This is a genomic window from Bifidobacterium platyrrhinorum, from assembly GCF_010667645.1.
Classification (GTDB): domain Bacteria; phylum Actinomycetota; class Actinomycetes; order Actinomycetales; family Bifidobacteriaceae; genus Bifidobacterium; species Bifidobacterium platyrrhinorum.
Window position 1 is genome coordinate 57,672 of the sequence record NZ_WHZV01000003.1, and the last position, 49,462, is coordinate 107,133.

The 49,462-nt window shown below is 67.6% G+C and carries 46 protein-coding genes and 2 tRNA genes (1 of these 48 running past the window's edge); 40 read left to right on the plus strand and 8 right to left on the minus strand.

What is annotated here, in order from left to right; translation table 11 throughout:
* Positions 1–513: the 3' end of a hypothetical protein gene (locus tag GFD21_RS04695; protein ID WP_163196787.1), read on the plus strand. 729 nt of this gene lie to the left of the window's left edge; 513 of the gene's 1,242 nt are visible here — the last part of the coding sequence; its start codon lies off the left edge, out of view; the stop codon is at positions 511–513.
* A complete protein-coding gene (locus tag GFD21_RS04700; protein ID WP_163196788.1) occupies positions 510–2,180 on the plus strand; it encodes a hypothetical protein in 1,671 nt (556 codons plus the stop codon). The genes GFD21_RS04695 and GFD21_RS04700 overlap by 4 nt, the downstream gene beginning before the upstream one ends.
* Before the next feature lie 10 nt (positions 2,181–2,190).
* On the opposite strand, the gene GFD21_RS04705 is transcribed toward GFD21_RS04700, so the two are convergent.
* From GFD21_RS04705 to GFD21_RS04720, 4 genes are all read right to left on the minus strand, one after another.
* On the minus strand, positions 2,191–2,964 hold the full coding sequence (locus GFD21_RS04705; RefSeq protein ID WP_163196789.1) for a hypothetical protein: 774 nt from the start codon (positions 2,962–2,964) through the stop codon (positions 2,191–2,193).
* A gap of 21 nt (positions 2,965–2,985) precedes the next feature.
* Positions 2,986–3,453 carry a hypothetical protein gene (locus tag GFD21_RS04710; protein WP_163196790.1) on the minus strand — a complete coding sequence of 156 codons (468 nt, stop codon included), beginning with the start codon at positions 3,451–3,453 and terminating at the stop codon, positions 2,986–2,988.
* Positions 3,454–3,553: 100 nt separating this feature from the next.
* On the minus strand, positions 3,554–4,288 hold the full coding sequence (locus GFD21_RS04715) for a hypothetical protein (RefSeq protein ID WP_163196791.1): 735 nt from the start codon (positions 4,286–4,288) through the stop codon (positions 3,554–3,556).
* Positions 4,281–6,710 (minus strand): hypothetical protein, encoded by a 2,430-nt coding sequence (locus tag GFD21_RS04720; protein ID WP_163196792.1) that lies wholly within the window; start codon positions 6,708–6,710, stop codon positions 4,281–4,283. The genes GFD21_RS04715 and GFD21_RS04720 overlap by 8 nt, the downstream gene beginning before the upstream one ends.
* A gap of 100 nt (positions 6,711–6,810) precedes the next feature.
* Here GFD21_RS04720 and GFD21_RS04725 point away from each other — a divergent pair, with 100 nt between their 5' ends.
* The 6 genes from GFD21_RS04725 (at position 6,811) to GFD21_RS04750 (ending at position 13,701) form a co-directional block, all read left to right on the plus strand.
* Positions 6,811–7,878 (plus strand): caspase family protein, encoded by a 1,068-nt coding sequence (locus tag GFD21_RS04725; RefSeq protein WP_163196793.1) that lies wholly within the window; start codon positions 6,811–6,813, stop codon positions 7,876–7,878.
* A gap of 99 nt (positions 7,879–7,977) precedes the next feature.
* Positions 7,978–9,159, plus strand: a complete 1,182-nt coding sequence (locus tag GFD21_RS04730; RefSeq protein ID WP_163196794.1) for a YbjN domain-containing protein — start codon at positions 7,978–7,980, stop codon at positions 9,157–9,159.
* A gap of 163 nt (positions 9,160–9,322) precedes the next feature.
* Complete coding sequence (locus GFD21_RS04735; RefSeq protein ID WP_163196795.1) at positions 9,323–9,796, plus strand: hypothetical protein; 474 nt, start codon at positions 9,323–9,325, stop codon at positions 9,794–9,796.
* A 221-nt stretch (positions 9,797–10,017) separates the two neighbouring features.
* Positions 10,018–10,962 (plus strand): hypothetical protein, encoded by a 945-nt coding sequence (locus GFD21_RS04740; RefSeq protein WP_163196796.1) that lies wholly within the window; start codon positions 10,018–10,020, stop codon positions 10,960–10,962.
* A gap of 173 nt (positions 10,963–11,135) precedes the next feature.
* Positions 11,136–12,365 (plus strand): OmpA family protein, encoded by a 1,230-nt coding sequence (locus tag GFD21_RS04745; RefSeq protein ID WP_163196797.1) that lies wholly within the window; start codon positions 11,136–11,138, stop codon positions 12,363–12,365.
* A 55-nt stretch (positions 12,366–12,420) separates the two neighbouring features.
* Positions 12,421–13,701 carry a hypothetical protein gene (locus GFD21_RS04750; RefSeq protein ID WP_163196798.1) on the plus strand — a complete coding sequence of 427 codons (1,281 nt, stop codon included), beginning with the start codon at positions 12,421–12,423 and terminating at the stop codon, positions 13,699–13,701.
* 12 nt (positions 13,702–13,713) lie between these two features.
* On the opposite strand, the gene GFD21_RS04755 is transcribed toward GFD21_RS04750, so the two are convergent.
* Positions 13,714–14,181 (minus strand): MerR family transcriptional regulator, encoded by a 468-nt coding sequence (locus GFD21_RS04755; RefSeq protein ID WP_163196799.1) that lies wholly within the window; start codon positions 14,179–14,181, stop codon positions 13,714–13,716.
* A gap of 177 nt (positions 14,182–14,358) precedes the next feature.
* On the opposite strand from GFD21_RS04755, the gene GFD21_RS04760 reads away from it, so the two are divergent.
* Entirely contained in the window at positions 14,359–15,369 is a 1,011-nt protein-coding gene (locus tag GFD21_RS04760; protein WP_163196800.1) for an aldo/keto reductase, read from the plus strand.
* 104 nt (positions 15,370–15,473) lie between these two features.
* On the opposite strand, the gene GFD21_RS04765 is transcribed toward GFD21_RS04760, so the two are convergent.
* Positions 15,474–15,782, minus strand: a complete 309-nt coding sequence (locus GFD21_RS04765; protein ID WP_163196801.1) for a DUF3039 domain-containing protein — start codon at positions 15,780–15,782, stop codon at positions 15,474–15,476.
* Between the two features lie 126 nt (positions 15,783–15,908).
* Between GFD21_RS04765 and coaD the strand changes: the two genes are divergently transcribed.
* From coaD to ilvN, 7 genes are all read left to right on the plus strand, one after another.
* Positions 15,909–16,433, plus strand: coding sequence for a pantetheine-phosphate adenylyltransferase (coaD, locus tag GFD21_RS04770; RefSeq protein WP_163196802.1), 525 nt, complete (start codon positions 15,909–15,911; stop codon positions 16,431–16,433).
* The gene (locus GFD21_RS04775) at positions 16,430–17,359 is read left to right on the plus strand and encodes an ATP synthase subunit B family protein (RefSeq protein ID WP_225431666.1); all 930 of its coding nucleotides are present in this window, start codon (positions 16,430–16,432) and stop codon (positions 17,357–17,359) included. Before coaD ends, GFD21_RS04775 begins: the two co-directional genes overlap by 4 nt.
* An 88-nt stretch (positions 17,360–17,447) precedes the next feature.
* Positions 17,448–18,050 carry a YceD family protein gene (locus GFD21_RS04780; RefSeq protein ID WP_163196803.1) on the plus strand — a complete coding sequence of 201 codons (603 nt, stop codon included), beginning with the start codon at positions 17,448–17,450 and terminating at the stop codon, positions 18,048–18,050.
* A 117-nt stretch (positions 18,051–18,167) separates the two neighbouring features.
* On the plus strand, positions 18,168–18,362 hold the full coding sequence (rpmF, locus tag GFD21_RS04785; RefSeq protein WP_101621787.1) for a 50S ribosomal protein L32: 195 nt from the start codon (positions 18,168–18,170) through the stop codon (positions 18,360–18,362).
* A gap of 89 nt (positions 18,363–18,451) precedes the next feature.
* Positions 18,452–19,225 (plus strand): ribonuclease III, encoded by a 774-nt coding sequence (gene rnc, locus GFD21_RS04790; protein ID WP_225431668.1) that lies wholly within the window; start codon positions 18,452–18,454, stop codon positions 19,223–19,225.
* Between the two features lie 213 nt (positions 19,226–19,438).
* Positions 19,439–21,385 (plus strand): acetolactate synthase large subunit, encoded by a 1,947-nt coding sequence (locus GFD21_RS04795; RefSeq protein WP_163196804.1) that lies wholly within the window; start codon positions 19,439–19,441, stop codon positions 21,383–21,385.
* Between the two features lies 1 nt (position 21,386).
* On the plus strand, positions 21,387–21,944 hold the full coding sequence (gene ilvN, locus GFD21_RS04800) for an acetolactate synthase small subunit (protein ID WP_163196805.1): 558 nt from the start codon (positions 21,387–21,389) through the stop codon (positions 21,942–21,944).
* A gap of 82 nt (positions 21,945–22,026) precedes the next feature.
* On the opposite strand, the gene GFD21_RS04805 is transcribed toward ilvN, so the two are convergent.
* Positions 22,027–23,346 (minus strand): nicotinate phosphoribosyltransferase, encoded by a 1,320-nt coding sequence (locus tag GFD21_RS04805; protein ID WP_163196806.1) that lies wholly within the window; start codon positions 23,344–23,346, stop codon positions 22,027–22,029.
* A 223-nt stretch (positions 23,347–23,569) separates the two neighbouring features.
* On the opposite strand from GFD21_RS04805, the gene GFD21_RS04810 reads away from it, so the two are divergent.
* The 24 genes from GFD21_RS04810 to GFD21_RS04925 all read left to right on the plus strand — a co-directional run bounded on the left by GFD21_RS04810 (position 23,570) and on the right by GFD21_RS04925 (position 48,280).
* Positions 23,570–24,199 carry a Pr6Pr family membrane protein gene (locus GFD21_RS04810; protein WP_163196807.1) on the plus strand — a complete coding sequence of 210 codons (630 nt, stop codon included), beginning with the start codon at positions 23,570–23,572 and terminating at the stop codon, positions 24,197–24,199.
* A 30-nt stretch (positions 24,200–24,229) separates the two neighbouring features.
* Complete coding sequence (gene rph / locus GFD21_RS04815; RefSeq protein ID WP_163196808.1) at positions 24,230–24,994, plus strand: ribonuclease PH; 765 nt, start codon at positions 24,230–24,232, stop codon at positions 24,992–24,994.
* 43 nt (positions 24,995–25,037) lie between these two features.
* Positions 25,038–25,760 (plus strand): non-canonical purine NTP pyrophosphatase, encoded by a 723-nt coding sequence (locus GFD21_RS04820; protein ID WP_163196809.1) that lies wholly within the window; start codon positions 25,038–25,040, stop codon positions 25,758–25,760.
* 96 nt (positions 25,761–25,856) lie between these two features.
* Positions 25,857–25,929 (plus strand) — tRNA-Thr (locus GFD21_RS04825).
* A 147-nt stretch (positions 25,930–26,076) separates the two neighbouring features.
* Positions 26,077–26,157: transfer RNA gene (locus GFD21_RS04830), tRNA-Leu, on the plus strand.
* Positions 26,158–26,221: 64 nt separating this feature from the next.
* Positions 26,222–27,223 carry an AEC family transporter gene (locus tag GFD21_RS04835; protein ID WP_163196810.1) on the plus strand — a complete coding sequence of 334 codons (1,002 nt, stop codon included), beginning with the start codon at positions 26,222–26,224 and terminating at the stop codon, positions 27,221–27,223.
* A 165-nt stretch (positions 27,224–27,388) separates the two neighbouring features.
* Positions 27,389–29,089 (plus strand): glucose-6-phosphate isomerase, encoded by a 1,701-nt coding sequence (gene pgi, locus GFD21_RS04840; RefSeq protein ID WP_163196811.1) that lies wholly within the window; start codon positions 27,389–27,391, stop codon positions 29,087–29,089.
* 216 nt (positions 29,090–29,305) lie between these two features.
* A complete protein-coding gene (locus tag GFD21_RS04845) occupies positions 29,306–30,133 on the plus strand; it encodes a hypothetical protein (protein ID WP_163196812.1) in 828 nt (275 codons plus the stop codon).
* Positions 30,134–30,202: 69 nt separating this feature from the next.
* The gene (locus GFD21_RS04850) at positions 30,203–31,132 is read left to right on the plus strand and encodes a DUF362 domain-containing protein (RefSeq protein ID WP_225431669.1); all 930 of its coding nucleotides are present in this window, start codon (positions 30,203–30,205) and stop codon (positions 31,130–31,132) included.
* A 21-nt stretch (positions 31,133–31,153) separates the two neighbouring features.
* Positions 31,154–31,741 carry an ECF transporter S component gene (locus GFD21_RS04855; protein ID WP_163196813.1) on the plus strand — a complete coding sequence of 196 codons (588 nt, stop codon included), beginning with the start codon at positions 31,154–31,156 and terminating at the stop codon, positions 31,739–31,741.
* Positions 31,734–32,192: a DUF1893 domain-containing protein gene (locus GFD21_RS04860; protein ID WP_163196814.1), complete on the plus strand. Its 459-nt coding sequence runs from the start codon at positions 31,734–31,736 to the stop codon at positions 32,190–32,192. The genes GFD21_RS04855 and GFD21_RS04860 overlap by 8 nt, the downstream gene beginning before the upstream one ends.
* A gap of 134 nt (positions 32,193–32,326) precedes the next feature.
* On the plus strand, positions 32,327–33,355 hold the full coding sequence (locus GFD21_RS04865) for a LacI family DNA-binding transcriptional regulator (RefSeq protein WP_163196815.1): 1,029 nt from the start codon (positions 32,327–32,329) through the stop codon (positions 33,353–33,355).
* A 416-nt stretch (positions 33,356–33,771) separates the two neighbouring features.
* On the plus strand, positions 33,772–34,650 hold the full coding sequence (locus GFD21_RS04870; protein ID WP_225431671.1) for a carbohydrate ABC transporter permease: 879 nt from the start codon (positions 33,772–33,774) through the stop codon (positions 34,648–34,650).
* Positions 34,651–34,669: 19 nt separating this feature from the next.
* Positions 34,670–35,470 carry a carbohydrate ABC transporter permease gene (locus GFD21_RS04875; RefSeq protein ID WP_163196817.1) on the plus strand — a complete coding sequence of 267 codons (801 nt, stop codon included), beginning with the start codon at positions 34,670–34,672 and terminating at the stop codon, positions 35,468–35,470.
* A 10-nt stretch (positions 35,471–35,480) separates the two neighbouring features.
* Positions 35,481–37,538, plus strand: coding sequence for a glycoside hydrolase family 43 protein (locus tag GFD21_RS04880; RefSeq protein ID WP_163196818.1), 2,058 nt, complete (start codon positions 35,481–35,483; stop codon positions 37,536–37,538).
* A 64-nt stretch (positions 37,539–37,602) separates the two neighbouring features.
* The gene (locus GFD21_RS04885; RefSeq protein ID WP_163196819.1) at positions 37,603–38,931 is read left to right on the plus strand and encodes an ABC transporter substrate-binding protein; all 1,329 of its coding nucleotides are present in this window, start codon (positions 37,603–37,605) and stop codon (positions 38,929–38,931) included.
* 342 nt (positions 38,932–39,273) lie between these two features.
* On the plus strand, positions 39,274–39,639 hold the full coding sequence (rplS, locus tag GFD21_RS04890; RefSeq protein WP_163196820.1) for a 50S ribosomal protein L19: 366 nt from the start codon (positions 39,274–39,276) through the stop codon (positions 39,637–39,639).
* A 175-nt stretch (positions 39,640–39,814) separates the two neighbouring features.
* The gene (lepB, locus tag GFD21_RS04895; RefSeq protein ID WP_163196821.1) at positions 39,815–40,588 is read left to right on the plus strand and encodes a signal peptidase I; all 774 of its coding nucleotides are present in this window, start codon (positions 39,815–39,817) and stop codon (positions 40,586–40,588) included.
* Positions 40,585–41,265 carry a ribonuclease HII gene (locus GFD21_RS04900; protein WP_163196822.1) on the plus strand — a complete coding sequence of 227 codons (681 nt, stop codon included), beginning with the start codon at positions 40,585–40,587 and terminating at the stop codon, positions 41,263–41,265. Before lepB ends, GFD21_RS04900 begins: the two co-directional genes overlap by 4 nt.
* 132 nt (positions 41,266–41,397) lie before the next feature.
* Complete coding sequence (locus GFD21_RS04905) at positions 41,398–42,513, plus strand: LacI family DNA-binding transcriptional regulator (RefSeq protein ID WP_163196823.1); 1,116 nt, start codon at positions 41,398–41,400, stop codon at positions 42,511–42,513.
* A gap of 244 nt (positions 42,514–42,757) precedes the next feature.
* Positions 42,758–44,401, plus strand: coding sequence for a xylulokinase (locus tag GFD21_RS04910; RefSeq protein WP_163196824.1), 1,644 nt, complete (start codon positions 42,758–42,760; stop codon positions 44,399–44,401).
* Between the two features lie 60 nt (positions 44,402–44,461).
* On the plus strand, positions 44,462–45,154 hold the full coding sequence (locus GFD21_RS04915) for an L-ribulose-5-phosphate 4-epimerase (protein ID WP_163196825.1): 693 nt from the start codon (positions 44,462–44,464) through the stop codon (positions 45,152–45,154).
* Between the two features lie 44 nt (positions 45,155–45,198).
* Positions 45,199–46,716, plus strand: coding sequence for an L-arabinose isomerase (araA, locus tag GFD21_RS04920; protein WP_163196826.1), 1,518 nt, complete (start codon positions 45,199–45,201; stop codon positions 46,714–46,716).
* Between the two features lie 607 nt (positions 46,717–47,323).
* Entirely contained in the window at positions 47,324–48,280 is a 957-nt protein-coding gene (locus GFD21_RS04925; RefSeq protein WP_225431673.1) for a type IV toxin-antitoxin system AbiEi family antitoxin domain-containing protein, read from the plus strand.
* A gap of 79 nt (positions 48,281–48,359) precedes the next feature.
* On the opposite strand, the gene GFD21_RS04930 is transcribed toward GFD21_RS04925, so the two are convergent.
* On the minus strand, positions 48,360–49,010 hold the full coding sequence (locus GFD21_RS04930; protein ID WP_163196827.1) for a hypothetical protein: 651 nt from the start codon (positions 49,008–49,010) through the stop codon (positions 48,360–48,362).
* Positions 49,011–49,462: the final 452 nt, after the last annotated feature.

Here is a 49,462-nt window from a genome sequence, read left to right on the forward strand (position 1 = left end):
CTCAGCGGGCATGGCGTATACGGCTACCGGCTGGTGACCTCCACGACCGATCCGCTGCAGCGGATCGCCGTATACGGGCAGTTCGTCGACGGGAGCCTGCGGCCGGTGGCGTTCCTGCTGGTATGCGCCGGAGGCCCGCTGGCCATGACGGCGCTCGCGGTGGGCGGTCGGCTCGGACGGCGGTGGCGCCGCCTCGCCCGCCTGTGCGCCGTGGTGACGGCGGGATGCGCCGTGGCCGCCGTATGCCAGGGGCTGTATGCCGCGCTGTTCGCGATACGGGTGCAGTATCCGTACCTTGAGGTGACGGACATCCACTCCCTGAACGGGAACTCGAACACCGCCATGTGGACGGACGCCATGGACGCCGCCTACGGCACGGCCGCGGCATGGTACCGTACCGTCCGCATGTCGTTCACGGGCGTCATGCTGGCCGCGTGGGCGGCGCTGCTGGCGTGCGCGCTGGCCGCGGCGGTGGCGCACCGGCGCGTATGGCTGTCGCGGGAGGTGTCATGAAACAGGGTGTGCGGGTCATCACGGTGGCGATCGTCGGGCCTTCGGACACGGAGGACGCGAAACGCCTCATCGAACGGGCGGTGAGCATGTGGACGCGCGTGAACCGGCGCCTCGACATCCGTTTCGAGACGCAACGCTGGCCTCGCGACACGACCCCCGTGCTGCGCGACGGCAGCGACGGTCAGGAGGTCACGAACGAGCAAATCATCGACAATGCCGACATCGTGATCGCGGTGTTCGCCTCCCGCCTGGGCACGCCCACGCCGCGCAACGGGTTCAGCGGCACGGCCGAGGAGATCGACTACGCGTTCCGCAGGTTGGACAAGGCATGCCACGTGTACTTCCGCGATGGCGGGCCCGATGCGGACGCGGACGACGGGGAATACCGCCGGCTGAAGGCGTATCAGGCGCAGCTGCAACGCAACACGGGACTGACCGGCGTATGGCCGGACAACACGGTCGAGGGCTGGTTCGTCGCCGTCTCCGACGTCATCGACCGGTATCTCGTGGCGCATGGACTGGTCGCGGCCGGCGGTCGCGCGGCACGGCCCGGCACGGGCCTGTTCGGCGGGCGCGGCGCGGACGGCATGCGCCGCCGCCGGACACGCGCCCTCGGCGGGCGGCGCCTGATCATGATCTGCGCCGCGCTGCTCGCGGTGGTGGTCGTGGCGACGACGACGATGTACCTGCGATTCGTCAAGCCGGCGGCCGACCAGATCGTGCGAACCCGTGACGTGCTGGCGAACAGCACGCCGTACGACGCCACCGCCAATCAGGGCGACGAGACGAAGTACCTCCGCACGCTCTCGTGCGATTCGAGCGCCAGCTATTACGGTGTCTACCGTGATCTCGTCACGACGACGCGAGACCGGTACCGGACCAAGGCCGCGGACGGGTCGATCTACGACGGGCTGACGCAGGACGACTCCGGCCGGGAGTACGTGCGCATCCTCCTCGCGACGCTCGACGAGGCCGTGGACGGGATCGACCGTTGCCCGGCCACCACATCCGAAGACGAGCTGAACGACTACTACAGGGTCAGGCTCGACGCGGTGCGCGACCTGGTGGACCGGTTCGAAGCCCATGAGGACCTCGGCGTCACCATCGCCGCCAAGGAAGGAAAGACCTCGTACTCACTGATCGAGGAACCCCGGCTGCCGGGGGCGGCGCAGGTGACGAGGCTGGAGAAGGCGGTCCGCGGCGTGGACACGGGCGCCGACGCGGACGGCGCCTACGGGGCGGCCGGCGAGGCGCTGGTCAAGGCCGCCGGGCTTACCGTCAGCAACGACACGGACCGGCTCGCCGCCCATTGCTCCGGAACGTACGCGAACCCCAGCGCCTTCTGCCCGATGGACGCCACGGTGATCACCATCGACGCCCATTCATACCGCTCCGCCCTCAAGGAGGCGTCCTACACGGACCGGATCAAATACGACATCGCGAAGTACTTCGTCTACGCGCGGTGCGGCGCGGAGAACCCGCCGATGGGCGTCGCCGGGGAGGGTATCGCGGCGAGCTACGCCGTGAGGTATCTCGACGCGAACAGGCGATCCCTCGCCTCCTCCATGCAGCACGTGTCGTATGCGGAACGGTACACGATGACCGCCGCCACGGACGACGCGGCGAAACTCGTGCATGGCGGCACGTGCAAGGTGGAGGCGGATTGAGGAGGAGCCGTCACCCGAGGCCCCACCCCAGCCACTGCGCCAACGGGGACGGTTCCTCCGGCCTGTGGTCGAGACGGGAATCGACGTACAGCAGCAGGTAGGTGAACGCCGTCATCACGATCAGGACGGGCAATGTTCCGGCGACGGTGCCCGCAGTGCCCGCATACAGCGGCAGCATCCATCCGAAGCCGCGGGAGAGCGCGAGGACGACGGCGCCGCACGCGCACAGGTGCGCGGGCCAGGACAGGTCCCGCGCGGCCAACGCGCATGAGACGCGGCACGGCACCTGCACGGCGAAGTACAGGCCGATCAGCGCCAGGCAGATCCGGGCCGTGACGGCGGCCGGCGGCGCGAACGACGCGTCGGCCACCACGGCCAGGGTCCCCACCGTCACCGACGTCATCATGACGGCCGCCATGGTCGCCAGGCACGTCACGATGCGCGCGAACAGACGCCGCGCCGGGCCGTGCGGGCACGATCCGCGCGTGAACCCGCGGCGCATGCCGGTGCATTCGGCGACGATGAGGGCGACCGCCGGCAGCTCCCAATCGGAATCGGCGAACGAGTCGGAAAGGTCGTAGCACAGCATGCGCATCATCGTGCCGACGTCTGCGCCGGGCAGGTCCGCGAAGATGCGGATGTCGTCAAGCAGCAGCGTCAGGTTCACCATCATCGCGACGACGAGGAACGCCGACCGCAGCGCCGTGCGGCACAATAGCGCCGGCGTGGGCGCGGGCGGCGGCGCGAGAGGCGATGCGGCGGGCGTCATGGCGTCGGTGGTCATGATGGGTCCTTTCCGTTCAGGTCAGCGGTCGTCGCGGCTGAACAGCAGCACGCTCACGCGGACATGGTCGATGTCGTCGCGGGTGGCCATGGACCAGATGATCGTCATGGTGTTGTCGGACGGCAGTTCGGGGCCCATCGGCAGCATGCCGACCTGCCTGAAGCCCATGGAGCTGGGCATGAGGACATGGAACGACGCCTGGAACGCGGTGGGCGGCAGTTCGCCGGCCACCGCATCCGCCAGCGCGCGCTCGCCCAGAGTGTCGATGGCCGGCTGGTCGTCGGCCGCCGCCGTGGCCGTGCCGCACCAGATGCGGTCGCTGTCGCGCGCGACTTTCAGCAGGGACTCGGCCTCGCCGAAGATGTTTCGCTCCGGGGGCTGGCAGTCGGCGAGCATGTCGGCGAAGGCCCCGACCGCCTGCGCGGTCCTACGGGCGGTGTCGTCGGTGTGATCGATGTGGTCGATGTGATCGATGTGACGGTCGGACATGGGAACCTCCTATGGATGATGCGGGGACCTTGGCGTCCCCGTACCGTCCATAGACGCATTCCGTCGGCGGCCCGCCGGATTTCCTTCCGGGCGTGTCGCGTCACGCGGGCGTGATGCTGACGCGTTCCGGCAACGCCCCGCCGGGGGAGGCGACCATGCCGAAACGCGCCGGGCGCATGGCGACGCCCGTGGTGACGGGATCCAGCGTGGTGGACGTGCCGTCCGGCCAGTGCAGCGTCACCCGGTAGGTGCGTGGTTGCGTCTGTGATTCCAGCAGCACGACGACCATGCCGGGCTTCGTGTCATGGCGGCGCGCGAGCACCGTCAGCCGGTCGGCGTGGAACCGGACCTCCCACGCCTCCGGCGGCTCGGCATCCCCGTCGGGCGAGGCGTCCCCGCGCGTGCCGACGGTGGCGAGCATCGTCTCGTCGAACCGGCAGGCCTCCAACTCCAGGCTGAACAGATCCATGTCCCAGTCGACGTCCGTCCAGCCGCGGCCGGCGGCGTGCGCGATGTCCAGATTGGGGTGCGGACCGCCGTCGAGCTCCTCCCGGCGGATGGAACGCCGGAAGCCTTCGGGCAGCGCCTCCAATCCGGTCTCGTCCGCGGCGCCGATGGCGTCCTGGTACTCCTCCCAGATGCCGTTCACCCGGCTGATCAGTTCGGGATCCGCCAATACCGCGTGGGCCAGCTCCTCGCCGAACCCTCCGGTCGCGCCCTGGGCGATGGTCCACGCCGAGATCTCGGGGCCCACACGGTCGTGCCACACCTCCCGTGCGGCCAGACGCGCGGCCGGGCCGTGCAGCAGGTCGTCGAACGTCCGATCGTCACTCATGGCCGTCGCCTTTCTCGTGTGTCCGGCTGTGGCCGCGCCCATGCCCGTCGGGCTTCAGGGCGATGCCGCAGGGGGATTCGATGCAGACCGGGGGCAGGGGCGCCTTCTGGAGGAGGGCGACGAGATGCTCCGCGGCGTGCAGCACGTCCGCATCGGTGATCGTTCCGGAATCCGGATGCGGCGTGCCGGTCCTGTCGACGTGCATCCGGTCCCGTGCGCACCTGCGGGCGTCGAGGATTCCCTCGTGCGCGCGGTCGAGGCCGTCGTTGTTCCGCCGCCGCCCGATATCGGCCTTCGCCTTGGCCAGCGTCTTGTGCAGGGAGTCGATCTTCTCCCGGTTCTCCCGCGCTCCCTCCGGTGCGGAGGCTCCCGCGGCGAGACATCCCCAGCGCGCCGTGTCGACACGGCAGATCGGGGCGTCGGTGCGCAAATCGGTGTCGAGGACGCCTGCGACGGCGATGGAATCGCGCGTCAGCTTCATGGCGTCGCCGGCGGACCGGTCCCTGTCGAAGGCGGCGTCCAATAGGAGGACGGCCTTTTCGACGTCGTCCCTGTCGGCGAGCTCGTGCCTGCCCAGGGCGCCGATCATGTACATGAGACGCTTGAGCATGTCCTTGCCTTGGGTGCGGTCCCGGTCGGTGACGTCTCGGGACCCGTCGCCCGGTTCCGCGGAATCCGTGGAATCCGTGGAATCCGTGGAATCCTCCCGTGTGGACGCCTTGCCTTGGGTGCGGTCCCGGTCGGTGACGTCTCGGGACCCGTCGCCCGGTTCCGTGGAATCCGTGGAATCCGTGGAATCCGTGGAATCCTCCCGTGTGGACGCCTTGCCTTGGGTGCGGTCTCGGTCGGTGACGTCTCGGGACCCGTCGCCCGGTTCCGTGGAATCCGTGGAATCCTCCCGTGTGGACGCCTCGATCTCACGCAGTGCCCGGCACCATCCCTCCCTGACCCTGAACGGCGCACAGTGCCCGTGGTCCTCGGCGGCCTCCCGGTCCAGCCAGCCGAAGAACGCCTTGAGCGTGTCCTTCTGGGATTCACGGCGCCGCCGTTTACGCCCGTCGTGCTCCGCGTCAAGCGCCGTCTGACGGTTGAGGCTCGTGGCCTCCCCGTTGTTTTCCCGCTCGCTTTCGATGGAGACGAGCCCCGGATCGCCCGACTGCGATCCGAGATACTTCAGACAGGCTTTCTTCAGTACGTGGCGGTCCTTCGTCATGTATCGCAGCACTTCCTCGACATTGGCCGTGGCCTGGTCGAAGCCGTTGCTCTGGGAGCGGCGGTTGGCCAGCGCCACGATGGCGTCCAATGCGGCGTCGTAGGCGATGGAACACGCCGCGTTCCCGGCATCGGAAGCCCCGTCCTTCGCATACCGGAGGTACATGTCCAACGTGGTGCGTCGTGCGATGAGCCACGCCTCGGCGGGGGTGGAGGGAATTGCGGAGGGCTCGGATCGTTCCCGTTGCACGGGACGGATGCAGCAGTGGTCCAGCAGCGCCTTGTAGTAGGCGCAGGCCAGTATCCAGATACGCACCGCGGGCACGGCGCGCGGGGTGCGCGCGACCGCGAAGTCGGGCCGGTTCCCGCCGTATGGCCGCGGAAGGAACGATTGGTCGAAGTTCCTGGAGATGAACTCGAGCCATTGGGTCCGCGCCAGGTCGACACGCCGTGCGAATTCCCCGCTCCCGCCGAAACCGGCGAGCGGGTTCCCCCGTATGCCCGCATAACTGGGACCGGCCGCCGCCTTCGCGGTCTCCTCATGGGAGAAGGCGGCGACGATGCCCTCGGACTGTCTCCTGAACCCGTCGTCGTCGACGGCACGCTCGGCCACCTCCCGTGCGATGCCCTCGTACCATTGCCGCGCGATGCCGCAGGCATCGTCGACGGGATCGCCGTACGGGAACCGTGGGTTGCGGTCGTTGCCGAACCGGTCCCGTCCGGGGGCGTCCCCGAACCGTCGCCGGAAATCCCTGCACCATTGCACCGCCCACGAACCGGCCTGCACGGCCAGCCGGCGTTTCGCCCGGCCCATGATCGTGGCATCGGTGCCGTACGAGTCCGGATCCTTGTCCTTGTCGGTGCGCAGATATGTTTCGATGGAGAAGCCCGGGTCCTTGTCCTTGTCGGTGCGCAGATATTTTTCGATGGAGAAGCCCGGGTCCTTGACCGGACGCGGCTGCCTCTCCTGATCCAACAGCATGCAGGCGTACTTGAAGATGGTCTCATGCCTGCTCTGGATGTTGGCCAGTTCGTTGAACACGTCCGCGATATGCTGTTTCGCCCCTTCGGGCAGATCCGCGTATTCGGGAAGACGCCGGTAGTAGATCGGCTTCGCAGGCACGGCGGTCCGTCCGTCGACATTGCGCGCGGGCCGTTCCGCGCCCGATGCGCCGACCGCGATGCCCTCGAACGTGGAAGCGGACGTCATGGCATGCTCCCCTCTCCTATGCGGATGGAACCCTTATCCTCAGAATATACCGGCTATATACTGGGCTTGGATGCGGGCACGTTACGGAGGGGGAGAGGCGATGACGAAACAGGGACAGGCGTTGTACGTGGGCATCCAGCGCTACGAGCACCACGAGGACCTGCGCTGCTGCCGCGCGGACGCCGAAGCCATGGCCGGAGCCCTGCGCTTCGACTGCGAAGGGCACCCGAACTGGGAGACCACGGTGCTCGTCGACGGCGCCGGCGACGTCGTGGACGGGAAGTCGTTCAGGGACGAGGTCGGACGCATGCTCCGTACGGCCGACCACGACAACGTGCTGCTGTACTATTCCGGCCACGCGTTCCGGCTCGACGACGGCGACCTGCTGCTCGCCTCGTACGAGGACGACCCCTCCGCCGCGGACGAGGAACGCGCCGGCCTGCGGTTCTCCGAACTGGTACGGGACGTGCGCGATCATGAGGGCATGTTCCGCTCCGTGGTGGTCATTCTGGACTGCTGCAACGCCGGAGCGCTCGCCGGCGTCGACCTGCCGCGCGACATGGCGGTGCTGGCGGCGGCCCGCGACGGCGAGGCGGCCCGTGAAAGCGGGGCGCACGGCCGGTTCACCGATGCCATGCTCATGTGTCTCGACGGTGCCAGCGCCGACGTGTACGGCAACGTGTCGGTGGTGTCGCTGTTCTCGAACGTGAGCGCCGCCCTGGCCGCGGACGGCCGCGGCGCGCAACGGCCCATGCTCAAGGCGTTCCTGGACCGCGACATCGTGCTCAAACGGACCAGGACCGGCATCACCGAGGAGATGATGACGCGGCTGGTCGAGGCGAAGGACCCGCGCGGGAACGGGACACGCCCCGTGTTCGCCAGTGCCGCATCCGTGTTCAAACCGTACGCGCAGATGGAGGCACCCCTGCCCGCGGACGGCGGCAGGCCCAGCCGCAGCCCCGACGACCGTCCGGAGGATTTCACGCCCCATCAGAAGCTGATGGACGAGATGAAGACGTGGCGCAACGCGTACCTCATCGACATCGTGAACGAGAAGGGGGAGCCCACCGATCTGTTCTGGGCGGTCGTCGACGGCGGCAGCATCCGGCTGACGCCGCGTGGCGCCTACTACTTCGACCTCATGAAACGACAGTCGGGTATGCGCTGACGCGTTTGTTCGGTTCTTCCTCCGGATCCGCGACGGGATGCGCCTATGGAAGGCAACGGGCGGTCACGGGAACCGCCCCCGTCACGGAAGGAAACAGCCATGGAATACGAGCTCACGCCGCTCGCGAAGCAGGTGCGGCGCTACCTGGACGCCGAGGACTACCACTACATCATGGACGGGCCCGGGCACTTCCTGTTCACGATGACCATCGCGAGCAGACTGAACCAGATCATGATGCGCATCTTCGCCGACCACGACACCCTCACGATCATCGGGGAGCCGTTGACCGAACCGCGGCAGGATGATAAGGAGCTCATCGGGAGGATGGCGCTGAAGCTCCACCATTTCAACTTCGGCATGCGCGCGGGGTCGTTCGACATCGACCCCGACGACGGGCAGACGCTCTACCGCGTCGGCGCGCCGTACAAGGGCGGCGACGTCCCCTCGTTCGAAACGCTGCGGTTCATGCTGGGGCTCGTGTATGGCGCGTGGACCTTCCACGGGGACGAATACCTGCGCATGCTGGTCTCCGACGGCGGCTCCGACGCCGACGCCGATGACGCCGATGACGAGGACGACGTCATCTTCGACGACGACGATTTCGAACTCGACGACGAACGGTTCAGGCGCCTCCTCATCGGCCTGTTCGGCGACGATGACGGCGACGTCGACGATGATGACGTCGACGATGATGACGGCACCGCCGGTCGCGCCGGAGATCACGCCGACGGCACCGCCGGCGGCGCCGATCCCGATGGCGACACCCGCACGGCGGCGGACCGCTCCGACCCGCTCGACCGCTACGAGCGCATGCGCGCGACGATGAGCGACGACGAACGCGACCTGCTGCGTTCCGCGGACGAACTCTACCGGTGCGGCCGCGAGGCGATGGAACGGGACGACCCCCGCCATGCGCTGGCCTGCTATCGCGGCGCCCTGAGCGCCTTCCACGATCTGGACGGCAGGATCCCCGAATACCACATCGCCGATGTGCGGTTCTCCATCGCCGAAGCCCAGCTGCGTCTCAAGGACGACGCCGCCGCGAAACGCGAGTTCATCGGGTTCCTGGGGGAGCGCAGGGCGATCCGGGCCAAGTACCATCCGGACCGACCCTTCGCCGACTACAAGGTCGTCGCGGCGCACGAGGAACTCTCCCGCATCTACCGGGCCGAAGGCGACGAGGAGCAGGCGAACCGCGAGACCGTGGCCCGCGACCGCGCCCGCGTTAACCTCGACGTCGAAACGCCCGAAGTGGCCAGGGTGAACGGCTACTGCTACTGACCGCCCGCCCGCGCGCCGACGAATCGCCGGAGCCGTCGCGCGGGCGGCCGTGTTCCCGGTTCGGCGCCCGAAACGCCGGGACGATACGATGGTGACGATTGGCACGATGAAGGGCCGCGGCGTCCATGAGGCGGGCCGGGAAAGGCCCGGGAATCGAGGAGACATGAGGATCGGAACGACCGGGCATCAGCGCATCCCCGACGAGGCGAAAGCGTATGTGGAGCGAGGGCTCGACGAGCTGCTGCGCCGCTATGACGGCGAGGACGTCGTCGGCCTGAGCTCGATGGCGTGGGGCGCGGACCAGCTGTTCGCGGACGCGATGCTGCGCGCCGGGCATCAGGTCGTGGCGGTCATCCCCTGCCGCGGGTACAAGGCCACGTTCGACGAGGCGGGCCTCGCCGAATACGACAGGCTGATGACGCAGGTGCGCACCGCCGTGACCCTCGACTTCCCCGGGCCGGGCGAGGACGCGTTCCTCGCCGCCGGCAAGCGCGTCGTCGACGAATCCGACCTGCTGGTCGCCTTCTGGGACGGGCTGCCCGCCGCCGGCAAGGGCGGCACCGGCGACGTCGTGGCCTACGCGAAGGCGAGGCGCAAGCCCGTCGTCGTGATCTGGCCCGAAGGGGTGCGCCACTAGGGGCCGGAAAACGCCAAGCCGGGGGAATCGTACGCATCGGCGTATGCCGGGATACGTTTCCTCCGGTCCAGGACCGTCAAGCCGGGGGAATCGTACGCGGAGGACCGTATCCGCGTACGATTCCCCCGGCTCTTCCGTTGGCGCCCGCGCGGGATGGGGCTATCGGAGATGACGGACCCACAAAGGGCCGTCATCGAAGAACGTCTGAAAGGGGCGGCACCATGGGAAGGACACGGCAGCTACGGTTCGCAAGACTCACCGAACGTGATGCGTTCATGCCGGAGGCGATCATCGCCGTGCAACGGCCGATCGTGATCAGGGCCGGAGGCAGACCGAGGCAATCGCACGACTGGCTGGCCGCGCTCTTCGACCGCAGGACGATGATCGCACGCTATCGCAAGGACCATCGCCTGCCGGACGAAGGCTACCTGCACGTGCTCATCGAGGGATGCCTGGAGGTGGTGGGCATCGAACGACAGGAAGCCCTGTCGTTGCAGGAACCGCTGCGCTGCCGTGCGCTGGAACTCGCCGAGGAGTGCCGCACCCTGCAGGAGAAGCTGCCGAAGCTGCTGCGGACCTACGACAGGGCCGCCGGGGACGCCGGGCGGACGGCCGGCGCCGAACGGCCGTCGACGGCGGCCGAATGCTACGAATCGCCGGAGGCGATCGCGCGCCGGCGCGGCCGCGAACGCGCGAAAACCCTGCGCGACAGCAGGACCGCGCTGGACGCCGCAAGACGGCGCCTCGCCGAGATCAGAAGCGAACACGCCGTGCTCGAGGACACGTTCTGGTTCCACGAGGGCGCGTTCGTCACCCGTGCCGCGGTGTTGCACGCGCAGTACCGCATCCGCATGGAGGATTTCGCGCGCCGCACCCTGCATTCGTGTCTGCACGAAGGCGAGACCCCCGTCCTTCCCGACATCCCCCGTGGATTCGAGGATCCGGCCCCGTTCCCCCGGTTGCCGGATGTGGCGCCGGGGGAGCTCCCGGCAGCCGTACCGGGGGAATCCATGCCGGAGGAAAGGATCGCGCCGGAGACGGCCACGCCGGGGAACGGGCCCACGCCGGGGAACGGGCCCACGCCGGAGGATGCGGCCGATCGGGCCGGTTCCCGACGCGAGGAGGCCATGCGGCGCGGCGGGGTGACCGCCATCGCGGGCCTGTGACCCGTGACGTCCCGGAGCGGCAAACGAGGGAAAGAAGAAGAGTCAGCCGATTCCCGGGCGTGTCCCCTCCGAAAACCCTCCCGTTTGCGGCTATCGAAGGCGACGGGCACACGGTCCGTCGCCGGAGTCCCACACGAACCCACGCGGGGCCGGACATCAGGAAAGGAACACCCATGCACGACAGGAACGAACCGATGCGAACGATGAACAGGGCCAAGGCCCCTCTCGCGATCCTCTGCGGCGCGGCGCTGGTCGCCGGCCTCGCCGGCTGCGGCTCCGGCGCGGACGACGCCGTCGAATCGAAATACTCCGCCGTCGCCGTGGTGGTCGCGGACACGGCGACGAACCCGGCGCCGTCCCTGACGCAGGACGAACAAACGCTGGTGAAGAACGTCATGCTGACCCACGGCACCGGCAATCTGACCGTCATCTCCGCCGCCGGCGAGCCCCGCACGGTGCGCCCCGATCTCGTCGAATTCGATCCGAGCCAGGGCAACGCCACCGGCAACACCGTGCGGGCGAACAGCAACATGCTCGACCTCGCCGACGCCATGGCCGCCATGCACGCCGCCAGCGACGAGCAGAGCACGCTGGAGGCGATCGCGATGGCCGCCGACTTCCTGGACGCCAACGCGGACGGCGAACCGACGCTGATGATCGTCCACTCGAACGGACTCGACACCGCCGGACCGCTCGCCATGCAACGCACGCTCGCCGCGAACTCGGCTTCCGAACTCGCCGATGCGGCGCACCGGGCCGTCCCCGGCCTCTCCCTCGACGGCATCACGGTGAGACTCACCGGACTGGGCTATCTGGCCGACGACGCGCCCAAGGCGCAGGAACGCCCGTCGGCCGCCGTCCGCTCGCTCATCGAGGACATCTGGACACGCACGCTGAAGACCTTCGGTCCCGCGGACGTCGAAGTGGACAGGACCCCGCTTTCCGGCAAGCACGCGAGCGGGGCGACCAGGAAGGTCACGGCGGTGGAACTGCCGTCCACCTCGGTGACCTGCACGTCCGAGGACGTCAACTACCGGCTGCCGTCGGCGCTGCTGTTCGCCCCCGACAGCGCCGTGCCGTCCGACGCCGCGAAGGACCTGCTCAAGGAGCCGGCGGCCCTGCTGCGCGACAACCCCGGTGCCACGGTGACCGTCACCGGCCACGCGTACGCGGATCCGGCGTATGACGCGCAGGACTACCAGGCCATCTCCGAATCGCGTGCGGCGGCGATCGCCGATGTGCTGCGCACCGGCTACGGGATCGACCCGTCGCGCATCACCTCGCGCGGGGTCGGCGCCGACCGGCCCACGGAAGGATCCGACGGGGCGGCCGGACCCGAGGCCCAACGCCGCGTGGACGTCGTCGTATCCGGCGCCTCGGACGCCTCCTGCACGGTCGGCTGACCCCGGACGCAGCCGGCACGCCCATATCGAAAGACCTATGGAAAGGAACCCCGCCATGAACATGGTGAAGCACATCGGACTTCCCGAATTCGCCGCGGACCGCGAATTCGACGACATCGAACGCAAGGCCATGGAGGAGCTCCAGGGCCTGATCGACGCCCACGCCCTCGATTCGGCGCACGGCGACCTGGTCGACGGCTATGTCGCGAACCTCGCCGCGGGCGTCTACCAGCGGGTCGACCATACCTACCACGACGGTCTGCGCATCCTCGACCGGCGCGGGGAACGTCTCACCGCCCGCCTGTCGCGGTCCCGCTCCGAGGCGGACGCCGCCGCCGACACGGCCGCCGACCTGGAACGGCAGACCGACGCCGTCTACGAGGACTGCCTCGGCCTGCGCGCCACACACGCGGGCGTCGACTGGCGCTCGCGACTCGGCTGGTGGCGGATGGGGGAGAGGGGCGGGAAGACCGGGGAAGCCCCTGCGAGCGCCCCTGTGGCGTCCGGCGCCGCCGTCGAGCCCGATGCCGGCGGGACGGCCGCCGGCGAGGAACGGCGCCGGCCGACGGCCTTCACGGCCGAACCCTGCGTGTTCCCGAAGAGGACGGTGGCGTTCCTGCTGGTCGGCATGCTCATGGAACTGGCCGACCCCATCATGAGTGCATCCCTGTTCGAGGCGGCGCTCAACATGCCGGGCACCACCATATTCGGGGTGAGTCCGTCCACCTGTCTGCTGGTGGTCGCCGTCACCGCGGCGGCGATAGGCATCCCCCTGGCCGTCGGATGCCATCTGGCGTCGCACCGTCGGTCCGGTGAGGGGATGCGCCCGCCGTGGTGGCTCATCGCCCTTGCAGCGATCTGGGGGCTGGTGGGCCTGTCCATGGCCTTCCTGCGGGTGTTCGAGGCGCAGATCGAGGGCGTGCGCCCGAACTACGCCTCCAGCGTGCCGATCGGCCTGTTCATGCTGTGCATGTACGCATGCGCGGGCCTCGACCTGTTCGCCACGTCCCACGCGTATTTCGCCGGCACGTACCACCGCGTGCGCGCCGTGCAGCGCAAGGCCCGGAGGGCCGGAAGGCGCCTCGCCGCCTCCACGGCGCGTACGGAGGAACTCGTCGGCCGGATGGCATCGCTGGATGCCGTGCGCGAACGGTTCACCCGGGAGCGCGACCTGCAGCTCGTCACCCTGCATGCGCGCGAGGACGCCATCAAGAACCTGGCGCGGCTCAGGCTCGCCCGGTCCCTGGCCGACCCCGCCCAGAGCGCGTTGGTCAGGACGCCGCTGCTGCCGCAGAGGTCGCCCGCGGCGGCTCCGTCCACGGCGAAGGCCGCATGATGGTCGGCGACTTCAGCATTCGACGGTGTAGACGCGGGTCTTGTAGTCCTTCCAGTCGGGCAGCGGCCGGCCCGCGTCGAGTGCGCGCTTGATGTCGCCGTAATAATGCAGTTTGCGTTGCACGTGCATCGCGGCCTCCTCGAGCGCGCGGCGCTGCTCGTCGAGCGTCTTCCTGCGCGATTCGAGCAGGTCGAGGATCTCGTCGATGTGCGCCGGCTCGTCCTGTTCGTAGGTGAAGAACCGTTTCAGGTCCTCGATGGTCATGCCCGCGTTCTTGAAGCAGCAGATCGCGCGCAGCCGGTTGATGTGGCATTCCTCGTAGACGCGCCGCCCGCTCGCGTCGCGCCCCACGTTCGTGATCAGCCCCTGGTCCTCGTAGTAGCGCAGCGTGGAGGTCTGCATATGGAACCGGGCCGCCACCTCGCGGATCGTGTACGTCGTCGTTCCGTGATCGGTCCCATGGACCGCCTCGTGTGCCATCGTCCGGCCTCGCTTTCCGTTTCCGGCCGTTTTCGTTCCGTCTTGCCCGTTCCGGCCGGGATGTCTCCGACACGCCGTCGATGCGACGGCGTTTGCCTTCAAGCTTACTTGAACTGAGAGGATGATGGCGACAACCGATGGAACGTCGCCATCGACACACGTCAAAGGAGATCCACGATGCCTGATTTCGCCGCCGCGTACACGCCCGCCGCGAACCGCTACGATTCGATGACCTACAACCGCTGCGGGGCCTCCGGCCTCAAACTGCCGGCGGTCTCGCTCGGCTTCTGGCACAACTTCGGCGACCTCACGCCGTTCGAGCATATGAAGAGCCTGGTGTTCACCGCGTTCGACAACGGCATCACCCACTTCGACCTCGCCAACAACTACGGCCCCGAATACGGCAAGGCCGAATCGAACTGCGGCATCCTGCTCGACAGGTACTTCCGGCGCCACCGCGACGAACTCGTCATCTCCACCAAGGCCGGCTACGACATGTGGCCCGGCCCGTACGGCGACCACGGCTCGCGCAAGTACCTCATCGCCTCGCTGGACCAGTCCCTGACCCGCCTCGGCCTCGACTACGTCGACATCTTCTACCACCACCGCCCGGACCCCGACACCCCGCTCGAGGAGACGATGGGCGCGCTCGCCCGGATCGTGAACTCCGGCAAGGCGCTGTACGTCGGCCTGTCCAACTACGACGGCCCGACCATGGAGAAGGCGGCGAGGATCCTCGACGAGCTGCACGTGCCGTTCATCATCAACCAGAACCGATACAACATCTTCGACCGCACCATCGAGGAGAACGGGCTCAAGGACACGGCCAAGCGCCTCGGCAAGGGCATCATCACCTTCTCGCCGCTCGCGCAGGGCCTGCTCACGAACCGCTATCTCAACGGCGTGCCCGCCGACAGCCGCATCGCGCTCGACCCGCGCTTCCTCCAGGACTCCGCGCTCACCCCGGAGCGCCTCCAGCAGATCCGCGAGCTCAACGACATCGCCATCGCCCGCGGCCAGACGCTCGCCGAGATGAGCCTCGCCTGGCTGCTGCACGACGGCGTCGTCACCTCCGTGCTCGCCGGCGCCTCGAAGCCGCAGCAGATCCTCGACAACATCGGCGCCCTGAAGAACACCACATTCAGCGCCGAGGAGCTCGCCAGGATCGACGAGATCTCCAAGCGCTGAGACCGGCGTCCCCCATTCTCGAACATATTCCCCATCTCGAGAATCAGGGACGCTGACTACTGCGCAGCGTCCCTGATTCTCGGGGTTTCCCTTTTCTTGTCACATCACCAGCCGCGCATCTCGTCGTAGATGCGCTTGCAGTCCGGGCAGACCGGGTACTTGGAAGGATCGTGCTTGGGCACCCACACCTTGCCGCACAACGCGACCACCGGGCGCCCGGTCATCTGCGACTCGGCGATGCGGTCGCGCGAGACGTAGTGGGCGAAACGGTCCGCGTCGCCGTCGTCGGAGCGGCTGGTCTCCTCCTTGGTCTCCGGGCGTTCCAGCACCGCGGTGCCGGTGGCCGCATCCGGATCGGACAGCGGCGACGACGTGTCGGCCTCATCGAAAAACCCGTGTTCCCTCATGATCATGGCAACCTCCTCGAAGCGTCGCATCACTCGTTCCATACCGTCCACCATCATAGTGTCGTCCGCCGTCGCGGTATCAATCGGCGGCGTAACGACGCCGGACCCCGGCGACGCGGTAGGCTATGGGGTATGACCAAAGCAGTGTGCCCCGGCTCCTATGACCCCGTGACCGCCGGACATCTTGACGTAATCGAGCGCAGCGCGCGCTTCTTCGAGGAAGTGCACGTCGTGGTGGCGGTGAACGCGGCGAAGACGCCGATGTTCCCCACCGAGACCCGCGTGGACGTGATCCGCCGCGCATTGGCCAAGGACGGCTGCACGAACGTCGTCGTCTCCTCCACGGACGGGCTCATCACCGACTACTGCCGCGAGGTGGGGGCGTCCGTCATCGTCAAGGGCCTGCGTCAGAACGGCGACTACGAGGCGGAGCTCGGCATGGCGCTGGTGAACCGCAAGATCGGCGACGTGGAGACCGTCTTCCTTCCCGCCGACCCGGTGCTCGAGCACATCTCCAGTTCGATCGTCAAGGACGTGGCGCGCCACGGCGGCGACGTGACCGGCATGGTGCCCGACTGCGTGGTGCCGATGCTCACCGAGGCGTTGTCGAAGGAACGTGACGCGCACGAGGCGCGCAATGAAAGGAACGCATCATGACCGATGCAACCGATGCAGTCGAATCCACCGAATCCGCCGAACCGGCCGAAGGCCGCGGCGACGGCCGTCCGGAAGGATACGTCGACCTGACCGCCGAGCCGGTCGCGCCGACGGCCGAGGCGCCCGCGGCCGCTCCCGCGGCGGGCGACGGCGCGTACGCGGCCGCCCCGTCGCCGCTCGACCCGCCGGCCCCCACGTTCGCCGCCGGGCCGGTCGCGCCGCCGTCCACCGTGGCGGCGCCCGCCGTCGACGCGTCCGGCGTGGATCCCGACGCCGACCCGGAACAGGAGGACGGCGAGAAGCGCGTGCTGCAGTCGCCCTTCCCGCTGCCCGACCTGCGCGAGGGCGACGGGGACGACGCCATGGAGCAGAGCCGCGACGAGTTCACCACCGTCTACGACATCATCGACAAGATGGAGGCCTCGCTCGAGGAGGCGAAGGGCAGCCTGTTCTTCCCCTCGCAGGTGAAGGTGGACCGCGACGAGCTCACCCGGGACCTCGACGACCTCAAGAAGATGCTGCCCGTGCAGCTCGAACGCGCCTCGGCGCTCATGCGCGAGGCGGAACGCCGCCTGGAGGGCGCGCAGACGCAGGCGAACGCCATCGTCGCGTCCGCGCAGTCCCGCGCCGCCGACGTCATCAAGGAGGCCAACGAGCAGGCGCAGTTCCTCGCCGGTCAGGAGCACGTCACCGAACTGGCGCGGCAGAAGGCCCGCACGATCCTCTCCACGGCGCAGACGAAGGCCGACCGGCTCACGCGCGGCGCCGACGAGTACTCGACGAAGGTGATGGAGAGCCTGCGCTCGCAGCTCAACAAGATGAACAACGACGTCGAGGCCGGCCTCAACGTGCTCTACGAGCGCCGCAAGGCCGCCGCGCAGGACATGCCGCACCTCGACATCAGCGACTACCCCGAATCGCGCTGAGCGCGAAGCCGAGGGGGCCGCGGTACGGTGATATGACAATATCGCGGCAATACCGAGAACAGCACAGCAGAGAAAGGCTGAATTGACGATGGCCCGTCCCGAAGATTCCCTGTGGGCCGTGCCCGTGGCGCAGGTCGCGTCGCGTGCCGGCCAGTCCAAGAGCGTCGACGCCGACTTCCCCGCGCCCAGCGGCATCGGCGACGCGGTGATCGGCGTCGAGGAGGGCGCGCCGGTGCATGTCGCCGGATCGTTCGACTCGATCGTCGACGGACTGATCCTCACCGCGCGCGTCACCGCGCCGGTGCACGCCGAATGCACGCGCTGCCTCAAGCCCATCAAACGCGACTGGGGCGTGAACGTGACCGCGTTCTTCCCGTACGAGTCCGAGCGTGACGCGAACCGCGACGGCAAGGGCGAGGTGGACATCATCGCCGGCGAGGAGGAGTCGGAGGACACCTACCCGCTGCTCGGCGGCGGCGCGTTCGCCGACCTCGAGGCGCTGCTGCGCGACACGCTGGTCGAGGAGCTGCCGCTGCAGCCGTTGTGCCGCGAGGACTGCAAGGGCCTGTGCTCCCAGTGCGGCGTGGACCTCAACGAGCACCCCGACCACCACCACGAGACCACCGACATCCGTTTCGCGGGCCTTGCCGGCCTCAAGGCGCGACTCGAGGCCGAGGAGCGGGGCGAGTAGCGGGCGCCGCCCCACCGGCGAACCGCCGTCGCGACACCCGCGTGACTTTGTACGGACGGTGCGCTAGAGTACTGAACGCTTAAGCTCACATGTTCGAACGAAACAGAGGATACTGAAATGGCACTGCCTAAGTACAAGACCTCGCGCGCCAACACGCACTCGCGTCGCGCGAACTGGAAGGCGACCGCTACGGCGACCGTGACTTGCCCGAACTGCGGCGAGCCGGCCCTGCCGCACATGGCCTGCCCGAGCTGCGGTTCCTTCCGTGGCCGCATCTACCGTGAGGCCATCCGCGCCGGTCACGCCAAGTGATCCGTGTGATAGCTGATTGACAACGGCACGAAAGAAAGCCCTGCCATCGACGGGTGGCGGGGCTTTCGCGTAGTCAGGAGCATAACGAAATGACCGATACCATGCCATCCGAGCACGCCGCGCGCACCGCCGGCGCCGAAGGGACCGGGCACGTCGTGCGCACCGCCGGCCCGTCCGGCGACGCCGCCAACGAACTGCTGGAACGCCTGGGCACGACGATCAGCCCGGACCTGCTCGTGCAGGCGCTCACCCACCGCTCCTTCGCGCACGAGCACCCCGGCGTCAAGCACTACGAACGCCTCGAGTTCCTCGGCGACGCCGTGCTCGAGCTCGTCGCCACCGAGACCCTCTTCCGCATCCACCCGGACATGACCGAAGGCCAGCTCGCCAAGATGCGCGCCAAGGCGGTGAGCGAGGAGGCGCTGAGCGCCATCGCCCGCACGAAGCTGCACGTCGAGCCGTACATCCTGCTCGGCCGCGGCGAGGCGGCGCAGGGCGGCGCGAACAAGAGCTCCATCCTGTGCGACATCGTCGAATCGCTCATCGGCGCGACGTTCGTCGAACACGGCATCGACGGCGCGCGCAAGGTCGTGCACCGCCTCGTCGACGACACGCTCGCCGAGGTCGCCACCGAGGGTCCCGCGCTCGACTGGAAGACCTCGCTGACGGTCAAGGCGCACAAGATGGGCCGGCCGGAGCCGGTCTACCACATGTCCGTCTCCGGGCCGGAATACGCGCAGGTGTTCACCGCGCGCGTCACGCTCGGCGACGACGAGACGGTGCTCGGCACCGCGCGCGGCTCCAGCAAGCGCAAGGCCCAGCTGGCCGCCGCCGAGATCGCCTGGCACAGGCTCGACGACTGACGCCCGCGCATCGCCGGCGCGCCCGATCCGGCGGCGTTCCGCCCATTGGGCCGCGCCGTGCAAACGTCGGCGAAGCGAATAGACTGGGAGCACACGCGTCGGCGGCCGGTCACGAACCGGCCGTCCCCCTGCGACGAGGCCGGTTCCGGTTCCGGGAGACCCACCCCGGGCGGCTCCGGCGAGGACCAGCAAGTAGTGAAGTGTGAGAGGAATATGGCTTTACCCACGCCTTTGCAGGCTTTCAGCGGCGTGCCCAAGACGCCCGCGAACGACAAGCAGACCATCGTCGACGGCGAGAAGATGACCGGCGCGCAGGCGCTGGTCCGTTCCCTGGAGGATCTGGGCGTCACCGACGTGTTCGGCATCCCGGGCGGCGCGATCCTGCCCGTCTACCACCAGATCAACGACGATCTGAAGTTCCGTTTCATCCTGATGCGCCACGAGCAGGCCGCCGGCCACGCCGCGGAAGGCTACGCGGTCGCCACCGGCAAGGTGGGCGTATGCATCGTGACGTCCGGACCGGGCGCCACCAACGTGGTCACCGCCATCGCGGACGCGAACATGGATTCCGTGCCGATGGTCGTCATCACCGGCCAGGTGGGCGTCAACGCGATCGGCACCGACGCCTTCCAGGAGGCCGACATCGTCGGCATGACCTACCCGGTCTCCAAGCACTCGTACCTCGTCACCCGCGCCCAGGACATCCCGCGCGTGCTCGCCGAGGCGTTCCACGTGGCCTCCACCGGCCGCCCCGGCCCGGTCGTCGTGGACCTCACGAAGACCGCGCAGGTGGGCGACATGTACTACTCGTGGCCGCAGCGCATGATCCTGCCCGGCTACAACCCCACCACGAAGGCGCACGGCCGCGTGCTGTCCGACGCCGCGAAGCTGTTCAACCAGTCGTACCGCCCGGTGCTGTACGTGGGCGGCGGCGCCATGCGCTCCAACGCCGGCGCGCAGGTCAGGCGCCTCGCCGAAATCGCCGACGCGCCGATCGTCACCACGCTGCCGGCGCGCGGCATCGTGCCCGACTCCGACCCGCACAACCTCGGCATGCTCGGCATGCACGGCACGGTGGCCGCCACCGGCGCCGTGCAGCGCTGCGACCTGCTCGTCGCCATCGGCGCCCGCTTCGACGACCGCGTGACCGGCAAGCTCGACGCGTTCGCGCCCGGCGCGCGCGTCATCCACATCGACATCGACCCGGCCGAGATCGGCAAGAACCGCACGCCGGACGTGCCGATCGTGGGCGACGTGGCCACCGTGCTCGACGACCTCATCCCGGAGATCGAACGCGCGCAGGCGATCACGCCCAAGCCGAACCACAAGCCGTGGTGGGACCGCATCGACTACTGGCGCAAGCAGTACCCGATGACCTGGGACGAGCCGACCGACGGATCGCTCGCCCCGCAGTGGGTCGTGAAGACCCTCTCCGACATGGCAGACCCGTCCACCATCTGGGTGACCGGCGTGGGCCAGCACCAGATGTGGGCCACGCAGTTCATCGACTTCGAGAACCCGAAGTCGTGGATCTCCTCCGGAGGCCTCGGCACGATGGGCTTCGGCCTGCCGGCCGCGATCGGCGCCTCCGTAGGTTCGGCCCGCGAGTTCGACGGGAAGAAGCCGGTGTGGCTCATCGACGGCGACGGCTCCTTCCAGATGACCAGCGAGGAGCTGGCGGCCGCGTTCTTCGCGCGCACGCCGGTGAAGATCGCGCTGCTCAACAACTCCGTGTACGGCATGGTCCGCCAGTGGCAGACCCTGTTCTACGACCACCACTACTCGCAGACGAACCTGCTCGACGGCGAGGCGCACGGCGCCGAGGGCGACGCGCAGGCCGCCGCCGGCGAGCTGCCGCTCGAGGTGCCGGACTTCGTGAAGCTGGCCGAAGCCTACGGCTGTGTCGCGTTCCGCGCGTTCACCGAGGAGGAGGCCGTCGAGGCCATCAGGAAGGCGAACGAGATCGACGACCGTCCGGTGCTCATCGACTTCCGCGTGTGGAAGGACGCCATGGTGTGGCCGATGGTCGCCGCCGGCAAGTCGAACGACGAGGTGACGTACCGCCCGGGCGTCAAGCCCCTGCTGGACGACGAGGCCGGAGACGCGTACGTGAACGCCGCGGCCGCCGCCGATGTCGCCGAGAACGGGAAGGAGAACTGACATGCCCGCGAACTACCCCGCATCCAAGCCCGGTTCCGAGCGCCATACGCTGTCCGTGCTGGTGGAGAACCGTCCGGGCGTGCTGGCCCGCATCGCCGGCCTGTTCGCCCGCCGCGCGTTCAACATCAACTCGCTGTCCGTCTCGCCCACCGAGCGCCCGGACATCTCCCGCGTGACCGTCACGGCCGACGTGGAGGCCGTGCCGCTCGAGCAGATCATCAAGCAGCTCAACAAGCTGCTGCACGTGCTCAAGATCGTCGAGCTCGACCCGAACACCACGGTGGAGCGCGAGCTCGTGCTCATCAAGGTGGCGGCGGACGAGTCCAACCGTTCCGACGTGCTCGAGATCGTGCGCCTGTTCCGCGTGCGTGTGGTCGACGTGAACCCCGAGTCGCTGACCATCGAGGCCACCGGTGCGGAAGGCAAGATCGACGCGCTGCTGGGTCTGCTGGAGCATTACGGCGTCATCGAACTGGTGCGTTCCGGCGCGGTCGCCGTCACGCGCGGCCCGAAGGCCCTGGCCGAAAAGGTCATCGGCTCCGAGATCACCGGCCGCTGAGTCCCTGTTCGGCTGGCATATGCGAAGGTGGGGCGCGCCCTTTCGGGTGCGCCCCACCTTCGTCGTTGCAGGAGGTCGGTCCTTACAGGACCGTGATCTCTGTCGGAATCACCGGGTCGCCGCGCATGAGGCTCTGGGCGGCGATGGGCAGCTCGGCCAGCGCCTTGGCGCGGTATTCGTGCGCGCGCATGATGGCGTCGTGGCCCTGCCACTGCGGGTCGATGTCGCCATGGTCCGCGTAGGTGACCATGAGGTCCTTCCAGCCCTCGTCGGGCGTGAACGCGGCCAGCTGCTCCTCGGAGCCGGAGACCACGTGCTCGACGTCGGCCAGGTTGTACTCGTAGGAGCGGTAGGCGAGCTTCCTGCCCGGCACGGTGGCCTTGTTCTTCGACTTCTTGGCGACCGTCTGCATCGTGCCGTCCGCGCCCTCGCGTTCGGTGAGCTTGTACACCATCGCGCAGGTGGGGGCGCCCGAACCGGTGACGAGCATCGTGCCCACGCCGTACGAGTCGACCGGCGCGGTCTGCAGCGCGGCGAGCGCGTACTCGTCGAGGTCGTTGGTGACGGTGATCTTCGTGTTCGTGGCGCCGAGCGCGTCGAGCTGGTTGCGCACGCGCTGCGCCATCAGGGCGAGGTCGCCCGAGTCGATGCGCACGCCGCCGAGTTCCGGTCCGGCGACCTCGACGGCCGTCTTGACGGCCTCCTCGATGTTGTACGTGTCGACCAGCAGCGTCGTGTTCTTGCCGAGCGCGGCGATCTGCGACTCGAAGGCCTGGCGTTCGGTGTCGTGCACGAGCGTGAAGCAGTGTGCGGCGGTGCCGATGGCCTTGAGGCCGTACATCTGCGCGGCGAGCAGGTTGGCGGTGCCCTTGAAGCCGCCGACCACCGCGGCGCGTGCGGCGGCGACGGCCGCCCACTCGTTGGTGCGGCGCCCGCCCATGTCCATGCAGGGGCGGTCCTTCGCGGCGGAGACCATGCGGCTGGCCGCGGAGGCGACCGCGGAATCGTAGTTGAGGACGGACAGCACGAGCGTCTCGAGCAGCGTGCATTCACCGAACGTGCCCTCGATCTCGAGGATGGGGGAGTTCGGGAAGAACATCTCGCCCTCGCGGTAGCCCTTGATGGTGCCGGAGAAGCGGAAGTCCTCGAGCCACTTGATGGTCTCGGGGCTCACCACGTGGCGGTCGGCGAGGAAGCGCAGGTCCTCGTCGTCGAGGTGGAAGCGCTCGAGCGCGTCGAGGATGCGGCCGGTGCCGGCGACCACGCCGTAGCGGCGGCCTTCGGGCAGGTGACGCGTGAACACCTCGAACACGCATTTGCGGTTCGCGGTGCCGTCCTTGAGGCACGCGTCCAGCATCGTGTATTCGTACATGTCGGTCATCAACGCCGGTGAATAATCCATGTTCTCTCCCTTGACCCGATGGGGCTCTCTGTTAGCGTTGCCAACCAGCCTACTCCGGTTCACGGGATTCCGGTTACGGCAATCGTGAACCGGGGACGTGTGCGAACGGACATCGGCGGGCCCGGAACCGGGCCGATGTCCGATGCGTCGGGTGTGCGGCCGTGTGCGTTTCCGGTTCACGATTCCCCGGGCGGGACAATCGTGAACTGCGTACACTGGCGGTATGGGATTCATCGCGGGATTGTGGCGGCTGGCGATCGCCGCCATGTGCTTCGTCGGCACGTACGAGGCGTGGGGCCGGCCCGAATTCTGGACGTACTTCACGTTCCAGACCGGGTTCGCGCTCGGCGTCGTGATGCTCTGGGCCGGGGCGGCCAGCATCCTCAGGGGCGTCCAGCCGCCCGCCTGGCTCAAGGGGTGCCTCACCCTGTACGCGGTGGTCACGGCCGTGGTCGCGTTCCTGCTCATGCCGCCGGACGACCCGGCGTACGTGCCGCAGGTGCTCGGGGTGATGACCAACACCTGGCTGCACCGGGTGGCGCCGATCATGGCGGTCGTCGATTTCATCGCGTTCGACCCGCACCGCCGGTTCCGGTGGCACTACATGTTCTCGTGGCTCATCTACTTCCCCGCGTACCTCGCGTTCGTGCTCGTGCGCGCCGCCATGCTCCCCACGGGCGGGCCGGCGGCGGGCGGCAACCCGTACCCGTACACGTTCATCGACCTCAACGTCCTGGGATGGACGCGGTTCGGCATGAACTGCGGCAAACTGGCCGTCGGGTTCCTCGCGCTGAGCCTGCTCGTCTTCGTCGTCGACCGCATCCTGCCGCCCAAGCCCCTGCTGGGCCGGTGAGGTCCGGATCCGTGGCGTAAGCTGGGCCGTATGGTTGAAATCACAGATATGCTGGGCAATCGTTCCATCACCCGTCAGGACGGACGCAAGGTCGACGAACTGCGTCCGGTGCGCATCACCCGCCACTTCACGGACGCGCCGGAAGGCTCCGTGCTCATCGAATGCGGCAACACGCGCGTGATGTGCACCGCCACGTTCACGCCCACCGTGCCGCGCTGGCGCAAGGACTCCGGACTCGGCTGGGTCACCGCCGAATACGCGATGCTGCCGCGCGCCACCAAGGAGCGCACCGACCGCGAATCCGTCAAGGGGAGGATCGGCGGCCGCACGCACGAGATCAGCCGTCTCATCGGCCGCTGCCTCAGGGGCGTCGTCGACATGAAGGCACTGGGCGAGAACCAGATCCAGATCGACTGCGACGTGCTCCAGGCCGACGGCGGCACCCGCACCGCCTCCGTGACCGGCGCGTTCGTCGCGCTCGTCGACGCGATGCGCTGGGCCGAGGCGAACCGCCACATCAAGTCCGCCGACCAGGTCGTCACCGACTACGTGTCCGCCGTGTCCGTGGGCGTCATCAACGGCACGCCGATGCTCGACCTGCCGTACGTGGAGGACAGCCAGGCCATGACCGACATGAACGTGGCGATGACCGGCCACGGCGCGTTCATCGAACTGCAGGGCACCGCCGAACACCGCCCGTTCACGCGCGCCGAGCTCGGCGTGCTGCTCGACCTCGCCGAGAAGGGCAACAAGGAGCTGCAGGCCGCCCAGCGCGCCGCGCTCGCCCTCGACTGACGGACGTCCGCCGATCCGACCCATCGAACAAGAAGGAACCCGCATGAAACTCGTCGTAGCCACGCACAACGAAGGCAAGCTCGTGGAGATCCGCCGCATCCTCGAGGAGGACCTCGGCGCGGACGCCGCCCGGGTGGAGCTCGTCTCCGCCGGCTCGCTGCACCTGCCCGACCCGGTCGAGACCGGCGTCACCTTCCAGGAGAACGCCTTGCTCAAGGCGCGTGACGTGGCCCGCCGCACCGGCCTGCCCGCCGTCGCCGATGATTCCGGCCTCATCGTGGACGTGATGGGCGCCGCCCCCGGCATCCTTTCCGCCCGCTGGGCCGGCGCGCACGGCCACGACAAGGCGAACAATGCGCTGCTGCTCGCCCAGATCGAGGACATCCCGGATGCGAAGCGCACCGCCCGCTTCCGCTGCGCCGCCGCGCTCGTCGTGCCCGGCGACGAGGTGGACGCCACCTCGGGCGACGCCGTCGCCTCGGGAGACGACGCGACGCTCGCCGCCCACCACGTCATCGTCTCCGAGACGGTGGAGGTCGGCGAGATGCCCGGCCGCATCATCCGCCGGCCCCGCGGCGAGCACGGGTTCGGATACGACCCGATCTTCGTGCCGGACGACCAGCCGGGCCGCGTCAGCGACGATCCCGACCATGAGGGCGAACCGCTGACCAGCGCCGAGATGACGCCGTCCGAGAAGAACGCGATCTCGCACCGCGGCAAGGCCTTGAAGGCGCTCGTGCCGGCCATCGAGGCGCTGCTGCGCTAGCGCGCGACACGCGGGGCGCACCGGTTTGGCGTTTTCCGTGATGTGCCCTATACTTCTTCTCTTGTGCATGGGTAGCGTATGCTTCCCAAGCGCAAAGCCACTTTAGCTCAGTCGGTAGAGCGGCTCACTCGTAATGAGCAGGTCGTCAGTTCGATTCTGACAAGTGGCTCCGGCACCCGGGTTCGGTCCTTTCCGAACCCGGGTTTTTCGTTGCCGGCCGGTCCGTGCCGGCCTGCGTCCGGACCCGTCCGGTCTCGTCCGGTCCGCAGGATTGCCCCCGATGTTCTCCCCGCCGACTGATAGATTGTCTTCTTGCGCGCGAGTGGCGTAATGGTAGCCGCGCAGGATTTAGGTTCCTGTGTCTTCGGACGTGTGGGTTCGAGTCCCATCTCGCGCACGCACACATCCCCGGGCCCGTCCAATCCGGGACCGCACGGCCGCGGGGTGGGGGAGGGAAGACCATGTCGGCGATACTCGGCCCGGCCTCGCTGCTGCTCATCATCCTGGCCGGATACCTGTTCAAGCGCTTCGGCCTGTTCGGCGCGAAGGACTACCGCGTCATCCAGACCGCCGAGTTCAACGTCGTGCTGCCCGGCGCGGTCGTCTACTCGTTCGCCACGAACCCGCACGACATGAGCTATCTGTGGCTCAGCGTGTTCGGCTTCTGCTGCGCGCTCGTCCCGCCCGTGCTCATCTACCTGACCACGCGCCGGCGCAACGTGGCCGACCGCGCGTTCCTCATGCTCAACGGTGCCGGCTTCAACCTCGGCTGCTTCTGCTTCCCGGTCGTCACCGCGTTCTGGGGCGCGGGCGCGGTGGTGCCCGCCGCCATGTTCGACATCGGCAACTGCGTCATGGTCGCCGCCGGCACGAACGTCATGACCCAGCAGCTGCTGCACATCCGGCCGGGCAAGACGCTCGCCGAACAGCATGCGGGCGACGCGCCCACCCTGCCGTACGAGAGGCCGAAGGACCGCGACGCCCGACGCCTCGCCCGGCGCGCCTTCGCCAAGAACGTGTTCAAAAGCTTCTTCGGTTCCGTGCCGTTCGACACCTACATGCTCATGGTCGTGCTCATGGCCGCGAACATCCGCATCCCCGACTGGATCGCGACCATCACCCAGCCGTTGAGCGGCGCGAACGCGTTCTGCTCGATGTTCATGGTCGGCATGCTCATGGACCTGCCGCGCGGCGGCCACGACGTGAAGGAGGTGATGGCGGTGGTCGCCTGGCGTCTGCCGTTCGCCGTCGCGTTCGCGTGCGTCGCGTGGTTCCTGCTGCCGTTCACCGCCGAGATCCGCGCGGTGCTCGTGATCTGCGTGCTCGCCCCGATCGCCATCTTCTCCACGCTGTTCACCGACAAGGTGCTCGGCAACGCGAAGCTCGCCGGGTTCTCGCTCGCGTTCACCGCCATCATCGCCCTGGTGATGATGGCCGGCGCCCACGCGCTGATGGGCGTGTGACCCCGTCCGTTCACCGCTACGTCGCCGGGGCGTAGTCCGGTGTTCTTTTTGTGTTGTTGTGTCCGCTTTTGTGAGTATTCTGTTGCGTGATACGGAACGGTAGGCGGACCGGCGACCAAGCGGCCCGCACGCCGTTTCCAATCAATGATGAAAGGAATGGAATCCATGGCCATCAATCCTCCCATTGACGCCACCACCACCCCGGCGTGGGTCGCCCTGCAGAAGCACTACGACGAGCTTCAGGCCGAGGGCATCAGCCTCAAGAAGTGGTTCGCCGAAGACTCCGACCGCGTCAAGGAGCTGAGCTTCGACGCCGGCGACCTGCACTTCGACCTGTCCAAGAACCTCATCAAGCCGGAGACCCTCCAGCTGTTCGTGCACCTCGCCAAGGAAGTCAAGCTCGACGAGCGCATCAAGGCCATGTACAGCGGCGTCCACATCAACAACACCGAGGACCGCGCCGTGCTGCACACCGCGCTGCGCCGCCCGGTCGAGGACGAGGGCAAGTACATCGTCGACGGCCAGGACACCGTCAAGGACGTGCGTGAGACCCTCGACAAGATCTACGCCTTCGCCGACGACGTGCGCTCCGGCAAGTGGACCGGCGTGACCGGCCGCAAGATCGAGACCGTCGTCAACATCGGCATCGGCGGCTCCGACCTGGGCCCCGTCATGGCGTACGAGGCGCTCAAGCCGTACGCGGACGCCGGCATCTCCGCCCGCTACATCTCCAACATCGACCCGAACGACCTGGCCGAGAAGACCAAGGGCCTCGATCCGGAGACCACCCTGTTCATCATCGTCTCCAAGACCTTCACCACCTTGGAGACCCTGACCAACGCCCGCGAGGCCCGCACCTGGCTGCTCGAGGAGCTCGCCGCCAACGGCGCCATCTCCGACAACGACGAGGCCCAGAAGGCCGAGGCCATCAAGAAGCACTTCGTCGCCGTCTCCACCAACCTGGAGAAGGTCGCCGAGTTCGGCATCGACCCGGCCAACGCGTTCGGCTTCTGGAACTGGGTCGGCGGCCGCTACTCCGTCGACTCCGCCGTCGGCACCTCCCTGGCCGTCGTCTTCGGCCCGGCCCGCTTCGAGGAGTTCCTGCACGGCTTCCACGAGATCGATGAGTACTTCGCCAACACGCCGTTCGAGAAGAACGTCGTCGTGCTGCTCGGCATGCTCAACGTCTGGTACCGCAACTTCTTCAAGGCCGCCTCCCACGCCGTGCTGCCGTACGACCAGTACCTGCACCGCTTCCCGGCCTACCTGCAGCAGCTCACCATGGAGTCCAACGGCAAGTCCGTGCGCTGGGACGGCACCCCCGTCACCACCGAGACCGGCGAGATCTTCTGGGGCGAGCCGGGCACCAACGGCCAGCACGCCTTCTACCAGCTGATCCACCAGGGCACCCAGCTCATCCCGGCCGACTTCATCGCGTTCGTGAACACCCCGAACCCGACCAAGGACGGCGACCAGGACGTGCACGAGCTGTTCCTCGGCAACTACTTCGCGCAGACCAAGGCGCTCGCGTTCGGCAAGACCGCCGACGAGGTGCGCGCCGAGGGCACGCCGGAGGAGATCGTCCCGGCCCGCGTGTTCACCGGCAACCGCCCGACCACCTCCATCTTCGGCGTGGCCCTGACCCCGTTCGCGCTCGGCGAGCTCATCGCCCTGTACGAGCACATCACCTTCGTCGAGGGCACCGTGTGGGGCCTGGACTCCTACGACCAGTGGGGCGTCGAGCTTGGCAAGCAGCTCGCCAAGCAGATCACCCCGGCCATCTCCAAGGACGACGAGGCCCTCGCCGCCCAGGATGCGTCCACGCAGTCGCTGATCGAGTTCTACCGTAAGAACCGCGAGTTCTGATCGGATCCGCGTCGATCGGGATTCGTTCCTGCGGGTTGGCTCGGTTGGGCCTATCCACAAACGGTCCACTGGACCGTTTGTACCGTAAGAACCGCGAGTTCTGATTGCGGAATTGACTGAACCGACGGGATTCCCCGCCGGTTCGGGGTGAAGTAAGATGATGCCCGGCGCCTCGACGGCGCCGGGCATCATTCGTAGGGGAGACGAGGAAACGACATGGCAACCAGAAGCCCGCAGAAGCAACGCAAGCTCGAACGCCGCAAGGCCGAACGCGAACAGGCCGCCGAGGCGCGGACGCACACCGTGCGCGTGCGCGACGACCGCGCGTCGCGCGGCCAGGCGAAGGGACGCGCCGCCACCGGCCCGGTGCGCCCGGGCATGACCAGGCACGGCGAGTTCACCGTGGTCATCACGCAGATGATCTCCTACGCGTTGCTCTTCGGCATCGTCTACACGCTCGGCGTCCGCACGCCGGGCGGCATCATCGGCTCGGGCATGCTGGCCGCCTCCGCCACGATGATGATGATCTTCGGCTGGCCGTTCGGCGGCAGCGACGCCCAGTCGCTGTATGGACGCATGGTCGCCGCCGTCACGTTCGTCGTCGCCGGCCTGTTCGTGATCCCCAGCGAGTTCTACGTCGACTCCACCTACCTGCGCTGGGCGGCGTTCCTCGTGATCGCGGCGCTGCTCATCGCCGCGGTGTCGTTCCTGTGGACCGGCCGCGCCCACGCCAAGGGCGACGAGGACGACTACGTGCGCATCGGCCTCGAATCCGGCTGCACGTCGCTCGCCGGCGCCTGCTGGATCTTCCTGCCCGCGCTGTTCTCCGACATGATGACCCCCGAAGCCGCCTCCGCCACGGGCTGGGCGGTGTTCGCCGTGCTCGTCGTGGCGGCGGTCGTGCTGCTGCGCCTCTCCACCAAGCGGTGGAACGCGCTCGAACACCCCGGCCCCTACTCATGGATGGGCACGGGCATGGTGCCGGTCATGCGCCTCGGCCTGCTTGTCTTCCTCGCCGCCTGCGCCACCCACTGGCTCATGTGAGACGGCCCGGGCGCCCCGGGCGTCTATCCTTGGAACCGGAAGTCAATCATGCAGGCAAGGAGGCAGGACATGACCACGACGACCGGAACGGACAGGACCCCCGGGGCGCACGAAACCGACTACCCGATGGCGCCCAAGGTCTATTTCACCCGCGACATCAGCCCGGCGGGCCTCATGCGCGCCTACGACGCGCTCGGCGCGAAACCGCAGGGCAAAGTGGCCGTCAAGCTCAGCTCCGGCGAAGGCGGCAACACGCACTATCTGCAACCGGCGCTCATCATGGACCTCGTGCAGCGGCTCGACGGCACCATCGTCGAATGCAACACCGCGTACGCGGGCACCCGCGACACCACCGAACACCATTGGAAGACCATCCGCGAGCACGGGTTCACGGACATCGCGCCCTGCGACATCCAGGACGAGGACGGCGAGATCGAGATCCCCGTGGAGGGCGGCAGGCGCATCACCGCCGACATCGTCGGCTCCCACTTCCCGGACTACGACTACTACGCCGTGCTCTCGCACTTCAAAGGGCACATGATGGGCGGCTTCGGCGGCGCCCTGAAGAACATCTCCATCGGCATGGCCTCCTCGCGCGGCAAGAAGCGCCTCCACTCCGGACAGGACGAGATCCTGCCCAACCCGTTCGGCGGCGACCAGGACGCGTTCCTCGAAGCCATGGCCGAAGCCGCCACCGCCGTGTTCAACACGCTCAAGGGCGAGATGTGCTTCGTCAACGTGATGAACAACCTGTCCGTCGACTGCGACTGCGACGGCAACCCGCACGCGCCCGTCATGGACGACATCGGCATCTGCGCCTCGCTCGACCCGGTGGCCGTCGACCAGGCGTGCGTCGACATGGTCTACGTCTCGCACGACAACAAGGAGCCGCTCATCGAGCGCATCGAATCGCGCCACGGCATCCACACCATCGAACACGCCGTCGAGATGGGCCTCGGCAGCCGCGAATACCAGCTCGTCGACCTCGACAAGCGCTGACATCCCGAAGGAGCATCCATCATGCAACCGCAAACCACCGCTTCGGCCCGCGCCTACGCGCTGCCGTCCGTGAAGTTCCAATCCATCGCCACGATCATCGCCGTCGTGGCCGCCGTCGCCCTGCCGCAGGTCTTCCACCTCGCCGGCGCCGCGACGGGCCTGGGCACGATGATCGGCCAGACCCTGCTGCCCATGCACCTGCCCGTACTGCTCGTGGGGCTGCTCGCCGGCCCGTTCGCGGGACTCGCCACCGGCGCGCTCGCCCCGCTCGCGAGCTTCGCCCTCACCGGCATGCCGATGGCCCCGATGGTGCCGTTCATGGTCATCGAACTCGCCTCCTACGGCCTGTTCGCCGGCCTGCTGCGCGGCGTGCGCCTGCCCGTCGCCGTGCCGTCCCCGCTCGGATGGCTGGGCAAGCTCCTCGCCGCCCAGGTCGCCGGCCGCCTGGTCGACGCGCTCGCCATCGCCGTGGCCGTCGCGTTCCTCGGGAACACGCAGATGACGGTCGCGAGCGTGTGGACGGCCGTCGGCACCGGCATGCCCGGCCTCGTGCTGCAATGGGTGCTCGTCCCCGTCGTCATGGCCGTCGTGGACCGTCATCGTGACTGAAGGCACCGCGGACCTCTCCCGCGCCCGTGCCGCGTTGCTCGCCGATGACGCCCTCGGCTGCGTGGCCCGCCGCACCGACGCGGACGGCCGCGTCGAGACGCTGACCGGCACCGGCCGGGGCGTGCGGCCGCTGCTCGTCTGGCTCGCCGAACACCGCCGCCTCGACGGGTTCTGCGCCGCCGACCGCGTGGTCGGCAAGGGCGCCGCCCTGCTCTACGCCCGTCTCGGCGCCAAGTCCGTGTGGGCGCGCACGATGAGCGAGGCCGGACTCGCCGCCCTGCGTGCCCACGGCATCGCGGCGTCCTACGGCACCCTGGTGCCGGTCATCCTCGACCGTGCGGGCGACGGCATGTGCCCGATCGAGCGTTCGGTCGAACGCATCGACGATCCCATGGCCGCCGAACCCGCCATCCGCGCCGCCGTGGCAAGGCTTATGGCCGCGCGCCGCTGACCTCCGATACGCCGCGCGCGGCCGCGCGACCCGTGGGTTATGCTGGAGCTGGAATCTGAATCATTTCAGAACGGTTCGTGTCCGCGCCGGCGCCACAGCGCCCCGCGCGGCGTATCCGGCAGGGAGGTACTCGGATGGCCGCGGGCTCACGCAAGGCGACGCTCCACGACGTGGCGAAGCGCGCGCAGGTCTCGGTGGCCTCCGTCTCGAACTATCTCAACGACTACCCGTACATGAAAGCCGCCACGCGCGAACGCATCCGCAAAGCCATCGACGAGCTCGGCTACGTCGCCAACCGGCAGGCCCGCAACCTCAGGTCCGGGCGCACCGGCCTCATCTCCCTGTCCCTGCCGGACCTCAACCAGATCTACTTCGCCGAACTCGCCGAGGAGATGATCAAGCAGGCGCGCGAACACGGCTACCGCGTGATCATCGAATCGACCGGCAACGACCGCCGCCGCGAGATCGACAGCGCCCGCGCCATGGCCAGCAACATGACCGACGGCCTGATCCTGAGCCCCACCCAGCTGCGCGCCGAGGACGTCCACGAGCTCGAAGGCGACTACCCGCTGGTGATCCTGGGCGAACGCGTGTTCGGCGCGCCGGCGCCGCACGTGCTGATCGCGAACGAGGCCGCCGCCCAGGCCGCGACCGAACATCTGCTCAAGGCCGGCTGCCGCACCATAGCGGTGATCGGGGGCACCCTGGACGACACGGTGGCGTCGTCGCGCTCCATGCGCACCAAAGGGTACGTGGCCGCGCTCGCCGACTACGGGCGCCCGTTGCGCCCCGAACTGATCCGCGAGATCGGCGACTGGACCAGCGCCGAGGGCGCCAAGGCCGTGCGCGACATGTACGCGCAGGGCATCCGGCCGGACGGCATCTTCGCGCTCAACGACTTGCTCGCCATGGGCGTGATCAGCCAGCTGCGCGAGATGCGCGTGCGCGTGCCGGAGAGCGTGCGCGTGGTGGGGTTCGACGACATCGACGAGGCGAAGTACACGATCCCCTCGCTGACCACCGTGGATCCGGACCGCGCGCAGGTGGCCAGGCTGGGGATAGAGTCGATCCTGAGCCAGCTCGAGGCGGGCGGGCGTGCGCCCCGAAGCCGCATAGACGTCGCCTTCCGGCTCAGGTACCGCGATTCCTCCCCGCGGGTGTGAACTCGTCCGCCCGGTCCGTCGGGTCGCCCGGTCGCGCCCGTGCCGGTGCGACGGGATGTTCGGCGTCGGCGTGTCGCCAATGGCCCCAACGGGTGAGGGCCTGTCGGCATCCATGATTTGACACGATTCTGAATCGTTATAGAATTGAGACCGTCAAACAAATCTGAAACGTTCTAGAAAAACCGGGGCGCAGCGGCCCCGGAAGGGCGTGGAATCATTGCCGAGGCGGTTTTCCGGCAGTGTTCCACCCATCAGTTCTGAAACGTTCTACAAGAGAGTTCGGGAACCAGGAACCAAGGGAGGTCACCATGACGGCGAACGCACAGGGCGTTTCCGCTGGCCGGACGAAGGCCGCGGCCCGCGGGGGAGGGGTCGATCGGGCATCGCGAAGCCGAGCCCGCGCCGACGGCGAATCGATGAACTCGTGGAAGGCCAAGCTGCGCCCGTACCTGTTCATCGCGCCGCTGGTCATCCTCTCCGGCGTGTTCATCTACTACTGCATCGGCTTCACCGTGGCCACGTCGTTCACCGACTGGGACGGCATCTCCGACGAGATGGACTTCATCGGGCTGAAAAACTACGCCAAGCTGCTCGCGCCCGGATCGGTGTTCTGGACCGCGCTGAAGAACAACATCATCTTCATGGTCGTCACCGTGGTGATCCAGGCCGGCCTCGGCCTCATCCTCGCCGTCATCCTCAAGGAGCGGCTGCCCGGATCGAACTTCTTCAAGGCCATCTTCTTCATGCCGATCGCCATGGCGCCGGTCATCATCGCCGCCATCTTCCGCATCATCATGGACCCGAACGTCGGCGCCATCAACGAGGCGCTGCGCTTCCTGCACCTTGACTTCCTGGCCCAGAGCTGGCTCGGCGACCCGAAGATAGCGCTCTATTCGATCTGCGCCATCAACATCTTCGAATGGATGGGCTTCTCGATGATCATCTACTACGCCGGGCTCATGTCCATCCCGGAGGACATCTACGAGGCCGCCAAGATCGACGGCTGCGGGTTCTGGAACACGCTGTTCCGCATCACCATCCCGAACCTGTCCGGCACCACCAACACGCTCATCCTGCTCGGCATCGTAGGCTCCCTGAAGACCTTCGACATCGTCATCCAGACCACCGGCGGCGGCCCCGGCCGCTCCACCGAGTTCCTCAACACCTACCTGTACAAGGCCGGCGTCCAGCAGTTCAACGGCGGCCTGTCCGCGGCCATCGGCGTGATGGTGCTCATCATCGCCGTGGTGCTCTCCATCATCCAGGTCGTCGTCAACAACCGGGCCAACCGGTGAATCGGGAAAGGAACGCATCATGAAGCGCAAAATCAGCACCACGACGATCATGTACGTGGTCCTGTTCTTCTTCCTGGCGATCTGGCTGTTCCCCATCGTCACGGCCATCACCAAGTCCCTGCAGGTGGGCGGCGTCGAAAGCTACCGTTCGGTCATCGCCAACCCGGACGTGCACTACTTCCGCGTGGTGTTCAACTCGCTGTTCATCGCCCTGGCCACGGCCGTCGTGGTGGTGTTCATCACCTCGCTCGCGGGCTTCGCCTTCTCCAAGATGAAGTTCATCGGCCAGAACGTCATCTACGTGGCGATGCTCGCCTGCATGGCCGTGCCGATCGCCTCGGTCACCATGCCGCTGTTCTTCACCATCAAGACCTTCGGCCTGACCAACACCTACCTCGGCATGATCATCCCGCTCGTGGCGTTCAACGCCCTGCAGATGCTGCTGCTGTGGCGCAACTACTTCGACGGCATCCCCAACGAGCTCATCGAGGCGGCGCGCGTGGACGGCTGCTCCACCTGGCGCATCTACCTGCGCATCCTCATGCCCGTGTCCACCCCGATGATCGCCACCACCGGCGTGCTCACCTTCGTCTACTCCTGGAACGAATACCTCATCCCGTTGCTGCTCATCCGCGACGAGACCAAGTACACCGTCACGCTCGCCTCCACCTACTTCATGGAGACCCGCAGCCAGACCCCGGAGATGGTCGCCCAGGAATACGCCGCCCTGATCCTCATGACCATCCCGTCCATCATCGTCTACCTGATCAGCCAGAAGTGGCTGCAGTCCGGCATCACCGCCGGCGCCGTGAAGAGCTGAGGTGAACGAGATGACCGCACATGCATCCGCCCCCGCGACGGCCCCGATCACCGAGCACACGTACGTGAACCCGGTCCCGTACGCGGACGGCGCCGTCCACACCGCCCCGGACCCGTTCGTGATCCGCTGCCGCAGCCTCTACTACTGCTACGCCACCGACGAGCACGGCGTCCTGGTCTCCACCTCGCCGGACCTCGTCCACTGGACCTCGCACGGCTACTGCTACACCGAGCCGGGCCGCAGGAACTTCTGGGCCCCCTCCGTGATCCTCATCAACGGCGTGTTCCACATGTACTTCTCGAACATGCCCGAGGACGAGACCGACACCCACACCGAGATCATGCGCGTGGCCGTCAGCCGCGACCCGCTCGGCCCGTTCGCCAAGCGCGCGGAGCTGTTCGACACCTTCGCCATCGACTCCCAGGTGGTCTACGGCGACGACGGCCGGCTCTACCTGCTCTACGCCGACAACCAGGTCACCGGTCTGTCCGACGACCGCCCCGGCACGTCGGTGATGATCGACCGCCTCGTCACCCCGTTCGAGCGCGAGGGGCGGCCCCGTCCGCTCATCACGCCCACGATGGACGAGGAGATCTTCGCCCGCAACCGCTTCGGCGACGGCCGCGACTGGCACACCGTCGAAGGCGCCACCTACTTCACGTACCGCGACAGGGCGTTCATCACCTATTCCGCGAACGCCTACGAGCACGAGGACTACTTCGTCGGCTACTCGCACGCCCCGCTGCCCGCAGACCGCACCGAGGCGCACATCGACGGGCTCGACTGGACCAAGCAGCTCAACGGCTCCGGCTTCGACCCGCTGCTCATCCGCAGCCCGCGGGTGGAGGGCACCGGCCACAACTCCATCGTGCGCGCGCCCAACGCCGTCGACGATTGGATCGTCTACCACGGCCGCAACGCCGACGACGAACTGTACGTGGGCACCGAGCAGCGCGTGATGCGCATCGACCCGTTGTACTACGCCGAAAACGGGCTCGACACCCCCGGGCCCACCGCCGACGCGCAGGACGCGCCGCTCGCCGGCACCGTCCACGACGACTTCGCGGACGGCCTCGGCCCCGACTGGACCGTGGTGTCCGGCGCGGCCGCGACGGCGTCGCCCGCGTCCGACGACCCGGTGCTCGTCGCCGACGGGGAGTCCTCCTTCATGGCGGTGTCCGGCGAACCCTCCGCCACACGCGTGGTGGACGTCTGGGCCAAGGCCCCCGTGACGCCGCTGGGCGCACGGTTCGGCATCGTGGTGCGCTATGCGGACGACCTCAACCTCACCAAGGTCGAGATCGACTCCGGCCGCGGCCTGATCGCCGTCGTCGACGTGATCGGCGGCGTTGCCTCCGAACGCGTGATCCGCTCCGGGTTCGCGGGGCTCGACCTCAACGCGTGGCATGAATACCGCGTCGAACGCCGCTACTGCCGGCTGGACGTGTCCATCGACGGACGCGCCTTCGCCTCCTGCACCATCAGCGACGATCCCGGCCGCACCGGCCTGTTCGCCGTGCGCACCGCCGCCGGGTTCGCCGCGTACGCGTCCACCGAGCACGTGAACCTGTGGGGCGCGCGCCTGCGCGACCTCGGCCGCGAGATCCGCACCGACGAACGGCTGGTCATCGGGGAAGGCGTGCGCCCGCGCGGCGTGCGGCCCGCGTCGATCACCCTCGACCGGCCCCTGGACGGCAACCGGTTCGTGCTCGACTTCGCCTCGCACGCCGACCGCGGGCAGACGCTCATCGCCGTGGGCGGCTACCGGATGTCCATCACCGCGGGAGGCGCGACGCTGATGCACGGCGGCGAGCCGCTGGACGCGGCCGCGACCCCGGAACGCCTGCGCGAGATCGGCGGGGCGGTCCGGCGGGACCGTCTCGGTCGCGCGATGCTCACCGTGCGCGTCGAGGCCGTCGGCGGCGTGATGCGCATGCACGTGCGGGGCCGCACCTGGAGGATGCCGCTCGAGGACGCGGACGCCCGCGTGCGCATCGTCCTCGACCGCACCTGCCTGACCGGGTACGCGAGGACGTCCATCGTCCCCGAACGCCACCCGGAACCATAGATTTCCCCGCTTCCACAACGGAGTGAACCAACCCAAGGAAAAGGAACAAGAAAAGGAGAACACCATGTTCACCATGAAGAAGACGGTCGCCGCCGTGGGCGCGCTGGCCATGTCCGTGGGCCTTCTGGCCGGCTGCGGCTCCAGCTCCGCCGGCGGGTCCGACGAGGGGCTGGGCACCAAGGACGACCCGGTCGAGCTGACCTTCTGGACCTGGCAGCCCACCGACGCCCAGTGGAAGACCATCTACGCGGCCTTCCAGAAGAAGTACCCGAACATCAAGATCAACTGGTGGCGCACCTCCGAGATGGCCGACTACCAGAAGAAGCTGCAGACCTCGATGGCCGGCGGCGAAGGCCCGGACGTGTTCGGCGTGCAGGCCGGCTCCACGGTGGAGCAGTACGGCCGCTTCGCCGAGGACATGAAGGACCTGGCCGACCAGTACATGCCCGGCTGGGACTCCAAGGTGGCCGAGGGCGCCGTGGAGCAGACCACCAACGCGGACGGCAAGATGGTGGCCATGCCGACCATCACCTCCGGCTCCGAGTACATCCTGTACAACAAGACCCTGCTCGACGAGAACGGCGTCAAGGTGCCCACCACCTACGACGAGCTGGTCGCCGCGAACAAGGAACTCACCTCCAAGGGCCTCATGCCGATGGCCCTGGGCGCCAAGGACGGCTGGCACCTCGACGACATCTTCGTGTGGCTGTCCAACCAGTACGGCGAGGGCGACGTGTACAAGGCCGCCGCAGGCAAGAAGTCCTTCACCGACCCGACCTTCGTCAAGACCATGAAGGCGTGGAAGCAGATGATCGACGACGGCCTGTTCCAGGACGGCGCCGTGGGTACCTCCACCTACCCGGACGCCCGCGACAACTACTTCTACGCCCGCAAGACCGCGTTCTTCCCGACCGGCTCCTGGCACGTCTCCGCGGTGCTGCCCAATGACGAGACCAAGGGCACCGCCGTGGAGAAGGACGAGCTGGGCATGATGGAGTTCCCGACCGTGGGCGACAAGGACACCGGCCCCACCACCGGCGTGGACTTCGGCCTGGCCGTGAACAAGGACTCCAAGAAGAAGGAGGCCGCCATGAAGTTCGTCGAGTTCATGACCACCGGCGAGGGCCAGCAGGAGTGGATCAACACGCTGCAGGGCGCCCCGGTCGCCAAGGACATGAAGGTCCAGGTGCCGTCCGACGCCACCGAGTCCGCCAAGGCCAGCATCGACCTGGTGACCAAGGGCCAGGCCTCCTCCAAGCTCGAGCGCAAGCTCACCTCGCAGGAGCTCAACGACGAGATCGGCGTGCAGATGCAGAACATCTACACCGGCGACGCCACCGTCGACTCCGCCCTCAAGGCCATCCAGCAGGTCAGCGAGGGACTGGACCGCTGACGGCCCGCTCCGCCGGCACCGTCGGCTTCCGCCGACTCCCGTCGGCATCCGCCGTCATCCGCCGGCGGGAACCGCGACCCCTGTCCCGGTCACGCAGTAACCTAGATGATTGCTGTGTGCCGCGGCGGGGGTCGCCGCATAAACCCCCGTCGCATCAGGTCCAGCCGGGCGGCCGCAAGGCCCGCTCCCGGCGGATCGGCATCCCTTCCGGGCGGACCCGGGAGGGGAAGACATCGGCGTGTGCATTCGCCGGGCGGAATGTCGCCCGGGGCCGCGGGAAGACGCGGGTCGTGCACGCGCCCCGACCGGTGGCCGATATGCGGCGGCACCTAAGGAACAACCATGGTCAACGCCATCGAGGCTTTCGACGCCAAGCACCTCAAGCCCGCCGAGGAGATCCCGGCCTTCCGTCCCGGCGACACCGTCGACGTGAACGTGAAGATCAAGGAAGGCAACAACTCCCGTATCCAGACCTTCACCGGCGTGGTGATCGCCCGTCAGGGCGCCGGCGTGCGCGAGACCTTCGTGGTCCGCAAGATCAGCTTCGGCACCGGCGTGGAGCGCCGCTTCCCGGTCCACTCCCCGTCCATCGACTCCATCAAGCTGGTCCGCCGCGGCCGCGTCCGTCGCGCCAAGCTCTACTACCTGCGCGCCCTGCGCGGCAAGGCCGCTCGTATCGTCGAGCGTCGCGACAACTCCGCCAAGTGAGTTCGCATCACGCGTCATGCGTAGGATGACGGCCCGGAATCGCCATGATTCCGGGCCGTTCGCCGTTTTCGGGACGTATGCCGCGTGCGCTTGCGGAACCGGCCGCCGCGGCCGGCGTCCCCGCGCGTGGGCAGACGCGCGATTATGATGGGCGGAGTTTCTTCGAGGAGGGCCCATGGCAGATTCCGATATCGACGCGCGCGACCGTCACACCTTCGCGGTGGCCGACCACGGCATCGACCCGTCCGACATGCCGCCGGCCGCCGGCGCGACCGGAGGGGCGGGCGGTCCGGGGGCGCACGTCGCCGCCCGTTCCGGCGCCAAACGCGACGCGGGCATGTCCTGGCTCGACACGTTCATCTGGTGCGGCATCCCGATCCTCATCGTCGTGCTCATCCGCATCTTCCTCGTCGGCTTCTACGAGATCCCCACCCGGTCGATGGAAAGCACCATCGAACCCGGCGACCGCGTCATCACCTTCAAGCAGGCGGAGCGGGCCTTCGGACTCAAACGCGGCGACGTGGTCGTCTTCCACGACCCCGCCGACTGGCTCGCCAACGAGCAGTCCTCCGGCCCGCTCGCCGGCGACTACCTCATCAAACGCGTCATCGGCCTGCCCGGCGACACCGTCGAATGCGAAGGCGCCGGCCAACCCGTCAAGGTCAACGGCGTCGCCATCGACGAAAGCGCCTACCTCAAGGCCGGCGTGCAGCCCAGCGCCTTCCCGTTCAGCGTGAAGGTCAGCGCCGGCCACGTCTTCGTCATGGGCGACAACCGCGCCAACTCCGCCGACTCCCGCTACCACCAGGACGACGGCGACCACGGCCTCGTGCCCGTCGGCAACGTGGTCGGCGTGGGCCTGTGCCGATACTGGCCGCTGAGCCGCCTCGGATCGCTCGACGCCCACCACGAGGTCTTCGACAAGGTCCCCGCGGGGGCCTCCGCATGATCACCCCCACGCTCGACCTCGAACGCGACCTCGCCGCACGTGGCTACGACCTCATCGCCGGATTCGACGAGGTCGGCCGCGGCGCGCTCGCCGGCCCGGTCATGGTCGGCTGCGCCGTCATCCGCGCCAAGGACCTCGCGCACCTCGCCGTGCCCGACGGCGTCGCCGACTCCAAGCTCCTCACCGAACACCGCCGCGAAGCCATCCACGACGAACTCACCGACTGGGCCGCCGCGTGGGCGGTCGGCGCGGCGAGCAACGCGGAGATCGACGAATGGGGCATCACCCACGCGCTCGGCATCGCCGCCCTGCGCGCGCTCGCCGAAGCCGAACGCAAGCTGGGGGTGGGGGATTCCGGCGTGCGCGTCGGCGCGATCCTCGACGGCCCGAGCGACTACATCACCAAGGCGCTGAACACGTTCGACGCGCCCGACGTGCCGGTCCCCGCCGACGTGACGACCAAGGTCAAGGGCGACCGCTCCTGCGCGACCGTCGCCACCGCCGCCGTCATCGCGAAGGTGACGCGCGACCGGCTCATGACCGCGCTCGCCGACGACCCGCGCTACGCCGTCTACGAGTGGGCGCACAACAAGGGCTACGGCACCGAGGCGCACCGCGCCGCCATCGCCGAACACGGCCCCAGCGACCTGCACCGCCTCTCCTGGAAACTTGTCTGAGAAGCCAATGACGAGCGGCGGGGAGGCGTCCCCCGATATATCGGGGGTATGCATGTGAACGCTCACGTGTCGTGATGTCATACGCGCTACACTTGCGCCAGTAGTGCAGTGACGCGCGGGAGGAGAAGAGGTATGGCTTCCGGACGCAAAACCAACAAACGCCCCTCGATGTTCGAGGTGGCCAAACTCGCGGGCGTCAGCCACCAGACCGTGTCCCGCGTCATCAACAACTCGCCGGACGTCTCCGACGCCACGCGCGCCCGCGTCAAGGCCGCCATCCGCGAACTCGGCTACCGTCCGTCCAATTCGGCCCGGGCCCTCGCCTCGAGCCGTTCGCGCACCATCGGCCTGATCGCCGGCGGCCTCAAGTTCTTCGGTCCGATCTCCGCCATCTCGTCGATCGAGTCGATCGCGCGCGGCCACGGCCTGTTCATGAGCGTGATGATGGTGCACGAGGCGCTGTGCACGCAGAAGGAGTTCGACGACCTCATCGACACGTTCAACGAGCAGAACGTCGACGCGTTCATCTTCCTGACGCCCACCGACGTGATGCTCGACGTGGCCTGCCGCGCCCGCGTGAGCCAGCCGCGCGTCATCGTCACCTCCACGCACGGCGGGATGAGCATGCGCGAGGCGCGCTCGCTCATCCCCGCCGACGACCTGCCGCGCACGTCGTTCGTCGGCATCGACCAGTGGGGCGCGATGGCCGATGTGCTCAGGCTCGTCAGGTCGGCCGGGCACCGTCGCGTCCTGTATCTCGCCGGCCCCGCCGACTGGCGCGACGCCGCCACGCGACTGGCCGCGTGGGAGACGCTCGCCGGCGCCGAGGCGATCCAGACGCAGGTCATGCGCTGCACCACGTGGGAGTCCTCGGAGGCGTACGCGAAGATGAACCGTCTCATCGACACGGCCGGCGTGACCGGCGCGAAGCTGCCCACGGCGGTCGTCGCCGCGAACGACGCGCAGGCGGTGGGCGTGGCGCGCGCGCTGCAGGAGCACGGCCTGCGCATCCCGCAGGACGTGAGCCTCGTGGGCTTCGACGACATGACCGGCATGGACAACATGTTCCCGCCGCTGACCACCGTGCGCCCGGACTTCGAGGGGCTCGGCACGGCCGCGATGCGCGAGGTGCTGCGCCTGCTCGGCGAGGGGCAGGAGCCGGCGCTGCCGAATTCGCAGCACGGCGTGGGGCTCGTGCCCGCCACGGTGTGCGACCGCATCTCGCTGGGGCCGGTGCCGCGCGTGTGACGGGGGGGTCGCCGGGTGCGGGACGACGTCGCGCGGGTGCGGTTCCGCCGGTATCAGCCCGGTCGATGACCTGTTATCAAACCGTTATCTTTCGGGACACGTCGGGCTTGTGATACGGCCCCGTGGCCGTTACAATGAAATACGGAAATTGTGAGCGTTAACAGCCACCCAACGAAGGGGTGCGGTGACGCGCACGGAACGACGATCGGGCGGTGATGGCCGGCCGGTCAGAAGGAGTCCACACATGGCAGCAACGAACGCCTCCGAGCAGGTCGCGGCGATCGCCGAGAAGATCCGCGCCGGCAAGACCTCGCTGGGCATCGAATTCGGTTCCACCCGCATCAAGGCGGTGCTCATCGACGACGAGTACAAGACCATCGCCTCCGGCGACTACGGCTGGGCCTCCCACCTGGAGGACGGCCTGTGGAGCTACTCCAAGGACGAGATCTGGAAGGGCCTGCAGACCGCCTACGCCTCCATGGCCAACGACGTGAAGACCGCCTACGGCGAGACCCTCACCCACATCGGCCACATCGGCTTCTCCGCCATGATGCACGGCTACCTCGCCTTCGACAAGGACGGCGAGCTGCTCGTGCCGTTCCGCACCTGGCAGAACACCAACACCTCCGAAGCCCACAAGAAGCTCTCCGAGCTGTTCCAGTACAACATCCCCGAACGCTGGTCCATCGCCCACCTCTACCAGGCCGTGCTCAACAAGGAGAGCCACGTCTCCAAGGTCGCGTACTTCACCACGCTCGCCGGCTACGTCCACTGGAAGCTCACCGGCAAGAAGGTCCTCGGCGTCGGCGACGCCTCCGGCATGTTCCCGATCGACCCGACCACCCACGACTACGAGACCGAGTTCATCGAGAAGTTCAACGCGCTGCCCGAAGTCGCCGCCCAGCCGTGGAAGCTCGCCGACCTGCTGCCCAAGCCGCTCGTCGCCGGTACCCCCGCAGGCGAGCTCACCGCCGAAGGCGCCAGGCTGCTCGACCCGTCCGGCGCCCTCGAACCGGGCGTCGTGCTCGCCCCGCCGGAAGGCGACGCCGGCACCGGCATGGTCGCCACCAACTCCGTGCGCGTGCGCACCGGCAACGTCTCCGCCGGCACCTCCATCTTCGCGATGGTCGTGCTCGAGCACAAGCTCAAGGCCCTCCACCCCGAAGTCGACCTCGTCACCACCCCGGCCGGCGACCTCGCGGGCATGAGCCACGCCAACAACTTCACCTCCGACCTCAACGCCTGGGTCGGCCTGTTCGGCCAGTTCGCCAAGGCCATCGGCCACCCGGTCGACGCCGGCTCCCTGTACGGCACGCTGTTCCGCGCCGCCATCGCCGACGACGTCGACTCCAACTGCGGAGGCCTGCTCAACTACCCGTTCCGCTCCGGCGAGTTCCTCGCCGGCCTGCCGGAGGGCCGCCCGTTGTTCGCCCGCAGCCCCGAGGCCAACATGACCCTCGGCAACTTCATGCGCGCCCAGCTGTTCTCCGCGTTCTCCCCGGTCAAGATCGGCATGGACGTCATGACCAAGCAGGAGCACGTCCAGATCGACTCCCTCGTCGGCCACGGCGGCATCTTCACCACCCCGAAGGTGGCCCAGAAGATCCTCGCCGCCGCGTTCAACACCCCGATCAAGGTCATGTCCACCGCGGCCGAAGGCGGCGCCTGGGGCATGGCCGTGCTCGCCGACTACCTGTGGCACGCCGACGCGGACCATGACAACCTCGCCGACTACCTCGACGGCTGCGTCTTCAAGGACGCCGAGTCCACCACCGAGGAGCCCTGCGCGGGCGACGTCGTCGGCTTCGAGGATTTCTTCGCGCGCTTCAGCAAGGGCCTGCCCATCGAGCACACCGCCATCGAGGCCATCGACCTCGAGGAGAAGTAGGCCGAACGGCCCATACGGAATTTCAGAAACGTCCATCCAATCGGAAAGGAAAAACCAACAATGGCAACTCTGGCTGATTACGGTCCCGAGGTCCGCGCCGAGGTCAAGCAGGTGCGCGAGGTCGTCTCCAACCTGCACCAGCAGCTGATCAAGTGGAACCTGGTCGTGTGGACCGCCGGCAACGTGTCGCAGCGTCTGCACACCGCCGACCTCATGGTCATCAAGCCGTCCGGCGTGCGTTACGAGAACCTCACCCCGAACTCCATGGTCGTGTGCGACCTCGAGGGCAACGTGGTCGACGGCTCCGAGGCCCCGTCCTCCGACACCGCCTCCCACGCCTACATCTACCGCAACATGCCCGACGTCTACGGCGTCGTGCACACCCACTCCACCTACGCCACCGCCTGGGCGGCCACCGGCCAGAACATCCCGTGCGGCCTGACCATGATGGGCGACGAGTTCGGCGGCCCCGTGCCGGTCGGCCCGTTCCGCCTCATCGGCTCCGAGGCCATCGGCAAGGGCGTCGTCGAGACCCTCAAGAAGTACCCGAAGTCCCCGGCCGTCCTCATGCAGAACCACGGCCCCTTCACCATCGGCAAGGATGCTGAGGGCGCCGTCAAGGCCGCCGCCATGACCGAGGAGGTCGCGCACACCATGTGGGCCGCCCGCCAGCTCGGCGACATCATCGAGATCGACCAGGCCGACATCGACAAGCTCAACGACCGTTACCAGAACGTCTACGGCCAGCACTGAGACTTAACCCAACAACCATCACAACGAAGTAAAGGAAGTAACCCATGGTTATGGAGAACCCCTTCGAGGGCAAGGAAATCTGGTTCGGCGTCGGCTCGCAGGACCTGTACGGCGAGGAGGCCCTGCGTCAGGTCGCGGAGCACTCCGCCGAAATGGTCGACTACCTCAACAAGACCGGCAAGATCCCGGCCAAGATCGTCCTCAAGCCGACCCTGAAGTCCTCCGACGGCGTCAAGCAGTTCATGGTCGAGGCCTCCGCCAACCCGAACGTCATCGGCGTCATCACCTGGTGCCACACCTTCTCCCCGGCCAAGATGTGGATTCGCGGCCTCGAAGTGCTGACCAAGCCGCTGCTGCAGCTGGCCACCCAGCACCACAAGGAGATCCCGTGGGAGACCATCGACATGGACTTCATGAACCTGAACCAGGCCGCCCACGGCGACCGTGAGTTCGGTTACATCGTCTCCCGCCTCGGCATCCCGCGCAAGATCGTCGTCGGCCACTACACCGACCCGGAGGTCGCCGAGAAGGTCGGCACCTGGGCCCGCGCCTGCGCCGGCTGGGACGCCTCCAACAACATGAAGGTCATGCGCTGGGGCGACAACATGCGCAACGTCGCTGTCACCGAGGGCGACAAGACCGAGGCCGAGCGCGTCTTCGGCGCCTCCATCAACACCTGGGCCGTCAACGAGCTCGTCGCCGCGTACGACGCCGTCAAGGACGACCAGGTCAAGGAGATCATCGAGGACTACAAGGCCAAGTACGACGTCGATCCGGCCCTGCTGGACGCCAAGTACGACTCCCTGTTCATCGCCGCCAAGGAAGAGGCCGCGATGGTCAACATGATGCGCGCCAACGGCTGCACCGCCGGCGTCGACAACTTCGAGGACCTCGGCGCCCTGCCGCAGCTGCCGGGCGTCGGCCCGCAGCGCTTCCCGTCCGAGTACGGCTGGGGCTTCTCCGCCGAAGGCGACTGGAAGACCGCCGTCCTCGTGCGCATCGGCGCCGTCATGGGCTACGGCCTCGAGGGTGGCGCCTCCCTCATGGAGGACTACTCCTACAACTTCACCGAGGGCAACGAGCTCGACATGGGCTCCCACATGCTCGAGGTCTCCCCGGCCATCGGCACCATCGCCAAGCCGAAGCTGGAGATCCACCCGCTCGGCATCGGCGGCAAGGCCGACCCGGTGCGCCTGGTCTTCTCCGGCAAGCCGAAGAAGGACGCCGTCGTCGTCTCCATGGCCGACGAGCGCGAGCGCTTCCGTCTGCTCATGGACGTCGTGGACGTCGTCGAGCCGCAGGGCTCCCTCAAGGAGCTGCCGTGCGCCCGCGCCGTCTGGAAGCCGCAGCCGAGCCTGAAGACCGCCGTCCAGTGCTGGATCACCGCCGGCGGCTCCCACCACACCTGCATGACCACCTCCGTCGGTCGTGAGGCTTGGGAGGACTTCGCCCGCATCGCCGGCGTCGAGCTCGCCGTCATCGACGACAAGACCGATGCCCGCCAGTTCGAGAAGGAACTGCAGCTGTCCGAGATGTACCACCGTCTCGACAACCGTCACTGATTGATGGAGTGTCCTCGTCGTTGCTCCTCGGTCGACGTACCTTCGTACGCCTTCCCTCGGTGCGCCTGGAGGACACACGCATCGATCAATGCCGGCAAGCCGTCACTGATCGGTTGATGGCGGAACATCCGATTTCACCCGCCGACCGGTAAGTCAGGGGCCTATCCCGTAAGGGGTAGGCCCCTCGTCGTTCCTGACCACTTTCAATGCAGAGCCCCCATATGCCGCTCTCCCCGGGCATCTTGTTCGTCCTGACCACCCTGTCTGTTCCGGGTGTCCTGTTCATCTCGGTGTCTTGGGTGTCTTGGGTGTCTTGGGTGTCTTGGAGGGCACGGGTTCTCCTGAGTATCTTGTTCGTTCTAATCGTCCCGGGCATCCCATCCATCCCAGCGGTTTCTTTCTTTTTTCTTTCTTTTTTCTTTCTTTCTTTCCTTCCCGGTTCCATTGCTTTTGGCTTCTTTACCCGCTCAAACCCCCGTTATCTCCGATTTACAGCGCCAAATGCCCGAAATAGGCCCACGAAAACGGGTGTTTGGCGCTGTAGATTCCGGATAACGGGGGTTTCAGCCCTGAGATTCGTCGCGGACGCCCCCTCTACAATGGGGACATGGTACGGCATGTTGCGGTCGATGCGCTGTTCGCCAAGGCGCGTCAGGAGAGACGTTGCGCGGTCTCGCCCACGGACACGGAATTCAAGGCGATCCAACGTCGCATGCGCTCCGGAACCGTCGTGAAGCCCTTCCGCGGACTGTATGCGCAGGCTGATTACTGGAACGCCCTTGACCGGTACGAGCAGGTCCGGCACATCGTCCGCGCCTTGGCCGGATGCCATCCCGAATGGGTGTTCTGCGGCCCGACGGCCGCCGTCATGCACCGGCTGGATTGCTCCTATCGGCTGGTCCGCCCGCTATGGATCGCCGTACCGCCCGGTGCCCACTACCGCAACACCAAGCAGCTGACGAGACATGTCATCTCCCATCCGGAGACCGTGGAGATCGACGGAGTGAAGGTGACGGGACTGTTGCGCACCCTGTTCGACTGCGCCGCAACGCTGCGGCTGCGGTACTCGCTTGCGCCCATCGATTCCGCATTGCGTTCGGAGACCGTCAGCCGTGAAGCGCTGCTGGCGTATCCCTCCTCGGTGAAATACTCACGGCGGCGCCGGGACGTGCTCGAGGCGTTCACCCTATCCGACGTGCGCAGCGAGAACGGCGGCGAATCGTCGGCGCGCGGCATGCTGCATGAGATGGGCTATCCTCCCGACGACATCCAGACGGAATTCCCGTGTCTGGACCATCCCGGCAGGAAGCATCGTGTGGATTTCCTTTGGAAGAAGGAGGATGGAACCTGTGTGGTGATGGAATTCGACGGCGTGCGCAAGTACGTGGATCCGAACATGGCGTCCGGCAGGTCGATACGCGAGGTGGTCGACGGCGAACGTCGCAGGCAGCAATGCCTCGAACGTCAGAAGGCCTCCGTCATACGCATGTACGCCAACGAACTGGACAGTCCGGGGCGGATCATCCGCGACCTTGAGGACCTGGGCGTGCACTGCGTCCTGTAGTAGCATGCCGCCGTCGGTCGTCGCCGTGAGGGGTGGATGCCGAATCTATCGAACCGGAGGGAGGGCGTCCCCGGCGGTTTCAGTAGTGGCGTAACAGCCGTTCGTCCTCTTCGGCGAGACGGTCGCGCCATGCGTCGCCGAAGCATGCCATCAGCGCCTCCTGCAACGCGCAGAGCCGTATGAGCCACTCCCTGTGCGTCCACGGTTCATGCGGTTTGGCCGACATGATGCGGTACGCGCGCTCGTTCACGATGGCTCTGACCAGATCATAGGCCACGGCATCCTCATCGTCGACGGATTCCACCGGATCGATCCGCCCACGCTCCTGATATGTGCGATAGGTGTTTCCATCGGTGCCTACCCACAGGTAGGTGCCGTCGTATTTCGACCAAGGTGTTTCGAACATCATCTGGTTGACGGCGAACGGATCCGCGTCGTCACGGTATCCGCAGATACTCCTTAGTCGCTCGCCGTATACGTCCTGGAACCGGTCCGCCAGTTCGAGTGTGGCGGACCGGTCCATCGGGATATAGCCACGAAGCTCCGCATCGTCGCGCATCGCCTTGCGGACCGACGGGCGGTCGAGAAAGTCCTCGTATGTCCCGTCGCTCGTTCCTCCGCCGTTGTGCGCGCGCAGCACGGTCAGCACGGGGGATTCCCGATTCCGGCCGTCCGTGCCGGAATCATCGTGACCGGCAGGAGGCCGTATCAGCCACGACAGTATTCCCATGACGGATGTCCTCCTTCCGCTTCGCCTGTTCGATGTCGTCATTTCGCGTTCGGCGGTGTCGGTGCCTGTATTCCGGGGTTCCCTTTCCGGAACTCGCCCATTAGGATCCCTCATTACGGGATCCACCCATTGGGATTCCCCATTACGCCATTGGTATCCCCCATTACGGAATTATCTCATTCCGCAATGAAAGAGCCCATATACCGGCTGAAACCCCCGTTATCTCCGATTTACAGCGTCAAACACCCGATTATGAGGGGCGATTTCATCCATTTGACGCTGTAAATTCCGGAAAACGGGGGTTTCAGCCGGTATAGGGGTGACGGAGGATGTCCCTTGGGCCGGTATCCGATCGGGACACCGACCCGGGACCAGCCGACCCGGGACCAGCCGACCCGGGACCAGCCGACCCGGGACCAGCCGACCCGGGACCAGCCGACCCGGGACCAGCC

Bases quoted from the DNA above. Each gene is read 5' to 3' on its own strand.
- GFD21_RS04700 (WP_163196788.1), top strand. From the start codon at position 510: ATGAAACAGGGTGTGCGGGTCATCACGGTGGCGATCGTCGGGCCTTCG.
- GFD21_RS04705 (WP_163196789.1), bottom strand. From the start codon at position 2,964: ATGACCACCGACGCCATGACGCCCGCCGCATCGCCTCTCGCGCCGCCG.
- GFD21_RS04710 (WP_163196790.1), bottom strand. From the start codon at position 3,453: ATGTCCGACCGTCACATCGATCACATCGACCACATCGATCACACCGAC.
- GFD21_RS04715 (WP_163196791.1), bottom strand. From the start codon at position 4,288: ATGAGTGACGATCGGACGTTCGACGACCTGCTGCACGGCCCGGCCGCG.
- GFD21_RS04720 (WP_163196792.1), bottom strand. From the start codon at position 6,710: ATGACGTCCGCTTCCACGTTCGAGGGCATCGCGGTCGGCGCATCGGGC.
- GFD21_RS04725 (WP_163196793.1), top strand. From the start codon at position 6,811: ATGACGAAACAGGGACAGGCGTTGTACGTGGGCATCCAGCGCTACGAG.
- GFD21_RS04730 (WP_163196794.1), top strand. From the start codon at position 7,978: ATGGAATACGAGCTCACGCCGCTCGCGAAGCAGGTGCGGCGCTACCTG.
- GFD21_RS04735 (WP_163196795.1), top strand. From the start codon at position 9,323: ATGAGGATCGGAACGACCGGGCATCAGCGCATCCCCGACGAGGCGAAA.
- GFD21_RS04740 (WP_163196796.1), top strand. From the start codon at position 10,018: ATGGGAAGGACACGGCAGCTACGGTTCGCAAGACTCACCGAACGTGAT.
- GFD21_RS04745 (WP_163196797.1), top strand. From the start codon at position 11,136: ATGCACGACAGGAACGAACCGATGCGAACGATGAACAGGGCCAAGGCC.
- GFD21_RS04750 (WP_163196798.1), top strand. From the start codon at position 12,421: ATGAACATGGTGAAGCACATCGGACTTCCCGAATTCGCCGCGGACCGC.
- GFD21_RS04755 (WP_163196799.1), bottom strand. From the start codon at position 14,181: ATGGCACACGAGGCGGTCCATGGGACCGATCACGGAACGACGACGTAC.
- GFD21_RS04760 (WP_163196800.1), top strand. From the start codon at position 14,359: ATGCCTGATTTCGCCGCCGCGTACACGCCCGCCGCGAACCGCTACGAT.
- GFD21_RS04765 (WP_163196801.1), bottom strand. From the start codon at position 15,782: ATGATCATGAGGGAACACGGGTTTTTCGATGAGGCCGACACGTCGTCG.
- coaD (WP_163196802.1), top strand. From the start codon at position 15,909: ATGACCAAAGCAGTGTGCCCCGGCTCCTATGACCCCGTGACCGCCGGA.
- GFD21_RS04775 (WP_225431666.1), top strand. From the start codon at position 16,430: ATGACCGATGCAACCGATGCAGTCGAATCCACCGAATCCGCCGAACCG.
- GFD21_RS04780 (WP_163196803.1), top strand. From the start codon at position 17,448: ATGGCCCGTCCCGAAGATTCCCTGTGGGCCGTGCCCGTGGCGCAGGTC.
- rpmF (WP_101621787.1), top strand. From the start codon at position 18,168: ATGGCACTGCCTAAGTACAAGACCTCGCGCGCCAACACGCACTCGCGT.
- rnc (WP_225431668.1), top strand. From the start codon at position 18,452: ATGACCGATACCATGCCATCCGAGCACGCCGCGCGCACCGCCGGCGCC.
- GFD21_RS04795 (WP_163196804.1), top strand. From the start codon at position 19,439: ATGGCTTTACCCACGCCTTTGCAGGCTTTCAGCGGCGTGCCCAAGACG.
- ilvN (WP_163196805.1), top strand. From the start codon at position 21,387: ATGCCCGCGAACTACCCCGCATCCAAGCCCGGTTCCGAGCGCCATACG.
- GFD21_RS04805 (WP_163196806.1), bottom strand. From the start codon at position 23,346: ATGGATTATTCACCGGCGTTGATGACCGACATGTACGAATACACGATG.
- GFD21_RS04810 (WP_163196807.1), top strand. From the start codon at position 23,570: ATGGGATTCATCGCGGGATTGTGGCGGCTGGCGATCGCCGCCATGTGC.
- rph (WP_163196808.1), top strand. From the start codon at position 24,230: ATGGTTGAAATCACAGATATGCTGGGCAATCGTTCCATCACCCGTCAG.
- GFD21_RS04820 (WP_163196809.1), top strand. From the start codon at position 25,038: ATGAAACTCGTCGTAGCCACGCACAACGAAGGCAAGCTCGTGGAGATC.
- GFD21_RS04835 (WP_163196810.1), top strand. From the start codon at position 26,222: ATGTCGGCGATACTCGGCCCGGCCTCGCTGCTGCTCATCATCCTGGCC.
- pgi (WP_163196811.1), top strand. From the start codon at position 27,389: ATGGCCATCAATCCTCCCATTGACGCCACCACCACCCCGGCGTGGGTC.
- GFD21_RS04845 (WP_163196812.1), top strand. From the start codon at position 29,306: ATGGCAACCAGAAGCCCGCAGAAGCAACGCAAGCTCGAACGCCGCAAG.
- GFD21_RS04850 (WP_225431669.1), top strand. From the start codon at position 30,203: ATGACCACGACGACCGGAACGGACAGGACCCCCGGGGCGCACGAAACC.
- GFD21_RS04855 (WP_163196813.1), top strand. From the start codon at position 31,154: ATGCAACCGCAAACCACCGCTTCGGCCCGCGCCTACGCGCTGCCGTCC.
- GFD21_RS04865 (WP_163196815.1), top strand. From the start codon at position 32,327: ATGGCCGCGGGCTCACGCAAGGCGACGCTCCACGACGTGGCGAAGCGC.
- GFD21_RS04870 (WP_225431671.1), top strand. From the start codon at position 33,772: ATGAACTCGTGGAAGGCCAAGCTGCGCCCGTACCTGTTCATCGCGCCG.
- GFD21_RS04875 (WP_163196817.1), top strand. From the start codon at position 34,670: ATGAAGCGCAAAATCAGCACCACGACGATCATGTACGTGGTCCTGTTC.
- GFD21_RS04880 (WP_163196818.1), top strand. From the start codon at position 35,481: ATGACCGCACATGCATCCGCCCCCGCGACGGCCCCGATCACCGAGCAC.
- GFD21_RS04885 (WP_163196819.1), top strand. From the start codon at position 37,603: ATGTTCACCATGAAGAAGACGGTCGCCGCCGTGGGCGCGCTGGCCATG.
- rplS (WP_163196820.1), top strand. From the start codon at position 39,274: ATGGTCAACGCCATCGAGGCTTTCGACGCCAAGCACCTCAAGCCCGCC.
- lepB (WP_163196821.1), top strand. From the start codon at position 39,815: ATGGCAGATTCCGATATCGACGCGCGCGACCGTCACACCTTCGCGGTG.
- GFD21_RS04900 (WP_163196822.1), top strand. From the start codon at position 40,585: ATGATCACCCCCACGCTCGACCTCGAACGCGACCTCGCCGCACGTGGC.
- GFD21_RS04905 (WP_163196823.1), top strand. From the start codon at position 41,398: ATGGCTTCCGGACGCAAAACCAACAAACGCCCCTCGATGTTCGAGGTG.
- GFD21_RS04910 (WP_163196824.1), top strand. From the start codon at position 42,758: ATGGCAGCAACGAACGCCTCCGAGCAGGTCGCGGCGATCGCCGAGAAG.
- GFD21_RS04915 (WP_163196825.1), top strand. From the start codon at position 44,462: ATGGCAACTCTGGCTGATTACGGTCCCGAGGTCCGCGCCGAGGTCAAG.
- araA (WP_163196826.1), top strand. From the start codon at position 45,199: ATGGTTATGGAGAACCCCTTCGAGGGCAAGGAAATCTGGTTCGGCGTC.
- GFD21_RS04925 (WP_225431673.1), top strand. From the start codon at position 47,324: ATGGTACGGCATGTTGCGGTCGATGCGCTGTTCGCCAAGGCGCGTCAG.
- GFD21_RS04930 (WP_163196827.1), bottom strand. From the start codon at position 49,010: ATGGGAATACTGTCGTGGCTGATACGGCCTCCTGCCGGTCACGATGAT.